Source organism: Microscilla marina ATCC 23134 (genome assembly GCF_000169175.1).
Lineage (GTDB): Bacteria > Bacteroidota > Bacteroidia > Cytophagales > Microscillaceae > Microscilla > Microscilla marina.
The window spans coordinates 288358-346028 of the sequence record NZ_AAWS01000001.1 but is presented as its reverse complement, the minus strand read 5'-3'; the positions used below and the strand labels follow the sequence as shown (position 1 = coordinate 346028).

Genomic DNA, 57671 nt, shown 5'->3' with positions numbered 1-57671 from the left:
ACGACGTACTGGATCAGTTGATGCCAGAGTTTGGAATAAAGGATGGCACCCTTGAACAGGCTTTTGGCGATTATACCGCCCAGCTCTACCTGGAAAGTGCCCACAAAACCCTGATAGAATGGGTAAAACCTGATGGTAAGGTACAAAAAAGCGTACCTGCAGAAGTAAAGCGAACGTATGAACTGGAGTTAAAAGCTTTTAAAGAAACGGCTAAAGACATCAAGAAAACTTTGCAAAGTCAACGCCACCGCCTGGAGAACGCTTGGCGACACCAACGGGTATGGGACTATGACCATTGGCTGGAGTATTTATGGGCGCACCCTTTGGGAACTTATATAGTGCACAAAACCATTTGGCAGTTTGACACACCAGAGGGTGACCGCCAAAGTGCTATAGGCAAAGATGGAGCATTGGTAGACGTAGAAAATAAACCAGTAAAAGTGCCCCATAATGCCGAAGTAAGCCTATGGCATCCGGTGAATGCCCCGCTGGAAGAAGTGCTTGCCTGGCGCGACTATATGTTTGACCAGGAACTTAAGCAACCCTTCAAACAGGCTTTTCGTGAGGTGTATTTAGTCACCGAAGCCGAACGAATTACCAGCGTGTATTCCAACCGTTTCTCAGCGCATATTTTACAACAAAACAAACTTTGGGCGCTTACCCAACAACGCGACTGGCAATACAAAGGAGCGTATGGGTATATGTTGGATTCGCCCACGATACAATTGCCTGCTTATGACCTTGAAGTAACCCTGGATGTGTCTTTTGGAGGCGATAGTTACGAGTATGCCACTACGCAGCGTACTTTGTTTACCAACCCTACTACCGACCTGGAGTATGCAGTAGATGAAGTCCCCAAATTGGTTTTTTCGGAAACGATGCGCGACATAGACCTGTTTATTGCGGTGTGTAGCATTGGCAGCGACCCCAACTGGGATGGTACCGAAGATTATAAAGACTATTGGTTTGAGTATTCGTATGGCGACAAGTCGGAAACAGTATCGGCGCAAAACCGCCGCGAGATACTGGAACGGGTGATTCCACGCTTGAAAATAGCCGACTGTTGTTCGTTTGAAGGCAATTTTTTGGTGGTACAAGGGAAGTTGCGTACTTATAAAATAAACATCGGAAGTGCTAATATTTTGATGAAGCCCAACGACCAGTACTTGTGTATTGTACCTAATAGGGCGGCTGAAGCCAAAGGTAGTAAAATATTTTTGCCCTTTGAGGGCGACTCTATCCTGAGCCTGATTTTGAGCAAAGCTTTTTTACTTGCCGATGATACCAATATAGAGGATGAACTAATTTTGAGCCAGCTGTAGCCTTGATGTAAGAAACCTCCTTGGTGAGGCGTGCGTTTCTATGACTATGATAAGTGATCTTAATTTAGAAGAAAAAGCCCATAAGTTATGGCATGAGTTTTCGCCTGAAGGAGAAGATTCGTTTTGGCAAGACTACGAGAAGTACTTGATTGATGCACAACAACAGCAGTACAACTGGTCTAAACTCTCCCTCAAGGTAGGCACACAAACAGATGGAACTCCACCTACCACCCATACAGGCAAAGCAGTGTTGGCACACCACCAAACTACCAGTCGATTTTATGAAAAAAGAAGTCTGTTTATTCGATTTCTTGCAAAATGTAGGAGCCTTTGGACGCTTATACTGATAGTTTTTATTGTCAGTTTCATTTTTAAATGGCTAATACTTTCAGGTTTATCAATGGCTTTATTATTTCTGTCCAATTTTGCTAGAGAGAGTAACCTACTTGAACTTCGTGCACATGAACTGATCATTCGATCAGTAAGTCCCGAAACTGTAGAGCATCACCGCTTTTACCTAAAAGAGATTGATCAGGTTTCTTTAGGTTTCAACCCTTTTTACGACAAATACACCCTCAACGTGAAAACCAACCGCAACGAAAAAAGCTTTGCGTATAACTTGTCAGCCAAAGACCATCAACGTTTTTATGATGCCTTAAGAATGTATAAAGTGTATGTTGCCCAATGGAACTACCCTGCGGTGTAACAAGCATGGCTTTAAAAACCACCCTGTTCCTTGAAAAACCTCTGAAATTCTACTTTATTGCGCGGCATTATTTAGAATAAATACAAGCAATGAGTACACAAAAGAAAAAAGGCATTACTTTTAGAGGCTTACACCGCGACCTGGGGTATTTTTATGTGGGGCTAATTATCTCATTTTCTATTTCGGGCATTGCCCTCAACCACCGCAATCAGTGGAGCCCCTACCGCTATACTTATCAGGAAATACCCATGCAGGTGAGTTTGCCTGCCAACCCCCAAGACATTGACGAAAAACTGGTAAAACAGATTTCGGTGCAATACAAAATGGCAGACCAGTACGAGCGTTTTCGCATTCGCGATAAGCAAAAAGAATTAGAAATAAGGTATGAGAAGGGGCGGGCAAAAATAGACCTGCAAACAGGCAAAGGGCAATTGAATATGTTTAAGAAAAAGGTAGTGCTTGCCGAAATGACCAAACTGCACCAAACCTTGAACAAAAACTGGGTGTGGTATTCCGATATTTTTGGCATTGCTATGCTCACCATTGCCATTACCGGGATGTTTATTACCCGTGGCAAAAAGAGCTTTCGCAAAAGGGGTTATTTGCTTGCCATTGCAGGTATTATTTTCCCGTTGATATTTTTGTTTTTGCTCTAATCACTCTCCCCTACCGCCAACTGTTCAAAAGCAACAAACTCAGGCAATTGGCGGGCTTGGGTTAACTTCTTTGTATGTCTACATCTAAAAGCCATCATCAAGCTTATCCTCTCCTCTTGGTCTTAAGCGCAGCTGACCAAGAGAGCAGGTAACGATAGCGAAGAACTTGGTCTTGCCAAAAGCCTTAAGACCACTACAAGTAAGTTTGTATGGGTTTTCAACCAGACTTGGCATTACCCCCCGCCAACTGTTCAAAAGCAACAAACTCGGACAATTGGCGGGCTTGGGTTAATAGGTGTGGGGGCAAACCCGCCAACCCAAGGTAAGTACCTGCCAACTGTCCGGCTATAGAGCCAATGGTGTCAGTGTCGCCACCTGCCCGTATAATGGCAGTGAGCATTGCCTCAAAACCCAACTTCTTTACTTTGCTTGCCGCAAAAATGGCCAAAGGAACTGTTTCTGCTACATAGCCCGAGTTGCCAAATTGACGGGCAAAGAGTTCAATGTCGAGATGGTTGAATTGGTGTGCCACTTGGAGCGCATCACGCACCTTAGTGTCGGGCAATTGAGGGAGCAAGTATTGGTACAAGTCGTGGGGAGTGTGCCATTGCCCAGAAGCAATAAAGTGCAAAGCCAAGACAATAGCCAAAGCCCCTGTATATGCTTCATCGTTTTTGTGGGTAATGTTACACACGTCTTTTATAAGGAGGCGGTTTTGGATCATACCAGGTACAAAAGCCAGGGGAGCCATGCGCATGGCAGCCCCATTGCCTGCCGCAAACTCGCCACTGCGCCCTACCAACGCCCAGTGTCCGCCTACCTGTAGTCCTCGTAAAGCCTGCAAGGTAGCAGCACCCAACCCAGTCAGGCGTTTTTGTTGGTACCAAGCCAAAAAGTTGGCCGCTATTTTTTCAGGATATACACCTTTGTACTTCACTATGGCCTCTAGCGAAGCAAGGGTAAGCTGAGTATCATCAGTGGTTTGCCAAGGCTGCGCAGTCAAAGACAACTGTTGACCTGGTTGAGGAGGGCGGTTTTCGTATATAGCCCCAGCAGCGTCGCCTATGAGCCCTCCAATAAAGCAACCCAGGCGGGTATTATCATCAACTTGAAACATCTTGCATTTTTAGTTAGTCGCCACTTGAATAGGTTAAAATTAATTGTCAAAAATGGCCACTGCCCTTACCGGAGAACCGGTACCTCCACGAATTTTGAGAGGCAAACCAATGAACCTAAAGCGTCCCCGCCCTGGCAGCAAGTACAAATTGATCATATTTTCGTAATGGGTAAAACCCAGCTCCCCACAAATGTGGTGTACTTCTTTGTTTGAAACTTTGGGCACACCTGGCGACATCGTTTCTACCCCAAAAGCAGCAATGCCTTGGTTACCCAGCCATCGGGCAGCCTCTGCCGTAATGCCAGGGCCATTGCCCCAGTTATCAGTCCCGAAGTGTTTGCGGTAGTGGTCGGTGCAAAGCAATACCGTATCACCTTTTTTAACCTCCAGCCTGGCTTGTTCGGCTGCTTGTTGTATTTCTTGGCTGGTAATCAATTCTTTCAAGCCTTTGTGCGAAAAATCAAGGCATATTCCTTCGGTATAAAACATAGACAAGGGCATGGTGTCTATAGATCGTCCTTTGTGTTGGGGTGCCATATGATTAAACGCATCTACGTGGGTGCCTGTGTGCTCGCCCATTTCCATTTTATACACCGCAGGAGTTTGGGTAGTGGGGTTTTCTATGCCTTCCCAGGCTTCGTGGGTGTTATGTACACTCATTCTTACCTGAGGCAGGCTTTTGTATACTGGCATCCCGTCGAATATCTCTTGACTTAAGTCTATAATTTCTGCCATTACTTACACTATTAGCACTTGTTTATACTTTTGTTTACTTGAAAAAAAACAGGCAAACATCATGGAGTAAAGTTACTTGCCAATGTTTGCCTGACCATCATTTAAATGGGTTGATTTTATACTTCTCATTCTTCGCTAAAACTTATTGCCACCGTATCGACGATTGAGGGTGTAATAATCTTGTTCGTTTTTAAGCAAAGAACCCATATAAGGGGGCATTTCACTGATAAGGTCTACCTTGTCGAGGTCTTCAGGCTTTTGCGCCCCAAATTGCAGCAACTTTATCCAGTCGATGAGTTCGCTGGTAGACGGTTTCTTTTTAATGCCTTTGACCTCACGCAGGTTATAAAACACCTTCAAGGCACTGTCCATCAATTCTTCCGAAATATTAGGATAATGCACATTGACAATTTCGCCCATAGTGGTAGGGTCAGGGAAAGAAATATAGTGGAAAAAACAACGGCGTAAAAAGGCATCAGGCAGCTCTTTTTCGTTGTTGGAAGTGATAATGACAATCGGGCGTTTTTTTGCCTTGATGGTCTCTTGGGTTTCATAACAATAAAACTCCATACGGTCGAGCTCCAGCAACAAATCGTTGGGAAACTCAATATCTGCCTTGTCTATTTCGTCGATCAACAACACCACCTGTTCGTCTGTTTCAAAGGCTTCCCAAAGTTTCCCTTTTTTGATATAGTTGGCAATGTTTTCTACCTTGTCGTTGCCCAGTTGCGAATCACGCAAACGCGATACAGCGTCGTATTCGTACAAACCCTGTTGCGCGGTCGTAGTAGACTTTACATGCCAGGTAATGAGGCGTTTGTCTAAAGCCTTGGCTATTTCAAAAGCCAGCAAGGTTTTGCCTGTGCCAGGTTCCCCCTTGATTAATAGCGGGCGCTCCAGTTCAATAGAGGCGTTTACTGCCACGCTCAACTCACGGGTAGATACGTATTTTTCGGTACCTTCAAAAGTCATTTGTTTTTATATATTTTAGTTACAAAACCGTAATAGTTTACAGCTTATGGTATAATTTAAAGTTTTAGTCGATAGCTTCTACAGCCTCAAGCTTTTAGCCATTAGCCTGTCGCAAATGGCTTACACGTCTGTTTTTTTATGCGCAATCCGAATTAGTCAATAGCTTCTACAGCGTCAAGCTTTTAGCGACAAGTCCTTAGATACCGATGTATATCGGTGCTTCAAGTTTGACGCTGCTCTACAAGCAACTTACCGATTTTATAATACATTGATTTTTAGCAGGTTATAAAATCGGTAGATGGAAGTCTATTGCAATTATTTTATCAATTTCGCAAATATGATAAATTAAAATTTAGTCCGGAGTTGGTAGTCCGTAGACCATAGTTGTTTAGTGTCGCTTCGCGCTCATTTGTAATTAGCCAAGGCAGAGCTCCCTCATTCGTAATTAGCTTCGTAGAGCTCCCTCCGGTCGGTTCGTAATTCTCAAATTCGTAATTAAAAAGCTTCGCCTCGCGCCCATTCGTAATTCGTAATTCTCAAATTCGTAATTAAACCATTCGTAATTAATTCAACTCCTTACCAATACGTTCTTTCAACGCCTCACCCCTTAGGTCTTTGGCCAAAATATTTCCTTGTTTATCTATCAAAAAAGTTTTAGGAATAGCCCTTACATTGTAAGTCTGTGCGGCTTCTGAGTTCCACATTTTAAGGTCAGACACGTGCAACCACTCCAAACCATCGGCTTTGATTGCCTTTACCCAGTCTTTTTTGTTTCTATCCAACGACACCCCAAAAATCTCAAATCCTCGATCCTTATATTCGTTGTACACCTTTACTACATGGGGGTTTTCTTTGCGGCAAGGCTTGCACCAGCTTGCCCAAAAATCAATCAATACCAACTTGCCCTTTAAGTCCGACAATTTGATAACCTTGCCTTCGGGCGATGGCAAAGAAATTTCCGGGGCAGGTTTTCCTACCGTCCATTTTTCTATGCTCTTGAGGTACTCCGCCAAACGTTTGACATAACGCGACTTGGGGTAGTTTTTTCGCAATTTGGTTACCAACTCAGTCAGGTAGGCGTGTTCTTCGTCGGGGTTCAGAATGTTAGACGCATACAAGGCCGCGATAGATGGTTGAATGGTATCAATCATCCCCTTTACCTGAGCAATGCCTTTTTTCTGTAGTTCAATCAGTTGCTTGTACAACTCATCGGCTTCGGCTTTTTGGCTTTTTTTGGCCAACACATACTTACTTGCCAAGGCATTTTGTTGTTGTCCCAGCTTATTTACCAATCGGTTTGCCTCCCGGTAATACGCCATGTCTTGCGAGCCCTTTACAGTATAAGGAATCTCCGGAACAGTAGCATCAGCCACTACTTCCAGGTCTTTATCGGTAAGTAGCATGTATATTTGTTGTTTTTTGAACATTAACAAACGATAAAACTCTGGTTCCGAGACTTTTACCTCAAACACAAACTTGCCGTTATTTAACTGGGCACTGTCTACTGGAGTATACTTTCGATTGACCAGTTTTTCAAGTACTACCACCCCATTTTTTGGGGGAGATTTTATCGAGCCATTGATGGTAAGGGCTCTGATGCCTTCTTTATCTGCCGACTTAGCCACATTGGTTTGCTCTTCTTTCACGTCTTTGTTGCCGCTGCCCTGGCAACCCGCCAATAGTAAAACACCTGCCAACCACAGGTAATGATGCTTATGCAATAAATTTAAAAACTTCATTGTATGTTTTGTTTTAAGAAATTTCTGAGATTACAATCACCCTACAAAATTGTCCATTCCCTCCACAGAAAAGAAATATCTGATTTGGTTTAACAACTTTTTGGTAATGATTCGTGTATTTATTCTACCTCAGCAATGAGCTTATCCAGCAACTGGGTAGTTAGCTTAGGGTCTGCCTTGCCTCCAGTTTGTTTCATCACTTGCCCCATAAACATGCCCTTCAACTTTTTCTTGCCTTGCTTGTAAGCCTTTGCCTCTTTCGGAAACTGAGCAATAATGCCCTTGATTACCTCCGACAATTCTCCAGTGTCCTGGTTGGCTACCAAGTGGTGGGCTTGCGCCAATGCTTCTGCCGATTTTTCGGGGTTTTTCAGCATCAACGGAAACAGCTCACGCGAGGCTATAGTATGGCTGAGTTTGCCCGACTCAATCAATGCAATCAATTGAGCCAGTCCAGCGGGTTTCACGGGCAGGGCTTCTATGCTCAGGTGATGTTGATTCAAATACTCCTTAATATCACCCATCAACCAGTTGGCAATCAGCTTGTAGTGTGAAGTAAGCGTGGCAGTTTGAGCAAAATACTCATACAAAGCTTTTTCTTCGGTGATCACTTCGGCGTCATAGGCACTCAGCCCAAAGTCTGTCATGAGTTTGTCCTGGAGCTGCTGGGGCAATGCAGGCATTTGCTGTTTTACCTCTTGGAGCCACTCATCAGAGATTATTACCGGTGCCAAATCGGGGTCAGGAAAATACCTATAGTCGTTCATTTCTTCTTTAGAACGCATCGCTGTAATGGTGTTCTTTTGCGCGTCGAAGTTCAACGTTTGCCTGAGCACTTGCTCGCCAGCACTCAACAACCCAAACTGTCGTTCTATCTCCAGGGTAACCGCCCGCTGTACATTGCGCATCGAGTTCAGGTTTTTTACCTCGGTACGTTGCCCAAACACCTGGCTCCCCTTGGGCATCAACGATACATTGGCATCGCAACGCAACGACCCTTGCTCCATTTTGCCGTCGCATATGTCAAGGTATTGCACCAGTTTGCGAATTTCTTTGAAATAACCATAAGCAAAAGCCGCCGCCTCGTTGGGGTGGCAAACCACCGGATCGGTCACAATCTCTACCAGCGGGGTACCCGCCCGGTTATAGTCTACCCAAGAGTAAACGCCTTCGTCGGGGTGCGACGATTTCCCGGCGTCTTCTTCCATGTGAATGCGGGTAAGCGGCATCACTGCTTTTTTGCCGTCTTTGAGCGCAAACGTTACCTGCCCCCCTTCGCATATAGGGGCTTTGTCCTGGCTTATTTGGTAGCCTTTCGGCAAATCGGGATAAAAATAGTTTTTGCGGGCAAATATAGTTTCCTGGTTAATACGACAACCACAAGCCAGTCCTATCTTAATGGCATGCGCCACTACCCTACGGTTGAGCTTGGGCAAAGTACCAGGGTGCGCCAGGGTAATCGCGCTTATGTGGGTGTTGGGAGTAGTACTAAATTGGTTAGCATCTCCCGAAAATATCTTACTTTGGGTTTGCAGTTGCACGTGCACCTCCAGACCTATCACAACCTCATAATCAGAAAGTGTGGGCATAATATTGATCATTAAATTTTTAAAGCCATTGGTAGCAGCCACCCCGTCCGGCAAGCCTTTGGAATTGTTCAAAAATAAATTTACACTCTGAGAGGTGATTTTTCGCCTTGATACTTCGTTATTTTTATTGCCCGTAGCACTGCTATGGGCGCAAAAAATAGCCTCGTCTCAAAACAAAACCTCTACCTCAAGAATGGTAATTTAATTGCTCACCATTCCTTTGTTGATACAAAGCTACAAGTTTACACTTTTATTGATTGACTTTCAAGGTTTTTGAAGATTGGTGTAGTACCCAACAAAAAAGCAAGCACCTGTTCGTCAAGTACTTGCTCTAGCAAAGTTTTTGTAGCTTCAACCTAAGAATAGTATAAAATTTTTAACTTTGTTTGATTATAATAGGAGCGGCAACAGGCTGGCTTAAGTTTTTTGCCGCTTAGTGATCTTTCATAAATAATTTGAGCCATTAAAGTGTATCTATTGCCCTCATTCTTCTCAAAAAAAAGACTCATAGCTTTGCTATGCACCGTTTTTTTTGAATTGTCTGAGAACAATATATTTTCTTAAATTGGCACATCTTATTTTTTCCAGATCACTTAAAGTTTTAACCATAAAAACTTTATAGAAATGAACAACAACAAAAAAACTCACCAAGGCTTCAAAAGCTTTTACCAACACACCTGTAGCCCCCAGCAATTGGAACAGCTACGAGGTGGAACTACTACAAATTTGGTTACCAAGCCACAAACACATCGTTCAACGCTCAAACAAACACTCTCACAAGGGTGGGGTGGCACCTCTCTCAATGCTTAACCAAGTGAAGCTGTCTCATCAACTCAACGATCAATACGGCCTGAAGGTGCTGACCGGGAATTGATAAGGCAGCCTCGTTTTTTTAAAAAAAAGTTCCTCCTCTTATTTCACCTCAAACGCTACCTTGGCGGTAGTTTTGCCATTGCTAAACTTAAGGGTGTATTTTCCGCGCTTTACATACGCTCCCTTGTTGGTTTTCAAATCCCACTGATAGCGATAAAAGCCCTGGGCAGCCTTGCCTTTGATCTTGCGCACCACCGCCCCGTTTTTGTCCACCACTTCTATCTTTACATTATTTTTGGTGCTTTTGCCTATATAATACATCAGGCTTACTTTGGGCTCATAAGCCTCTACATACGACGCATATTTTTTGCCCCAAGCCCTTGAGTAATACACTGGTTGAGGAGCAAAAGCCACCACGGCGGCATTGGTTTTACCTTTTAGTTGTTGCAAAGGCTTTACGTCCATTACAAACATACTACGCCCGTGGGTGGCAAGCACCAACTCGTTGTCACGAGGATGCACCAGCATATCGTAAGTAGCCACATTTGGAAAGTTGTTTACAATCAAGTGCCAGTTTTTGCCCCTGTTTAAACTTACATAAGCCCCCTGGTCGGTACCCACATACAACACCGCCGGGTTTACCGGGTCTTGTATCAGGCGATTGACCGCCTCGTTGGGCAAGTCACCACTTACCTTTACCCAGGTTTTGCCATAATTAGTGCTTTTGTACATATACGCCTGAAAGTCATCGTTTCGATATCCCGTAAGGGCTACAAACACAGTCGCCTTCTCGTGTGGAGATGGAAAAACACTGCTCACCCACAGGTTGGCGGGCAAGTTAGCCGAAATTAGCTGCCAGCTTCCCCCTCCGTTGCGGGTTAACTGCAGGTTGCCGTCATCGGTGCCCACATACAGCGTATTGAAACTCAAAGGAGACTGTTCTATACAGGTAATGGTAGAGTAAGGGATATTTTTGTTGGGCTTGTTTTTGGTCAAATCACCACTGATCGCCTCCCAGTGTTTGCCCTGGTCTATGCTCTTGTACACCTTTTGGGCACCTATGTACAAAATATCGGGGTTAAACTTACTCATCATCAGTGGGGTACGCCAATTGAAACGCAAAGGCTTTTCGCCTAGTTCGTGGCTTGGGGTAATGCGTTTGCCACGGGCACTCCATTGGTTTTTGCGGTAATAGTTGCCATACTGAAACCCCACATACACTCGCTTGATATTGCGCGGATCGACCGATACAAACATACCATCTCCCCCAAATAGTCTTTTCCAACGGGCGTCTTCGTCAGGGCGCGAAGACCCCACATACGTGCCATTGTCTTGCAAGCCCCCGTATACATTGTAAGGCTTTTCCATGTCGACATGCACCGTATAAAACTGCCCGGCGGCTACATTGTTGACATGGCGAAAAAACTTGCCTCCGTTGTAGCTGCTGTATACACCTCCGTCGTTGCCCAACAAAATATGGTCTGAATCTTTAGGGTTGATCCACATTGCCTGATGGTCTGAGTGGGCCTTTGCCGCAATTTGTTTCCAGGTTTTGCCCCCATTGGTAGACTTGAGGCAAGGTACCCCAAAGGTATACACTGTTTCGGGGTTGTTGGGGTCTACCCTTATTTGCCCAAAATAATAACCATAAGTGTTAAACACCCGGTTCATGTCCTGGGCATTCACCTTTTTCCAGCTTTTACCCGCATCGTTTGAGCGGTACACCTCTATGCCCCTTACCGTGGCGTTGAGCAATTCGTCGTTGGCATTTTTAAAATACGTGGTCAACGCCTTGGGCTGGTACTCTCCCGCCTTGATCGCCGCTTTTACGTTGGCTGCTTTGTACCTGCGGGGGTAACGCTTGGCGCGCAAAAACTTGTTCAGTTCCTGGTTGTTCAACTTGTCAAAGTCAACCGCCGACATCGTACGCAACTGGGCAAAACTAATGCTCAGCTTCGGGGCTTTTTTCTTGCGCTTGAGCTCTTCCTGGTTGTCCAGGACCATATACACCACATTGGGTTTGCTTTGGCAAAAATCAAAACCCATGCGTCCAATATATTCAGCCTTGGGCAAACCCTTGGTTGTTTTAGCCCAGGTATTGCCCCCATCGGTAGATGTATACACGCCCGAACCCACCCCGTTTTCTTTAAAGCTCCAAGCACGGCGGGCTTTCTCCCACGATGCCGCCACCAATACCTGGGGGTTGCCGGGTTGTACTGCCAGGTCAATGATGCCGCTTTCGTCGTTTACATACAATGTTTTTTTCCAGGTGTTGCCCCCATCGGTGGTTTTGTACACGCCTCGGTCTTTGTTTTTGCTATACAAAGCTCCCAAGGCTGCCACCCATACAATGTTGGGGTTGGTAGGGTGCACTATTATACGTCCAATGTGCTGGGTATTGGGCAAGCCCATGTTTTGCCAGGTTTTGCCCGCATCTACCGATTTGTATACCCCATAGCCCGAATAACTCGAACGACTGCTGTTGTTTTCGCCAGTGCCTACCCACACAATGTTTTCGTTGGAGGGAGCCAGCGCAATGTCGCCAATGGTGAGCCTTGCCTGGTGGTCAAACACAGGGCGAAACGAGTTGCCATTGTCGGTGGTTTTAAATACCCCCCCGGAGGCATACGCCACATAATAAGTTTTTGCATTTTTGCGACTGCCCTCAATGTCTACTACCCTGCCGCCCATTATTTTGGGGCCTATGTTGCGAATGGGATACTCTTTGAGGTAAGAGGTTTGACGCATTTGTACCTTGCGTTTTACGGCTGCCTTCATCACATTTTTGCTGGGGAACTCCTGCGCCCCGGCAAAGCCCATACAGCCTGCCACCCACCAAAGGGTGAGTAAATAAAACTTGGTAGTTTTCCACGGTTTAGTGTAGTTTTTCTGCATAAAATTTTAGTATTTAGTATTTAGTATAAAACGACCCACCCCAAGCGTCTCAGGTATTGTTGGCTGATAAAGCCTGGAGTAAGGAGCGTTTCTTTGGTACAAGTAAGATTTGCTAACCAAATTAGAGCGAAAAACTGAGATTGCAAAAAGGCAAGGATTGCTTTAACAACTCTTTGGGATTTTTTGTCAGAAGTTGCCACCCATCACCTTATTTCTGGGTAGGCTGAAATTACTCAGCACCTGCGGTAAATGTTTGGCAGCAAAACCAACAAAACCTGTAGTAGGGAAGAAAAAAAGCCCTGCCCCCACACAGGAACAAGGCTTGCCAATATACCAAAACTTTTTGTTTAAAACTTAATCTCGGTATTGGGTAATAATTTTTTGATCCGGGCTTTTTATTTTGATTCTTAATATTAGAATACATACTCAAAATTCGGATTGCTTACTTCCACCTTTTCCCGCACGCCTCGTGAATTGATACGCTCTGCCTCCACATTAATCACTATTTTATCTTTAGAGCGAATAGGCATTTTTTTTAGGTCAACAGTTTGTCCCGTAAACGTCATTTGCCTAATCAATCGCCCATTTCTATATAATTTACAAACCACTTTATTACATCTATATTTTGCATCTTTAGGGTAGGCTCTTCGAAATACCTCTTGTGGCTTGACAAACACAACCATTTTATCTGTATGCCTTGGGCGGTTTTTTTCTGAAATGGGCTCTACCCATTGGTCAGTTACTCTCAGGTGAGGTTTAGGAGCAGGCAACACTTTATAATATAAGTGAGTTACTTTGCTTGGTCTACGAGTAGTAATAGTCAACTGAAGTGTCCCGAGTTTTGTGGGATATATGCTGATATCTTTTACTGTTTGTCCTCGGATGCAACTTCCACCCTTGACCTTATAAGTCGCTTTTTCACTTAACGGACGACCAATCTTCAACCACTTGGTACACTTATAATACAACACCTCACTATTTGTGTCCTGAGCAACACCTGGTACAGACAACAACACGCACAACAACAGACCTAATCTGATAATATGGCCAGATAAAAACATGTTTTTTATAATTTAATTCAAATAATATAAAAGCCCTGCCCCCGCGCAGGAACAAGGCTTGCCAATGTACTAAAACTTTTTGTTTAAAATTTAATCTCAGTATTCGGTAATAATTTTTTGATCCGGCCGACTTTCCGCACCTGTGTAGCTAAAACCGAGTAATTTATTAAACCACTGTTTATGAGGCGTTTATTCAAGGAGATAGTATTTCCTAACTTCTTGCCCCAGTAACCTAATGACCTTTGTATGCATCTCATTCATATTAAGAATGAGCATAGGTTGTTCTTGATTAACCCACAAGCAGTGAATGCCTCTAAAAAACTCGAAAATCCATTTCATTGTGGGTTTTTGAGTTTCTTTTTTAGTTTGATCCAGGACAAACTCCTTTTCCTGCTGCAGGTTTTTTCTTAATTCTCTCTCCAAAGCTGCATACACCATCAGCGACAATGCCATAATCATGAGTATAGCTTCAAGTCTCTCTGGCTTTTTTACAAAGAAGCTATCAGCAAGGAAAGCTTTATCTTTCAAAAACCTAAAACCTTTCTCGACATTAGATTGTCCTTTGTAAGCCAGTAGTTTATGTCCATTCCCCCACCTTTGTGCTGTATCATTGGAAGCAATCACAAACTTGCCCTGTTTTTGTCTTAGTTGTTCATAGTGTGTGAGTTTGGTTAGTGGACACCCTGTAATACGATACCCTATGGTCTGTTTTTGAGCTCCTTTGGGAGGTTTACCTGGTTTTTTAAACCCCTTGACTTGTTGAAAATTCAGGTCTTCTATTGACAAGTACTGGCACTTTTTTGAAAATTGTTCCCAGGCTTTTTCTGCATCCTGTTTACAGCTAAAAACCTTTTTGCAAAGCTTGATAAAGTCTTGGTGCTCTTCACTGCTTTTTTTTAGGTAACGTTTTTTCAAACTATGAACATCCCGCTTATAACCTGCCTCAGAAAAGACAACCATCCATTCTTGTCTTACACCTCCATAGCTGTTGCATACTTTCTGGTAGCGGTAGTTTTTCAATTTTTCTTCTGTGAAGAATTGCATATGCTCTGGCTGTACCTGTAGGAGTAATTCTTGAACAGCAGTAAGCTTGGAAGGAACACGGGTGATCCAATAATGCCGACCTGAGATTTTACCGATGGTTTCCTCAGTGTATAAGGCACTATCTGCCACCCAACATATAGGCTGACCATTATTCTGCAAACGTTCTACATAATCATCAATGGTTTGACCAAAGCTTGTTTGGTCACTTGTATGCCATGCAACCTCCATAGCAAAGTATGCTGAGGAGTTTCTACTACCAGTTAGCATACTGATTAGGTCAGGGCGGTGATCCCGGCTGTAACCTTGGGTGATGTGAAGGCAAGAAACCTCTGCTTCGTTAAGTTCACTATTATATTGCCCTTCCAACCCAAAACTGGTCGCATCCAAGTGGCGAAACTCTGAGTCTACTTCTTCTGACAAACCCAGTATTTCATAACTCTGTGCAGCCAAATGGCTGAATAACTCACTTACACCAAAGGCATACAAATCATCCAAGCAACGACCAAGACGATCATCATTGAACATTTCTGCGCTTAGATTTTCTCCTAATAAGTGAGCAACAGGCTTATCAGAAAAAAAATGAGGACTCAGGTATAAGCGACGCTCGGCAAAACCTAAACCATTTAAAATCAAGGCTTTGACGCAAGTACCTGTGCTTACTTGATGAAGCCCATTGGTGTTAGGTAAAAGCTCATCTATTTTAGAGCTCAAGTTTAAACGATCACACATGCCACTTACCAACCCTAAGTGGTCAAGGTTTTTACTTATGGGAAATGATTGCATACCAAAAAGTAAAACTTTTGGTCGACATAAAAAAATAATGCTTTTGCAATCAAGTGATTACATCAATTATTTGTTTTCCCGAACATACGTGCGGAAAGTCGGATCCGGGCTTTTTCTACTCTACTCAAAAAATTAAGCTTCTTGAGTTGAGTAGTTGTATAAAAAATATAAGATGTTTTTGCCAAGGAATAAACAGTAAATTTTGATGAAACAACTAAAAAGAAATACTGCAACCAGGTAACCATGCCTTGATTTTCTCCTGCTCTAATTCTGGAATTAGGTTGTAACGCAAATCTAATTCCTTCAGATTTTTTAGTGTCATAATACTGCTTGGCAAACTAGTGCACTAGGAACTAAGTTAATATAATATTAATTTCCTTTTCCTTTATAAAGCCTTTGAACTTCCATTTCAAAGGCTTTAGCCAATGCTGATTGTAACAATTGATATATCTTTCTATTGTTACAATCAGCATGCTTTTAGATGTAAAGCTTGTCCGGCTGATGAGTTGCCTTTGAATTTTGGAGAACCAGTTTTCAATAGGGTTTAACCAGGAACAATGCCTTGGTGTAAAAACAAACCTAATCCGATGACTTTTGTTCTCTAAAAACGCTTTCCTACTTACCATAGACTTTAAAATGCCTCCTCCTCTTTTTTCACCCAAATCCCCCTGAAAATCTATTTGTTTTGCTACCCATTTTACAAGAGAAGCAAACATGTGAGTATTTAAATTGTCGGCAATGATAGTTATATCATCATTTACAGGGTATTTTTCTATCAACACCTTGATAAAAGATAGGAAATCCTGTTCATTACGTGTATCATTAAGAGATTTCTCCATTTTCTACATCCATCAGGCAGGTAGTTCCATGACGTTTGTACTCATATTCCAAGCGTTGGCTTCCATTATTTGAAGTAATGATTCGCTCCAAGGCTTGGATTCCGCTCTTCTCATCTACACTTATTAGATGTTTGTTTAAAAGTGGTTGGTGAGGGTGAGTGGCTTCCAGAATCAGGTCGCAAATCATTTCCACCTGAGCCTTAAAACTTTCCCAATTATCTATTTTGGGAAACAACCAATAGCTATTTTTGTGAGGATGAATCGCCCGCTTTTTTTAAAATCTTACTCACATAACGTGGAAAAATTTGTTGAACAATACCCATTTTCATAGCGAACTTAGCTAACTCCTCCCGATTCCAATGACTCAGAGGTATTCCAAAATCTTCGGGCTTTTTGCAAGCCAATGCCACCAAGCTCTCCTTTTCCGACAAGCTAATGCGTGAGGAGGTGCCTGGACGAGCCTGATCTGAAAGCAACGAAAGCATCTTCGAAAGCAAAAGTGCACCCGTAGTCTTTTCCTCTAGTTCATAGGCACACAAATCTTTGTAGTGAGCCAACCAGCGATTACGCCACTTAGACACAGTCATCACATGCAGGGTGTATTCAAGGTGTATTTTACGATTGCTCCAGCCATCAAAAGCCTGAAGGATAATATGAATGCGTTGTTCATAATGCTTTGGAACTGTTCGCTTATTGAGATAGGCACTCAAAAGCTGATGCTGGCGAGTGCTAAGTTCTAACTTGGGTAATGCTTTGCCTCTGTTCATGGTTGCTAAATTTTGCTACAACCCAAAGATAATAATTAATATTACATTTATTTCATTCCTGTTACACTAGTACAACGGGGACTAAATAAGTAAAGAATAAATTACTACATTTGTGGGGTACAAATTTATACTAACAATGAGTCGCGGTAAAGCTTTAGAAAAATTAGAGTTGAATACTGTTCAGGAATCTATTTTAAGATCTTACTTGCATAAGCGTACAGCTTCCAAACACCATCTCCAGCGAATTAATATAATCTTGCTGGCTCATCAAGGCGTGAGCAATATGAAGATAGCAGAAGTTTTGTCGACTACCCAAAATACTGTTCGTAAATGGCGTATTCGTTGGTTAACTGGTTATGAAGAGTTATGTGCTTACGAGCAGGCAAAAACACGCAGCACTCCTAAGCTATTATCAAAAATGCTAGGGATGCTTTCTGATGACTCCCGTTCTGGTGCTCCTATGCGCATTAGTTTATCAGAAAAGGAAAACTTAGTAGCCTTGGCTTGTAAAAAGCCCAAAGACTTTAATATACCTTTTACACACTGGAATCGAGATTTACTGGCATCCTTCGCTATGGAAAATGGCATTGTTAAGAAGATTTCCCCTAGCTATGTAAGCCGGATTTTAAAAAAAACGGGACATACGTCCTCATAAAAATCAGTATTGGATGTTTCCTGTAATAGATGATTGGGAAGCTTTCAAAACACGTGTGAGGCTGGTTTGCGACTTGATTTTTAAGGCAATTCAGGGGGAAATTAATTTAGCCAGTGTAGACGAAAAAACAGGGATTCAAGCTGTGGAGCGAAAAATCATCCGGAAAAATGGGCATCTAAGAACCGAATATGAATACAAACGAAATGGGACTACTTGCCTGATGGCTACTGTTGACGTAGGAACAGGTGATATAGTTAGTCACAGGCTGAATGACACACGTGATGAAAATGACTTTCTGGTTTTTATTCAAGCACTCACAGATAAATATCAAGAGAAGGATGAGGTGGTTATAGTGGCTGATAACTTAAATACTCACATGTCAGCTTCGCTTGTGAAGTGGGTAGCGAAAAAGATTAAATTTGAGGGTGATTTGGGTACAAAAGGCTACAAAGGCATATTAAAGTCAATGGAAAGCTGTAAGAAGTTTCTGGAAAATCAATCGCACCGGGTTAGGTTTGTTTACACCCCAAAACACTGTTCCTGGCTGAATCCCATTGAAAACTGGTTTTCTAAATTACAAAGGCAAGCCATAAGCCGGGAAAGTTTCGAGTCCAAAGAAGTTCTGTGTCAAAGAATAGAGAATTACATACAGTATTATAACAAGTTTTTTGCAAAAACCTTGAAATGGAAATTCAAGGGATTCACAAAAGACCGTAAATTTTACGAACAAGATACGGCAGTAGAGTCACAATTTAATTCATCAGGAATTTAGTCCCTAGTGTACTAGTACTCTAACCTCTGGAACCTAACCCTGTGGGGACTATGAAATATTTAACAATGAAAAAAAAACTATTTTTATCTCTTATTTGTTTATTTGTTTACGGAGCATTACAAGCAAAAGCCCCCAAAACATGGGATACCAGCGATACTAGCAAAACATTATCAGAGGAAGCCGCCGCTGAACACTACCAACCTTTGCCCAGAAAACACACACGACCACCGTTGCACCGAACTACCACACCTCATCAACACCATTACGATAAACGTTTGCGAACGTTTAAACACTCCCTTCAACCCCAGCAAACCCCTACAATGGTATGGATTGGCGTAGGTATACTCATTGCGGCTTTACTTATAGGCACAGGCATGATGCTTCAGTTGGTGAGTTTCTTTGGAGCGTTTATTTCTTTGGCTATTATTACTCTTGTGGCACTGGCGTTGCCTTTTGTAGAAAGCATTGGCATAGAAGAAAACTTTGTGCTGGGAGCCATCATGTTTCTCTTCGGAATAGCCATGATTTTTATGGGCTTGGGGGTGGTGGCATTGTGGGCAGGAGGAACAGCTTCCATCATAGAAGCCGGAGCATTTGTAATCTCCTGGAGTTTACTCAGTTTTGCTTTTGCCATTGGCTTGTATTTTGCCCTTTATGTACTATGGAAACTGCTCAAGGCATTCTTCCGTCTTATCATTCTTGTCTTTACATTTGGGCTGGTAGATATTGGCAAATAAAGGCGTTGAATGAATGAAAAATATAAAGTCAAGACATTGTATTTTTTTAAATAAAAATCAGTATATTTTACTAAAGTTTTTGACTTTTTATTATAATTTAGCCTAGTGGCAATTGTTTTAGTTACAAAAGAACTGTGATTTTGAATATTCTTATCAGGATTAAGTCTCAATACATCTAATGAAGTATATTTTCACATTTGTAGGTTTATTGGCAACCTTGTTTGCTTACGGGCAAAGTGATAGTACTTCTATTCTAACCGATAGTTTGGAAAAACGGGTTGGTAGTACTCAAGGCAGCAAAAAAATTAAAATCCTTCTTCGTTTATCAACACTCTATCATTCAACAAACCCTACCAAATCACTAAAATACGGACAAGAAGCTGTCAACCTTTCTCAAAGAGTCAAAGCTCGCCCTGAAATGGCCAGAGCCTTGAGCAACATAGGGTATGTATATACCCTACAGGGCAACTATATAAGTGCGTTGGCATATTACCTGAGGGCATTGGATATTCTCCAAAAGGAAAACCCGGCGTTGGTACAAACCGAACTTGCCAAAACGCTTGACCGCCTGGCGCAGGTATATTATCAAAAAGGTTATTATGAACAAGCCCTTAAGTACCAACTAAAGGCATTAAAAATTCAAGAAAAATCAGCTGATCAAGCAGGCATTGCCAGCTCATTTGATCACATAGGTTCTATTTACAAGGCACAAAAAATGTTTGTAGAAGCGCTTGAATACTACAATATGTCGCTGAAAATCAACCGAACCACCCAAAGCAATGTGGCAATTTCTCAAAACCTGGGTAATATTGGAGAAGTCTATTTTTTACAAAAGAAATACAAAGAAGCACTCGACTTTTACAAAAGAGCCTTTGAACTCATCTCGCACGAAAACCACTATAAAACCAACGAAGCCAACTTGCTTGAGCACATTGGCAAAGTATACCAACAACAGGGCGAGTATAACAATGCATTGGCGTATTTTAAGAAGTCGCTTGGTATAAGACAAATGCTACAAAATAAAGATGGTATAAGTGCTAACTTAAGCGACATTGCCGAAATTTATCTCGCCACTGAAAAATACACCCAGGCTATACAGTATGCCCAGCAAAGTTTGTTGCTTGCCAATGAGCTTAAGTCTCGTATCAGGGTAAAGAATGCTTCGCATGCCTTGGCAGAAGCATACGCTGCCCAAAAAGATTTTGAACAGGCTTATCGTTTTCAAAAGCTTTATAACCGGGCAAATGATAGTTTGTACAACGAGTCAAAACTCAAGCAAATTGCCGAATTGCAAGCCTATTATGACCTGAATAAAAAAGAGGAAGAGAAGAAAGACTTGTTACAGGAAAAAAAAGTACTACAACGCAAAGCCAACGACAACACAGTAATATTGAACAACAAGCAACTTACGATTTACGCTTTGGGGTTTGTTATTTTGCTGGCACTGGCTACTTTGTTTGTGCTGTACAACCGGGCAAGGTTTAGAAAAAATCTCACCGATGAACTGGAGCAAAAGGTAAACGACCGTACTGCTTACCTTAAAAAACTCGCTGATGAACTCACTCGCGCCAACCACGAGCTGGATACTTTCTTATACAAAGCTTCCCATGACTTAAAAGGTCCTTTGTCGTCGCTTGAAGGGCTGTGCCACGTGGGTTTGCTCGAACAAGACGAACGCAAGGGTATGTATTTTAACATGCAACGTGAAGTGCTCAACCGTATGCAATTGTTACTATTTAGAATAGTAGAAATAGGCGATATAAGGTCGCACCAACCTGAAACTACTGAAACCATCAAGCTTAAAAAACATCTTAAGTCGGTAGTAAGAAGCATGCGCCGGGTAGAAGGCTATAAAAACACCAGCTTTTCGGTAGATGTCAACGAAGACTTGGTGATTATAACTGATGGCGAAATGCTGGACATTGCCCTTGATAACATTGTGAAAAATGCAGTACAACATGCCAACTCTTACTATGGCAACGACTCACCACATATTCGTTTAGTCTATGTTGATTTGGGTGATTATCATCAAATAAAAATTATAGACAATGGCAGTGGCATGCCTCTAGAAATCTCAGAGCGAATATTTGAGATGTTTTTTCGGGGTACCGATAATTTCAAAGGGTTTGGATTGGGACTTTATAAGGCTAAAATAGCTATTTCTAAACTGGGTGGAGAGATTTCGCTGCTCAAGGCAGAAAAAGGTGAAACCATATTTTCGATCACCATTCCTCAATACAAAGTCACTCAGGAATCACCCATAATCAACGGAGCCATTCATCCTAAAAAACACCATTATATTAAGTTGCGTTAAGAGTGTGTAAACAACGTTTCCATAAAAATTTAAGGAATGGCCACCCAAAAATTTTTATGGTGAAATAGCAAAAATAACCCACTCCATTGCTACACCTGATGGCAAACAATACCCAACAATTATTGGTAGTAGTTGTAAACAAAAACAATGAACACCAAGTAAAAATAGCCAAATGAATGTAAGACAATTATGACCAAACTCTCCCACGATTTTTATTTGACTACTGACGTGGTGCAAGCAGCTCGAAACTTATTAGGCAAAGTACTGTATACTTGTGTTGACGGGCAGGTTTCGGCTGGCATTATTGTAGAAACAGAGGCATATTGTGGGGCTACCGACCAGGCTTGTCATGCTTACCCAAACAAACGCACTAAACGCACTGAAACGATGTATCAAACTGGTGGTACGGCTTATGTATACCTTTGCTATGGCATGCACCACATGTTTAATGTAGTAACCAATGCTCCCGACGTGGCAGACGCAGTACTGGTAAGGGCTATAGAGCCTTTAGAGGGTTTAGACCTCATGAAAACAAGGCGCAAACTTAAAAACCCAGGTACTCACCTCACGGCGGGTCCCGCTATGTTGACTCAAGCCTTGGGCATTAGTACCAGTGATGATATGACGAATTTATTGGGGGATAAAATTTGGCTGGAAGACCAGGGAAAAGTTTATTCAAAGGAGGAGGTAGTAACTGGTCCCAGAGTGGGCATTGATTACGCCGGAGATGATGCTTTGCTGCCTTGGCGGTTTAGGGTAAAGGGAAATAAGTGGTGCAGTAAGGCAAAGTAAAATGCTAAAGGTTAAACAAGTTCTAAAAGCCAGATAAATACAACTTGCATTGTATTTATCTGGCTTTATCAATTAATGTAGGCTTGTAAGCCAAGTTTTTGCCTCTCCTAAATCGCTAAAATACCTGTTTTTGATTCTCCTTCCCTCATACTCATCTACAAACTGTTCTAGTGCTACTTGTGAATAAAAATCTTCGGGCACTGTAAGCGCTATACGGATTACACCTGCCTTGGCAAAACGGCCAAAAACATTGGTAGCAGACCACTCTTGTAGGTCGGGGGTGATAATAAACTTATAGTTAAGCGTGTTTGCCAAAAAACCCATAGGCTTGTACTGCTCTATTTTTTCTACCAAACGCTGATTCCATTCTTTAAAGTCATCAGCAGTTGCCGTAGAAGTTTCTTCTGTCCAATTGCCTATACAAATTCTTGCCTCCTGGTCGTATGTAATCTTTACAAATTTATTTTGATATAATTCCATAATAGTTATAAGTAGGTAATGAAATAAAAGTGAATAATTGCTGGGTTGTTGAAGGGAAATCAAGTGTTTGTTTTTTCCTGTAAAAACACCGAAAACTGGTGGAGGCATTGCTCTATAAATATAGATAATTATGAGTAAATATTTTTCAGAAAAAGCATTTATGCATCTTATTTTTTCTACCTATCGACAACTTAGATACTCCTGATTCAACAATTGCTCAACACCTTATTTCTTTACCCCAAAAAACCCTCATCACTTTGTTGTAAAACAACAAAATAGTGAGGGCTTATCATTCATATAAATGGTGAAACAAATATCTTATCCAAAAGTTAATTCTTGTTGTTGAACAATCACATTGAAGTCAAGCAGAGGGAAGTCTTCCTGAAAACTCTCTCCTTCATCTATCATATCTACATCTTTGTGATGCACATACCAGTTGATCACCACAGGTGCTTTTCTGTCTTCTAAGAGTGCTAAAACTTCAAAAAACATTCTCGAAGAACCTGTATTGTAATAACTCATCCTAAAGTTAAATTCAATAGGGCTTTTACTATGACGCAAAAACTCTTCAAGCCACGCTAATACAGGCTTATAAAATTGTTGAGGATATTCCATATGAGACTCTCCTCTAATCTCAAAAATACCTGAATGCTGGTTAAAAGAGATATAAGGAGCGTAGTTCTCTTTTGGAAATAATAGGTTTCTCATAATTCATCTATCTTAGAAATTGTCATTTTATAAATTAACCCTTACAATTTTTTATCCAATTAATCAACTTCCTTTATTTTTAGTAATCATCCCTAAATAACTTCATTAATAGTCACTTAGTAAAATTATTTGGATAGCAGGGCTCCTAAAAATCATGGTATACGTAAATTGAATGCAAATTGATTGGTTTATCCATGAGCTGTTACAAAATAATACAATGCAATTTGTGTGATGATTTAAAAAAAAAGACCCTGCATTGCAAAGTCTCTTTCTTTTCCTAACCACAAAGCTTATTAAATATCTTTGTTGATTATTAATTCAAACCTGATACCAACAATTTACTTCAGAGAAAATAGATTCATAACTCCTTGTTTATCAGTAATTAAAATATTTTATTTTTTTCGCGACCTTCTTTTAATGTTAAATTATAACATTTTTAAACACGATATATCGTATTATTAACGGTTTTTCGTAAGCAAAAAAAGCCACCCAAATACCAGGATGACTTTTTTTACAGTTTTAACAAAAAAAACGTTTTTTATCTGATCACTACTTGTTTTATAATGCTTTGTCCGTTGCGAGTGATCTGTACTTGATACAACCCTTTGCCTAAGGTAGACAAGTCAAAACTTACCACAGCAGCTTTTACCTTATGTATTTTTACTATACGTCCGTTCATATCAGACACACGTACAAATGTAGCTATGTCTTCGGGCGACTGAGTACGTAACTTACTGCTGGCTGGAAACTGCAACGTAAACCTACCCGAAGTAGGGTTAGGGTACAACTGAATTTGTGCAGCTACCAGTTTTTCTTCCTGATTTTCTCCTATAGGATTGACGGCGCTTTGGGCAGGTTTTGCAGCACTGCCTCCTACAATATTGATAGTGTAGTCTTCTACTTCACCATAAGTAAACGTTTGGCACGCAGTAGCTGCTTGCTCATATTGCATAGATACCCGCATACGAGTAATGCCATTTTTTGCCGTTAATGGGATGTTTACAGTTCCGCTTACTGCCGATGATGATATTTGGGTAAAGACTTGCTCATTGTAGTCAAAAACTCCGTCTTGATTGAAATCAATCCAAACACTGAAGCCTTCGTTATACACAGTACCAGTAAAAATAGGCGTTATACCAATGCTTACTGCACTGCCAGCAGCTACCGTGGTCGATTGTGCAGTAAAATCGCCATAACCACCGTTAGCACCTGATACATTATTGATAGAACCAAAGGTTACTTGCTGTATGTACTCATAACTTACATCGGTTCCTTTAGACTCACAGTACTCAGGCAAAGCCTCAGGCGAAATCTTGATGGTATAATCTTCCACCTCACCATCAGCAAAAGTTTCACAAGCTGTGGCACTGCATTGTACTTCATAGACACCCGCATACGCGTAGTTACATCTAACCCGGCAGGAATAGCAATTGTACCGCTTACTGCACTGGTACTGGCGGCTCCTGCGTCAAACACTAACTCTCCAGGATCGTCAAAATCACAATCCTTATTGTAATCAATCCACACCTTGAAATACTCGTTGTATGCACTGCCCGAAAAACCAGGAGTTAGCGTCAAGCTTTGGCTCTGCCCGGCGGTTACTTCAATAGTTTGTGCCGTAAAATCGGTATAATTTGCTGCTCCTGAGTTGTTGGTAAAGCTTCCTAGTGTTACTCCAGCTATGTGCTCATAAGCCGAGCGATTACTGGTAGATGCACAATAGTTGTTGCAAACCCCGGCTTCGGTTACAGTAATGTAGCCATTGATAGTCTTAGAATCGCTGCCGTGGGCGTTCGTCACAGTAAGGCTTACGCTGTAAGTACCCGCTACATTGTAAACAATGGTAGGGTTTTGCTGGGTACTGCTGGCAGGTGTCCCTCCGGTAAATGTCCAGTTCCACGAAGTGGGTGTGTTAGACGACTGATCGGTAAAATTAACGCTTTGTCCTACAGTAATACTGGTATTGCTCGCCGCAAAATCTGCTACAGGGTTATTGCTGCTACCATATTTATCCGCTCTCCACATACCACGTCCAAAAGTACCTACTACCACTTTTCCAGAGCCTTCGTGTACTACAATATCATTTACAATTACATTGGGCAAACCATTCATAAATGAAACCCATCCCCCTGTATCGTTTTTGTAATAAACTCCTACTTCTAAACCAATGTATAGCCCGTTGTGAGCACCTGCTTCATACGCTACACTACGCGCTGGAATCTGAGGCAAGTTGCTGGAAATGTTAGTCCAGTTGTTTCCGGCATTGGTACTCACAAATACTTGATTGTTGTGTCCATAACCAGAAAAAGAAATGGCTATTTGCTCAGGGTTAGATGGGTGTATTGCCAAGTCGGTAATCCATAAGTCAGGCAAACCAGTCGTTACTTCTTCCCAACTTGTTCCGCCATTTTTGGTTCTCCATATTCTACCTTTTACCGAAGCATACAAGTAGTTAGAATTAGATGGAGCCACTTCTAGAGTATTCACTGCAGTACTTGTTCCTAAGTTACCAATGGTAGTCCAAGAATTCATTCCATCGGTGGTCTTTCTTATTACGCCTCCATATAAACCCGCATACAAAGTATTGGAATCATTATGATCCATTACATAAGGTACTACCCAAGCACCAGATCCCGGACCATTTACATGTGTATAGCCAGTAGTACCCCCTGCGGTAGACTTATACCAGCTGTTTCCGTTTTGGGTAGTTCCATAAATCACATTTTCGTCGGTAAAACTGATGGCACAGTTACCTCCATCGGCACCTAGCCACTCGTGCCACCTGCCATTGGTATATACTGTAGTACCATTGTCTTGCGAACCACCCATTGCCTTGTTTACATTTTGGCGAGAGACTGCAATGCCATAAAACTGACGGTTGTTGATGCCTTCAGTCATGTCAATAAAATCACCTCCTTGATTGGTAGACTTAAGCACTAATCCATCGGTACCTACATACAACACCCCGTTTACATAACGCAGAACGTGCACATCGGCATGTACATATCCTACACTGTTAGGATACATCCATTCGGCTGATTTAACAAACTGCGCACCTCCATCAAACGAACGAAAAGGCTCTATTGCTCCAATGTGTACTTCTTCGGCATCTATGTCTGACACTGCCAAGGACATATTGTACCATAGCTGATAGGTAGTGTTGGGGGTTTGAGCACTGCGCAGGTTAAAAGTGTTCCCACTGTCCGAAGAACGATACATTTTAGTACCTGTCCAATAATACACATAATTGGCATTTGCGGGGGTTACTTCAATAATGGCACGGCTACTGGCAGCGGTTACGCTTCCCTGAACAAAGGTGTTACCTCCATCCGTAGATTTAAAAAAGTTTGTGGTAGTGGCATATACAATATTTGGGTTGGTAGGATGAAACTCGATGTCACGTATATCGCCGGCTTGCACTACGCTCCAGGTGCTTCCACCATCAACGGTTTTGTACAAACCTTCTGAAGTTCCCGCTAGTAAAATATTGGCATTGGTAGGATGCATTATTAATTTAGAAATACGCTTGGCATCTTCTGCGTTCCAGCTAAGTCCGGTAGTGTTCCAGGTAACCCCACCATCGGTAGACTTAAGCACACCTATACTGTATGTATCTACTGCACGCTCGCTATCTCCGGTAGAAATGTAAACAATATTAGGGTTAGCCGGATCGGTTACCACGCCTCCTACCCCAAGCACTGGTAAATGGTCGGTCATTGCTGTCCAGTTAGCTCCTCCATTGGTAGTTTTCCATAGGCCTCCTGCAGGTGTACCTACATAAATAATATTAGGGTTGGCCTTATATACATAAATATCTGTAAAGCGTCCGATACCTGGCGCCCAATGGCCAGTCACATCATTCCATTTTTTTGGTCCCATTTCTTCCCAAGCTGGAGTAACCATGCTCACACCTTGGGTACGCTTACGCTTTTCAACGCGTCTAAACTTCATTACCTCATTCCATACATTGGCATTATTATGTCCTTTACGGTTTCCGCTAGGGTAATACAATTTTTCGTGGTTATAAGCCCAACGCTGAAACAATTTCCAGCCTGAACCTTTAATCGTTTTAGAGTGAGTTTTAAAATATTCTTCTCCAGATTTTTTTACTTCATAAAAATTTACATTTGGGTCATCAGCTTTCTCGATGTAGGCTCTTTGAGCAAATCCTACACTAACAAACAACATCAACACTAACAAAAGTCCCCAAACACGCCCGCTTTTGAGTAATTCTTTATAATCATAATTAAAATAACAGTAGTTGTTGTGCAACATAATTTTATAATACATTAAAAGGTAAGTAATAATTGAGTGATTAAATACTTTTAGTTGATGAAGGGGTTTGTACTTGCCAAAGAATTCTTGTGATTAAATACATACAAAAATAAGGTTCAGAGGGTTATAGCACAAAAATATATCAAAATAGTACAATATAAAGCTAGGATAGTATGCAAATTTTAACAAAACAACATCAAAATAACTGAAATATTATTCTGCTAAAAACAAGCAACACACTATTTAATTCCGAAATAATAGATTTTACCGCATTTTGCCCAATACTTAAATACCATTTTTATAAATCAAGAAGAGAGAAAGCGGTTAATATTTGTGGTGGGTGACGATGAAGCATAAAGGCAATTGACTGCCAAGGTGTGTTATAAAAAAAACCATACAAAGTAGCATTTCATCTACGCTTTGTATGGGTTGGTATAATAAACTATCTGTGAGGAAAAATTCAGGGATGACCTTACTTATATTTGTACAGACAATAAGTGATCAGGCCTTGTTTACATCATTCATTGAACATACCATATAACCTTTTTTTAAGTACTTGTTTGGGCAGTATTTTTTTTACCCACACAAGTACTTTTAAACTAATCCATCATAGAAGGGAATCTCAAAGGCTGTTTTCGACGGCTGTATCGACGCCCTTGGTACTCTCCCATTTTTATAGAAAGTGAGAGCTCGTGAGCACCTCCGGTAATGCCGGCAAATCGTCCTATTGGCAAGTCGTAATTATAAGCAAAATTAATTTTCTGATACTTGAATCCAACCAACACACTGATGGCTCCATTGGAAGACTCTTGGATGGGTAACCCACGATACCATAGACCTACGGTTATTGGGTGGTAATATACATTGGTGCCCAGGTCTAACTGACGAAAGTTACCTTGTTGGCTATAGTAAATGGCGGGCATTACTGCGCCTTCATAGTCTACATTTCGGTTGGTCATCGACTCCAAGAAGGGAATCTTTAGCCCCATGTGTGCCGATAACCTCATAGGCAGCTTAGCGTCTTGATCTAATGTAGACATCGCATTGTTGGGTTGGTTGATATGATGTCCGGCAATGCCTGCCCAAAAATTGCGTCCATATACGACAATACCAGAAGATAAATCAAGGTAACGCCCTACCTGATTGGCAAGGTTGGGCTCTTGACTGGCTTGACCAGTAGTACCAAAAGGGGTAAGTTGATCGCCAAAAACCAAGGTAAATTGGTTGAGTAAACGTTGCCCATAGCCTACCGAAGCTCCTGCCTGAACTGCCATTTCGTCGCTTATTTTTAGAGTATATGCATACAATGCATTGATATTGGTCGAGCGTAGCCCTGCCGAACCAGCTTTGTCAAGACTCACTATAATACCCAGGTTACTGTTTGCCTTTTCTATGTGTTGGTCGTAAGAGGCATTGATGGTGACAAACTCGCCAGGAAGCTTAGGCCATTGTGTACGATAGTTAAACATCAACCGGGCTTCATCGGTGGTTCCAGTCAATGCGGGGTTAATGTATAAGGGGTTATTGTAAAATTGAGAAAAGTGGGCATCTTGTGCCTGCACTTGGATGGATATAAGCAGTATAACAATTGCTGCCAAATAAGCGGTCAAATTTTGTTTGATATATACCTTCATTGCACTACGTTACAGTCGGCGAGAAACAGCCCCTTGATTAAAGCTTTGGGTAAGGTGCTACTCTCTTAATAATAAAGATGATTCTTTTGAGGGGGCAATTTACATTTATTCAGGCATATAACGAGCAAAAGCTGGGCATTGTTGTATGAAAACGCGAGTGGTTATTCCCCAACGTTAACTTACTTATGTTGCTCCATACTATAAACTCAACTTTTGACGTTTACCATTGCTATACAGGTGATATTCAAAGCATACCTTTGAACAATAGTCCATAGCTTCTACAGCCTCAAGTCCTTAGATGCCGATGCATATCGGTGCTTTTAGCAACAAGTCTTAGATACCGATGTATATCGGTGCTTCAAGTTTGACGCTGCTCTACAAGCAACTTACCGATTTTATAGGACGTTGATTTTTAGCGGTTTATAAAATCGGCAGATGGAAGTCTACAGTTGATTAAAGGAAATATTTGCCTTGTTAAATACTGTAACCCAGTACTTTATATTAAGATTGTGTACTCACTTTTATTTTTAAAAGTGTTTCGGTTGTACGCCTAAACACCCAATTAAATAGTTTTTAAATTCATCAATAACTGATAAACAGCAAACAACTTTGACTAAAATCACTGCGGAGCATTGTTTGAACAAATTAACTTTGTTTTGATACCACACATCAAGGCAATTGTTGATTGCTCAAGCATAAAAGGTACGGAAAGGTCTCTATATTTTGAAATTTTCCCAAAACCCTTTATTTTTACCAATCGTTTGATAACCAGTACTTTTAGTGAATCATATTTGGGCGTTTCTTTCTTGCCTTTGTTGATGGCCTGCTCAAAAATTATTATATTTCCCAAAAACAGAAGCTGTTTGAGTTTTTTAATGCAGCTTTATGACTTAAAACTTACTAAAAAGACACCATGTTATTATTTTTTGCTGACAAAACTCCTGCCGCCCCTCCTACTTTGCTCGACCTTATTGGCGACGCAGGGGTGTGGATGTATCCTATCTTTTTTTTATCGGTAGTGGCCGTATATATTTTTATTGAACGTCTGGTGGTTATCAGGGGGGCAATGAAAAACCCGGCTAACTTTATGAAACAAATCAAAAAGAAAGTACTCGATGGTGACATTGAGGGAGCCAAAGTGATTTGTAAACGCAACAAGACCCCCATTGCCCGAATGGTAGCCAAGGGTTTGAGCCGGGTGGGTAGTTCGCTCAAAAACATTGAAACTTCTATTGAATATGTAGGAAAGATTGAGCTATACCGCCTGGAAAAAAACCTGGCGATGCTTGCTACCATTGCCGGAGCGGCACCTATGGTGGGTTTTTTGGGTACAGTGGTAGGTATGATTGGGGCTTTTATTCGCATATCACAACAAAGTACTGTAAGCCCTCAGGTGCTTTCTCAGGGCATTTACACTGCCTTGCTTACTACTGCCGGAGGATTGATTGTGGGTATTCTTGCCAATGTGAGCTATAACTACCTCATGACTAAGGTACAAAAAGTAATACACCAGATGGAGTATGTTTCTATGGACTTTATGGATTTGCTCCAAGAGCCAAGTTAGTTGCGGGTTGCTTGCGGTGGTGTACCCAAGAACAAGCCTCTCTTCAACAACACATCTGTTTATACTAAAAAAATGTATCGTCCATGAATTTACAATCCAAAAATCAAATATCGACTACTTTTAGCCTGGCATCGCTCACTGATATTATATTTTTGCTACTCATATTTTTTATGCTTACCTCATCGTTTGTGACTCCATCGGCAGTACCCGTTGACTTGCCTTCTACCAAGGTGTCTAAGTCACTGATTGCTAAACAGGTAGAGGTTACCATTACCAAAGAACTAGAGTATTACATCAATGAGCAACAAGTAACTCTGGAAGAGGTAGAAGCCAAACTTAAGGCAAAGCTTGAAGGGATAGAAAACCCTAAAATTGTACTTAATATAGATAAAACCGTTGCCGTTGAATATTTGGTAAAAGTGGCTTCTATAGCCAATAAACTAGGGGCTAAAATAGCCATTGCTACTGAGGCAGAGACTGTCGAGGATTAGTTAGGTTTCAATGATTGCTACTCCTTGCACTACTGTTCCACGGTTTGCACAGCGGTATACCAATCCCTCCATTTGTTTTACGACCAACACATAACCCAACATCTATGGCACAAGAGAAAAGATTGACTAACGACATACCTTATATAGAACAAAAAGGCGGCAAGGGTCGTCGCATATTGGCGTGGCTGTTTACCATTACTGTACATTTAGTAGTAATTATCTTGCTCGCATCACTTACGCTAGACACAGAAGAAAAAAAGGAAAAGGAAAAACAAGAAATTGCCTTTGGTATGGAAGTAGTAAAAGGCAGAGATGCTAAAGGAAGCAATGCCGCCAATGTACCCATAGACCAAGTAAACCCCAGTGTGAGTACCCCCAGCGAATCGTCTCGCGACATTGTCACTTCTGACAAATCGGACATTGCTACTAAAGCCAAAGGTAAAGAGGATAAAAAACAAAAAAAGAAGAATACCAAAAAACGTAAAGAAGCTAAAGACGATAGCAATAATAAAGACAAAGGGGGCAATAAAGGAAAAAGCTCTACCGGACAAAAGGGTGACGACAAAAATGAGTCGGGTAACAAAGGAAGCAGTAACGGTACTGTAAATAATAATGCCTTGTATAATGGCAACGGAGGAGTAGGCAGCGACCCTAACCTGAAGTTATCGGGCTGGAAATGGTTGCAACGCCCCATAGTGGTAGATAAGTCAAACGCCAGGGGTAAAATTGTATTTAAGATAGTTGTAAACGATGGTGGCAAAATAGAACGTATCAGTCGGGTAAGTGCTACCGTGGGAGCTAGTATCGTGGCAAAATACGCAAAGCAAATCAGGCAAACGGCCAAGTTTCAATTGCTCAACCCCGACATAGAACCTACTACTTATACTACTGGCACGCTCACCATTATTATCAAACAAAAATAGGCTTCTAACCAAAGCATCAAAGAGAGAAATACATGACCTACGAGCAAACGCTTGATTATTTATACAAGCAACTCCCTATTTTTCAAAATATTGGTGGCAAAGCATTTAATGCAAGTCTGGACAATATTCGTCGTTTTTGTGCCCATTTGGGCAACCCTCACACCCAATACCCCACCCTGCACATAGCAGGTACCAACGGCAAAGGAAGCAGCTCACATATGCTGGCGGCAGTGTTACAGGCAGCGGGTTATAAAGTAGGTTTGTATACCTCTCCCCACCTTAAATCATTTACCGAAAGGGTAAGAGTAAATGGGCAAGCCATTGCTCCCGCACAAATTGTAGCATTTGTGCAACGTTATCAAACTCAGATAGAAAGCTGGCGTCCTTCATTTTTTGAAGTGACAGTAGCCATGGCGCTTGATTACTTTGCTCAGCAAAAGGTAGATGTGGCGGTAATAGAGGTAGGATTGGGTGGAAGGCTGGATGCTACCAATATAGTAACTCCCGAAGCTTGTCTTATTACCAATATTAGCTTTGACCATCAGCAAATTTTAGGAAATACGCTTAAGGCCATTGCCAAAGAAAAGGCAGGTATTATAAAACTCAACACTCCAGTAGTGATTGGTGAACGACAAACCGAAACTACTCCGGTTTTTGAAACCACCAGCCAACAACACCAGGCACCTTTGTATTTTGCTCAGGATGAGTATTTCTGTAAATGGGCAGATGTGGCTCAGGGAAAGTTAATGGTGAAGAAAAATGGAAAGGCTTTCCTGCCTGAAATCACTATGTCGCTTAAGGGCAGCTATCAGGAAAAAAATATAAATGGCGTACTCAAAGTACTGGAGATACTGCAAAACCGCGATTGGCAAATTACTCAGGAACATATCATTGAAGGTTTACAAAAGACCGTGGAACTCACCCAGCTTAAGGGACGTTGGCAAGTGTTAAAAAAAGCTCCACTTACCATATGTGACACCGCACACAACGAAGCAGGGTTGAGTCAGGTAATGACTCAGCTGCAACAACTGCCCCGTCAGCAATTACATATTGTTCTGGGGGCAATGGCAGATAAGGTGCTAGACAAAATATTGCCCCTTTTTCCTATGGAAGCTACTTACTATTTTTGCGCCCCAGCAATACCCAGGGCAATGGAGGTCAATAAACTTAAGCAACTGGCAGCAGGTTTTGAGCTAAGAGGGTTGGCTTATGCTTCGGTTATGGAGGCTTACACTCAGGCGCAAAGCCAGGCACAGATCAATGATGTAGTTTTTGCTGGGGGCAGCACTTTTGTATTGGCAGAGATTGAAGGAGTTTAGAGCATAGGTTGCCACTCAGAAAAAGCAAACAATTGTAAACAGCTAAACACTACTGAAGCAACCCAAACAATAGATCGGCTCTGAAGAACAACACCACTACAGCCAAGGCAAAAACCACCAGCAGTACCTGATCGTAACGCGAAAAAGTAAGTGAACGCTCGGTTTCTTCGGTTTTGAAAAACATAAAGAAGGGAATGCGTAAATAATAAAATAGGGCTACTGCGGTAGTAAAGGCTGCAGCAATAAGCGCATACAAATAAATGGACTGCCCTGTTTGTGCCTGGTAGTTTTCCCATAAGCCCGAAAATATAAACAACTTTGCCTGAAAACCTACTGTAGGTGGCAAACCAGTAAGGGCAATGACCAATACCAACATACTTACACCAATGAGCGGATGTTTAACCCCAATACCCTTAAAATGCCTGAGGGCATAAGGACGCTCACTGTCTTGAAAGTTCCGGGCACCATTTCTACCCCTAAGAAAGCACCAAAATTCATCAAAGTATACGTAGCAAGGTAAAACGTAAGGTAAGTGCTACTAATGGTACGCAGGTCAAGCCAACCCATCAACAATATGCCTACATGGGCAATGGTAGAGTAAGAAAGCAGTCGCTTCGCATTGGTTTGCCACAAGGCCGTAAAGTTGCCCACTAATACTGTAACAATGGCAATGGCTCCTAATAATAAAATAACCTGACGGGCAAAGTCTTGGGTGGCTGCCTCGGCAAACAATCGACTAAACAAAGGGTTTAGCTTGAGCAATAATGCAAGTAAGGCAGCTTTGGGAGCAATAGAAAAGAAGGCGACCACTGGAGTAGGTGCCACCTGATAGGCGTCTGGAGTCCAGAAATGAAAAGGCACTGCCGAAATTTTAAACAAGATCCCCGCAAACACCAACAAAGCAGCAATGGTGTTGAGCATAGCTGCCGGGGTAGTAATATTTGCTACAAATGCCGCAATAGACAAACCACCACTCAGCCCATACAGCCACGACATACCATAAATCATTAGCCCAGAGGCAAAAGCCCCAAACAATAGGTATTTTAACGCCCCCTCAATACCTTTTTTATTAAAATACAGAATGGTGAGCACATAAGAACTCAACGAAACCAGCTCTATGGCTACATACATCATGAGCAAGTGGGTAGTCATGGTAAGCAAATGCAAACCCAACAGCATGGCCAAAATAAGGGCAAAGTATTCACCCCGGTATTTGAAAGTTTTGAGTGGAGTAACAGGAGCAAACAAACGTGAGTTGCGGGAAATAAGCAGGGTAAAAACGGCGGCTAAATCAATGATAATTCGAAACTTAATGCTGAGCGTATCTAAAGTAAGTAAACCTAAAAATAAGTCAGGCTTGCTGTCTTTGCCCACCAGCAACAACTGGGCAAACAGGGCAAAAATGACCAATCCCAAACCCACAAGTGACACCCACCATAAGCCTTGTTTTTTGTAAGGTTTGAGGCTTTTGCGCGTAGTAAAAACCAAATCAAGCACGATTACCAATACAAACCATCCTATAAGCAGTAGTTCTGGTGCTACATACTTTAGGCTTCCCAAGAGGTTGTCTAACTGAAGGTTGAGTTGGGCAATGAGCGATTTCGAAAACATATCATTCAAGATTTTGAGGTGGTTATTTGGGCTTATTTCATAAAGGTAGTGAGGTGGTTTACCAACTCGTTTACGGTATCAGTCAATGGCTGAAACAGGAGGCCTGGAAAAATACCCGTAATCAGGGCAATCAGGCTCAAGCTGACCAGCATCACCCATTCGCGGGGGGTGAGATTTTGCAATTGAGGAGACCATTCGAGGTCGTTTTTGACCCAGTATTTGCCCAAAAACATCCGTTGAAGTGTCCAGAGAAAATAAGCTGCCCCCAACACAATACCAAAGGTACTTACTACTACTATCCAAACGGGTAGGTAAGGAGAGGCAAAACCACCCAAAATGGTGAACAGTTCGCCAATGAAACCCGAAAACCCGGGTAAACCCAAAGAAGCAAAAAAACCAATCATTACAAATACCCCATAATAAGGCATTTTGCTGAGTAAGCCTCGATAGTTGCCTATGCTGCGGTCGTGGGTACGATCGTACAACACTCCCACCAACAAGAACAACAAGGCCGATAAAATTCCGTGGCTAAACATTTGAAACACGGCACCATTGATGCCCTCTGCGGTAAAAGAAGCGAGCCCAATCAATACAAAGCCCATGTGTGACACTGAGGAATAGGCAATCATTTTTTTAAGGTCAGTCATTGCCAATGCATTCAGCGCCCCATAAATAATGGAGAGCATCCCCAGAAAACCAGTAATGACGGCAAAACTCAAGGCCATATCGGGAAATATACTATAGGCAATCCGGATGAGCCCATACCCTCCTACTTTTAGCAGTATGCCCGCCAACACTACCGAAATAGCGGTGGGAGCCTCTACGTGGGCATCGGGCAACCAAGTGTGTACAGGTACTACGGGTAGTTTGATGGCAAAACCAATAAACAAAGCAAGAAACGCCCAGAACCGCAGGGAGTAGCCCCACCAACTCGCCGAACTTTTGACACCTATTGCTGCATTGGCTACATAGTTGCTTTGATCCATCATGTGTAGCATACTAAAGGTGTGTACCTGGTCTTTGGCGGCAATGCCATTGCTGGCCAATTGTTGTTGCACATTTGCCACCATTTCGGGGGTTACCTGAGAGGTTTCATTGGCGAGCTTTAGCTGTACCGCAGTTTTGGCGGGGTCTATAGTAGCGTTGTAGAGGGCTATCATTACTACCAATATAAACAATGAACCTACTAAGGTATATATAAAGAATTTGATGGAAGCATATTCGCGGCGTACCCCTCCCCAAATGCCTATAAGAAAGTACATGGGCAAGAGCATAAACTCAAAGAAAAGATAAAACAAGAAAAAATCCAGGGCAACAAAACAACCTGGTACACTACTACTGAGCAACAGATATAATAGAAAATAGCCTTTTTGTTTTTGCTGAATGTTCCAGGAGGCTATAGCACCCATAAACATCACAATGGCAGATAACAAAATCATTGAAATGCTCACCCCGTCTACACCTATGAAGTAGTCTATAGACAATTGCCCAAAGCTGCCTAAATCTAGCCTGATCCACTCTAGTTTTTCTACCAACTGATAGGCCGCCTCCTGGCTTATAGTTACTGTCTTTTTACCTGTCTCAAACTTGAAGTATGCCCAACACGATGCCAACAACTGAGCAGCAGTGGTAAATAAAGTGGCTATTTTGAATAGCTTCACCTGGTGATGAGGCATAAAAAGCAGGGTGGCACATACCAAAAGTGGTAAGAGTACAATAAATGACAGCATTAATATGTTCTTATAGGTTAATAGTTGGGCTTAAACGATCAAATGTAAGGAAGGAAAGTGTAAAGTCAAAGGTGTAAGCAATTGATATACAACCCCCAACCCTGTTTTTTAGCTCACTCCTTGTACTATTTCAAGTTTTTTTGTTTGTCACTGACGTTTTTTGTGAATGGGTGTTGGTTTTGAAGGCAGGGGTTTGACCTGTTTATCATTCTCATATTTGCAAATTAGCTAAAAACTCTGGGCTACTGTCGGTTAACCTCTACCATTTCCAGGGCTTTCCTATAAAATTTACCACAAATATGTCTCACTAAAACCTGTATTTTTCAGATCGAATTTTACTTCAACTCTAAAACTGTTCATTTGATTATAAAAAAGTCCTGCGACCATTTCTATAATCAAATTTTCAAAAAAAACGGTCGGGTAACCAGTACATTGGTAATAGTTGAAAGCGAATGACTAACAGTCAGTAGTGATATACGGCAACACTCCGGCACTTCAGGCTCGTTTTGTTGCCGAAAACCGATGGCAACAAATAACGAAAAAATTACAAGTTTGCGGTTTTATGGAACTTTACTGTTAGATTTGTCATTAGCATAATATTACTGAATAATTGTTTTTAGCATGTGTGGAATTGCCTTAGTTCGACTCAAAAAGCCTTTTGAGTATTATATTGAAAAATATGGGACTCCTGCTTATGGAGCGCGTAAAATGTATCTTTTGATGCACAAACAACATAATCGTGGTCAAAACGGTGTGGGTGTGGCTTGCACCAAACTAGATATGCCTGCCGGACAACAGTATATGTACCGTTACCGTTCGGTGAAAGATCAACCAATAGAAGATATTTTTGGCAAGGTCAATGAAAAATTCCGCTCTTACGCCAAAAAAAGTCCTAAAAAACAGAAAGACCTTAAATGGTTGAAAGAAAATGTCCCCTTTGCTGCCGAAGTATTGATGGGACATTTGCGTTATGGGACCCACGGAGGCAATCGCAAGGACAATTGCCATCCTTTTTTACGTCAAAACAATTGGCGTACCCGCAACCTGACACTGGCAGGTAATTTTAACCTGACCAATGTTGATGAGCTGTTCAATAAGTTGATTGAGTTGGGGCAACACCCTAAAGAAAAGGTGGATACAGTATTGGTGATGGAGAAGATTGGGCATTTTTTGGATGAAGTAAACCAAGAAATTTTTGATCAACATAAACAAGACTACTCTAATGCTGATATAAGCAAAATTATTGAGGAGAAGCTTGACATCAGACGAGTACTGGAGCGTGCCTGCCGCGATTTTGACGGAGGTTATGCTATGGCAGGTATTATCGGACACGGAGCATCTTTTATTGCCCGCGACCCTCACGGTATTCGCCCGGCTTATTATTATGCCGATGATGAGGTGGTGGTGGCTGCTTCAGAAAAACCTGCCATTAAAACAGCCTTTAATGTTGACTATGATCAGATTCAGGAGGTACCTCCTGCACATGCGCTTATTATCGACAAAAAAGGGAATCATACCCTTGAGCAATTCATTGAGCCTAAGCCTCAAAAATCTTGTACTTTCGAACGCATTTACTTTTCGCGTGGCTCTGATCCTGAGATTTATACTGAACGCAAAAAATTGGGGGCTTTATTGGTACCACAAGTGCTCAAGGCAATTGATTACGACCTAGAAAACACCGTTTTTTCTTTCATTCCTAACACTTCTGAAACATCGTTTTTGGGCTTAATGCAGGGAATGGAAAGGTATTTAGGGGAGTACCGAAGAAAGAAGGTTATAGAAGAAAAAGTAACTGACCCGGCTGCCCTCGAAAAAATTCTTTCGCTGGTGCCCAGGGTAGAAAAGCTTGCAATCAAAGATGCCAAACTAAGAACTTTTATTGCAGATGATGCCCACCGCGATGACTTGGTGGCGCATGTGTATGATACTACCTATGAGGTGGTAAAAAAAGGGGTGGATACTTTGGTGTTGATTGATGACTCTATTGTGAGAGGAACGACGCTGGAAAAAAGTATTTTACGCATTTTAGACAAGCTTTCGCCTAAAAAAATCATCATTGTGTCGTCAGCTCCACAAATCCGTTTTCCCGATTGTTACGGCATTGATATGTCTAAAATGGGGGCTTTTGTAGCTTTTAGGGCAGTAACCGCGTTGCTGAAGGAAAGAGACAAAGAAAACCTGATGGACGAAGTGTTTGACAAGATTAACTATAAAATATACAATGGTGAAGATCATGAGGCTAACTTTGTAAAAGAACTATACGCACCTTTTACTGATGAAGAAGTCTCTAAGAAAATTGCCGAAATTGTGCGGTCACATGACATCAAGGCTGAGGTAGAGGTCATTTATCAAACCGTAGAAAACTTGCATAAGGCTTGCCCCAAACACGAGGGTGACTGGTATTTTACGGGCAACTACCCCACACACGGCGGCAACCGAGTGGTAAACAAGTCTTTTGTAAACTATATGAAGGGGAGCTTGGAAAGGGCTTATTAACAATAATTACGAATTGGTCAATTACGAATTACGAATGAGTAAAACGATCATAGGGAGCTTTGCCTTTGGCTAATTACGAGTGGCGTCGCCCAATTCGTAATTCGTAATTGAATCATTCGTAATTCTCAAACTGACTCTGGACTAAATTACGAGTGGCATCGTCCAACTCGTAATTCGTAATTGAATCATTCGTAATTCTCAAACTGACTCTGGACTAAATTACGAGTGGCGTCGCCCAATTCGTAATTCGTAATTGAATCATTCGTAATTCTCAAACTGACTCTGGACTAAATTACGAGTGGCGTCGCCCAATTCGTAATTCGTAATTGAATCATTCGTAATTCTCAAACTGACTCTGGACTAAATTACGAGTGGCGTCGCCCAATTCGTAATTCGTAATTGAATCATTCGTAATTGCCTAACGGGCACAAGGCTGAGTCAAGAATAAAAGTTAAAAAGTCCCTTGGGAAATATTTCCCAAGGGACTTTTTTTTGTGGGGTTTGTGCAACTATTCACTACTCAAAATTATACTGTTTCTTCGTTGGCATAATCGCTCAAGTAGTCATATATAGGCGTGAGCTCTCCATCTTTAGTAATAGATGCTCTTTTGATAATTTCCTGGGCGTCTCCATCAAAAAAAGCAGGAAATACATACTCCATCAATTGGTTTCCAAAAGCTTCCGAAGCATCATAAGGTAGCTCACAAGGCAGGTTATCCACTGTCATCACGTTGATGTGCTCGAAGCTGCTAAACGCTGAGACTTCCCGCCCATTTGTCGGGTTATAGTCATAAAAGGGTGCATCTATAGTAGTAGCACGCAAAGTAGATGGAATAGAGCCTTCAATGTCGCAGGTAACATCTGCTACCACCTCTATTTTAAACTCAGGCTTGGTCATATCTTCTTTGGTAAACAATACGTCTGCTTCGGGGTTCCAATAATGCCCCGAAATAAGAATTTCGGCTTGGTGGGCATACTTTAAAAAATCTGCCTGATAACTTGTAGGATCTTGATAAAACTCTTCACTGTTCCAGGTATTGCCCTCAGCAGGTATATAATAATCCTTGGAACGCAATTGAGTGAACACTGGATAAGTGAAGGTTTTGTTGAGAAAATCTGCTGGGCTTACCCGTTCTATATTCATCCCTTCCAACACTTCGGTGATGCCATTGCCTACCCGTCCGCCTCCGGTAACCACTATCTTGATAGCAGGTAATTTTACTTTGTCAAACTCAGTACGTAAATCTTTCAAGTCACGACACTCATGGGCACGTCTCAAATCAAACAAGTGGTGGCGTTTGCCATAGCCCAAAATACCGTTATAAGCCCCTACTACTCCTGCAAATCGTCCAAAGGCAACAATACGGTTTCCGTTGGCATCGGTCAGGCATTCGTAGTCTACCAAATGAATACCTTGATCAAGGATGGTTCTTAATAGCTTTTGGTTATATGCTTGTTTTTTGATGGTATGCGAGAAGAAAAAGAAGGTTTTGCCTTCCACCAACTGAGGAATCGGCACCTCCTTTACCCCTAAAATCACGTCGCAATCGCTTATATCATCTACCACCGACAAGCCTGCCTGGAGATAAGCTTCATCAGCAATACAACGAATAGGACTGGATTGAACCGCAAAGGATAGTTGTGGATATTTTTTTTGTAATAGCTGGCATTGTTCAGGTAGCAAAGGTACACGTTTATCGACAGGGACTTTACCCTCTCGAATAATTCCAATTTTCATACTTCAGTTAAATTTTGTGTTTTGTCGTAGTAATTTTCATCCCAAAACGATTGTTTTTTCTTATAGATCTTCAAACACTTGATCCGTCCATCATCAAAAAAAACCTATCGACAATCTTTCTAAGGAATGGCGAAAAAATAAAATAAGTAGCCAATTTCGGGGAAGAGATTTTCTTCTGAGGCGCGACACTTTTTGCAGGCATAGCCATAGCTACGGCTAAAAAAAGTAACAAAGCATCAGGTAGAAAGATTACTTCCAAACTGCTTACAGCCCCGACTTATCGGGGAAAAATTATTCTTTGTCCATTCCTAAATAGATTTATGTTTTAGGGCTGGCTTGAATAGCTGGAAAAAAAATTGCGCAATTATCACAAAAATAGGCTGTAGATCAAAGCATATAATTGAAAAAATTATTTCTTTTGAAAGAAATGTACAATTTATATGATTACAAAGAAAATAAATTATACAGCTAAAAGTTGAAGTTGATCAATTTTGCCTGTATTTTAGGTAAGAATGCATACTATGCCTTGGGCATGAACGTATTTAGATCACTATGGCATAAAATTTTTAGTTTTTAGCTAAATTTACCAAATTTCAATTTTTGGTAAAACTACAAAACTCACTTAACCGCAGACCTTCAGGTCAAGCTCTGCGCAGCTAATCCACTGTGAATTTCGTCTCTGATCGTTGTATTTCTTCAAAAAGTCACCCTGTAAGGGACTTCCGTAGCCAAGGCTACGCAAAGATTAGCTGAAATAAAGATTCCGCAAGGCGGAACAAACAGAGAGTACCTTCTTTTGGATCATTTTATTTTTTCTATTTTACTTGGCAAATTAAATTTATTTTAAAAAACGCCCCATGAAAACGGTTATCAAGCAAATCATTATCACAGGCTTCTTATTTTTTTTGGTATCATCGCTTGCCTTTAGTCAGGGAGGTTTTAACGACAAAGGCGACGAAAGAATCGTATACCACAAATTATCTCAGGCATTGAAAGAAGCAGACAAAGTAGAAATATTAGACCTTAAATGGCAATATATCAGGTATTTGCCCAGCGAAATAGCTTTGCTTACCAACCTTAAAGAACTCAATCTAAACTGGAACAAGCTCCGTCGTTTGCCCAAGGTGTTTGTAAGGCTGCAAACCCTGGAAAGGCTTTACCTCACTGACAACTCACACATTAACCTTCGCTTGATTTTTAAGAAATTGAGGAAACTAAAAAACCTCAAAGAGTTGAGTTTTGGCTGGCGAAAGCTCAGAAGTTTGCCTGCTGAATTTACCGATTTAAAAAGTCTTGAGGCAGTAGGGTTACGCTTAAAAAACGACACCAAACTTGCCCGAATATTCAATCAATTGAGTCAGCTGCCCAAACTAAAAAAGCTGGATATGCAGCGTAATTATATGCTGGAGATTGCCCCTGAAATAGGCGAGCTAAGAAACCTGCAGGTGCTCAACCTACACTCTAACAAGCTCAATAAGTTGCCATCCCGAACGCGGGGATTAAAAAATCTACGGGCACTTTACCTGAGCAGCAACGATTTTAAAGATATTCCCAGTTATATTGGGGGCTTTTCTGAACTGACCAAGCTAGACCTTTCTGTCAATAAGATAGAGTCTTTTCCCAGCCGTATTGGTAACCTCAAAAAACTAAAACACCTCAACATAAGTGAGAATAGTATTGTAGAGCTGCCCAAAAGTATTGGAGGTTTGCGTAATCTACAGCACCTTGACGCCAACAAAAATCAGCTAAATGAGGTGCCATCATCCATCAAAAACCTCAAAAAACTGGAACACTTAAACCTAAGTGCCAACTATTTTAAAAAACTACCCAAAAGCCTGGGCTCGCTACCTATGCTGCGTACGCTTGACCTCAGCAATAACCCTGACCTTGCTTTTTCTGGTTTCCTTAGTGCCAAACTGCTTCGTTTGCGTAAGCTACACGTGGCAGGTAACAACTTTGAAAAAATACCCAGAGATATTCTTCAAATCCCTAAACTGAGAGTATTAGACCTGGAGAGTAATTCACTGAAAAAAATTGGTAAATCTATTGCCAAACTCAAATACCTAAAAGAACTCAATTTAAGCAAAAATCAATTTTCACAGTTTCCCGAAGAGGTACTCAAACTCACCAGCCTTGAGGTACTTAACCTTGATTTTAACCGCATCACTTATATTCCCGACGATATCAGCACGCTTTCTAACCTAAAAGAAATCTGGTTGAGATACAATCCTATTTCAAGTCGTGATATTCAAAAAATCAAGGCGGCTATTCCTGGTGTTAAAATTATTCACTAATGAAAAAAAATGTTGGCTTACTTGTTTTATGTCTATTGGTTCACTGCCAGTCAATGGGGCAAGTACGCCTAAATTTTGACCAAGTACCTACCCACCTCAAAGCCAAAGCACCAGTAATAGTGTTGGGCAGGTACCAACGTTTTAAGGGACCTTGTCGTCCTGTCCGCATGAAAGGAGGCAAAATGGGGCGTAGATGGCAAATGCACGAGGGTTTCAATATAGTAAAGGCATATAAGGGCAATATAAAGCTACCATTGGTGAAAATAAATCGCTATAGTCTGCCCAAAAACCAACCACACATTTGCCAAGACCTCAAAGTTTATCAATACTACTGGGTGTTGATACATCCTGCTGAAAACACCCAAAAGGCATTCAGTAAAGAACGCACTACTCTACCCTACCTGGTATCTTTCAAAGAAATTGTGGCGATTTATCCTGCTAACAAAACCGATTAGCCAATCAAATTATGTCCTAGCTCTCTACCACACAATTGGGCAATTTTTCTTTGATCATTTGCAACACTTCGGCAGTAATGACAGGCGTGTGCCAGGTTTTAAATGATAAAGACTTAAGCGCAGGCAACTGGTACACTACCTCTGGAAAAGAATCAAAAAAATTGTGACTTAAGTCAAGCTTTTTGAGCTGGGTAAGTTGCCCCAATTCAAGAGGTAGTTTCCAAAAATAGTTTTTTTGCAACGCCAAGGTTTCCAAGCCAGACAATTGCAACAGTACTTTTGGGAAATTTGCAAACTCGCAATCATTAAGTATGACATGTTTCAATTGGGTGCATTGTGCCAGTTCTTGGGGCAAAACATTGATTTTTAACTCCGATAAGTCCAGGGTATCGCCCTTAGGTAACACTTCTTGTATTTGTTCACTACTACCATAACTAAACAAGTACAAAATACCTTTACGATAACGCTCCCAAAAATAGCGGGCAATTTTAGCCCCATCAAACTCATTGTCTTTTGTATATTTGTTGATATTGCGCCTTAACCTTATTTCACCTATGTGCTCAGAGTACAACGACATTCGCTGACGCATGGCTTCTTTGGCCTTTTCTGAGCTGTACTTTTCCAACACAGGTTTTATTTGTTTTCTTACTTTGGTATCATTCACCATTTTATACGCCATAAACAACTCGGTATGCAACGCCATGGGAAAGCCACCACTGTTGATCAGTTCCACTGCCAACACCACGTTGCTTGAGTCTTCGCTCAATAACAAGCCTTTGAGGTTTTTAACTGCTTCGGGGGTATGTTCATTCTGGGTAAGTAAGTACTTAGAAGGGTCGGGAGGTGCTTGCTCTTGCAAAAACTGATTTAACTGGGCTTCGCTCAAAAAGGTGACTGGATGCTTAAGCAACTCATTTAGATTGAGCTTGGGCAAACGCCCTATTACTAAGTGGGTAATGTGTTGGTCAATTTTTTTTTGATAACGAATGCCTTGTTTTTCGAGGGCTGGCTTAAGTGTTTTAATTTTTAGACTGGTGCGCCCTGTAATGCTTAATACAGCATCTGGTTGCAAAGGATGGTTAGCCAGGTCTGGAGCAAAATACTGAAGCTGATCTGACAAAGCAGCCGTTGCCTTCAACGATATTCGTTCGTATACAAAACGCAACATCAATTCCCTAAAGCCTTTTGCCTCATACGGCAACGTTTGCCACAAAAGTGGGTTATCACTTATATCAAAAGTAGTTAACAAACGAAGCTTACCTAAGCTTTGAGGTAAGGTTTCGAGTTGGTTATTTCTTACTTGCAAGGTTTGGAGTTGCTTCAGGTTGCCTATTGCATTGGGCAATTCAGTCAATTGATTGTTTTCAAGATTGAGTAACGTCAGTTTTTTACAATTAGGCAAACTACTGGGCAAAGTGGTTAGCTTATTTTTAGGCAAAGTCAAGGTTTCAAGTTTTTGCAGCTCCCCTATTTCAGAGGGTAATTTGCTCAACCTATTGCGTCCAGCTTCTATGTGGGTAAGCTGGAGAAGCCGGGTAACGCCTGACGGAAGCTCTTTGATCTTATTGTCGTTGATTAATAAAGTTTTCAGATGGGTTAGGTTACCTAAGGTTTCAGGCAGTTTTTTAAGCCCGTTATGCTCAAGGCTCAAGGTTACTAACTGAGACAAGCGATCAATATCGTCGGGCAATTTATCAAAACTACAGGCATTTAATTGTAGGTGTTTGAGCTGCTTTAAGAGCAGTACCTTTTCAGGAAAAAAACCTAGGTATAACTCGTTCATACATAGGTACTCGAGGTTAGGCAAACCAGCAAATCCATCAGACTCAAGGCTTTGATAATACTTATTAGATAAACACAAATGCTTAAGGTGGGGCAAGTCAATACTAAATGGTGGAGTAACTGAATTGAAAGAATATCCACCCAATATATGCAACTCTTCTAAATGCTCAAAAGCTGCTATTTCGCTGGGGAACTTGTGCAAATTGAACAAACGAAGCCTACGCAACTGGGTAAATTGTAATAATTCTCGCGGAAAATGCGAATTGTTTACTTCCAGCTCTTCTACTTCTGCTACTTTTACCTTTTCAAGCAAGCTTTTTACCTCTTTATAATAAACCCCTCCTCTGTTTGGGTGATAAATTTCCATAATTTTATTTGCTTTTTGTGTTTTTCAACTGATTAAATTTCAAAAAAATAACAAACTACCAAACAATGTGCAAAAACCTAAGTGCCGCGTAATACCCCTCCCACCTTTACTATAGCTTTATTAACAACATTACTTTGAAAAGTTACATTTAATCTAAGTTTTTGCACCAAAAAAACAACATTTTTCGTTACATCAATATAATATGTCAAAAAAAAGCTTTTTTTTAGTATAAAATATCACATACAGGACTTTTTCAACAAAATACATTCGACATTATCGTCCTAATCCACCATATTTGAAAAAAATAAAATAGTGTTAAATAAATAAAGGGAATAATTTCATGAAAAAACTTTTGTCATTCACCAAAAATAACCTGCTGTTTAAATCTAATGGAGATAAAAAGAAAACAAAAACAAAACCCCGTAAAAAGAAAACTGATTTTGAATTTCAATTTGCTATGGGTAAAGTAATAGAGGAGCCACTAAGCTTCTATGCCAATGATTTGGACAACTAGGTTAAAATAGAATTTAAAATATATTATATATTTGCATACACCTTGTCATTTGATTGACAAGGTTTTTTTGTGGCTATAAGTTAGTATTTATACCGGTTTTTTATGAATAAACACCTATTTTTCAAGCATTTAACAAATATTTTTTGGCTCTGTACATTATGTGTGGTATGTCAACATACGGGTTGGGGACAGTCGCATTATCGTATTATGCGTTACTTTGACAAAACCTACCAACAAAGCCTGGAATACCTTTGGCAACACCGGGCAACCCTCAAGAAACACTTGCCAAGCGACAGTGCCGAGGCGGCTTTTGTGCTGGCAATGGGCTTTCCGGAATTGCTCAGGTTTGAAGCCATGCAAAACAAGATGGAAACGTTATTTCTGGAACTTTTGTATGTAAAAAACGGCGCGGCTTACGCCAATTTTTCAGTGGGGCGTTTTCAAATGAAGCCATCTTTTGCCGAAACTCTTGAAAAATATGCTAAAACTTACATACCTAAAGCCATACCTCAGGTTTACCTTTACCAAGCTTCGAGTATTAAAGATGTTCGTCGTGAACGTGTGAAACGCCTCAATCAACTTTCGTGGCAACTGCGCTACCTTTATACATTATATCAAGCACTCAACTACCGCTATTCCCAGCAAAAGTTCTCTTCTAATGCTCATAAGCTACGTTTTTTTGCGGCAGCCTATAATTATGGTTTTTTAAGTAAGTCAAAAAAAATACAACAATGGACTCAGGTAAAAGCCTTTCCTCATGGAAGAAACCATATAGGCAAACAACACAACTATACCATCATTGCGCTTGATTTTTTTAAGTATGAAGCGCTCAAACTTACTAAACAATAAGGGCAATCTCCCCATTCTTGATCAACAGAGAAACCTGCCAAAGTTTCCACAAAACTGTCGAAAAACCTTGGCAGGCTTATATAAAAACGAGTGCTAAACCTAATACAACTCGTTTATTTTGTAGGCCCAATATCTACCTTTGCCTCAATCACTGTCTGAATATCCACTGCTACTTTAGACAAAAAATCAAGGTTGGTTTTTTGTTCCAGGTCATCTATCGAAACCCGGTATTTGCCCCAGTCATCTTCTATGCTTTGTGTATTGGGCATGTCCACAGCAATTATTCGAGTATCTTTGGTAATGCGGTTTACATCGTCTGAGCCATTAGGCAATATAATGATCACCTTCCAGGTATTAGACGGCACCACTACTCTACCCCCTGCTATAGTATTGGTAGTACCTCCATTGCTACCAGTACCACCCTGCCCATAAACCCCTGATATAATGTATACCTCGTTGCCTTGCGTGATGAGGTTACGTCCATACTCTTCCAAAAGTCGCCAGGTTTCACGGTTATTGTTGGGTGCCTGCGGCATCATGTTGGTCATTACAAAAGTAGCCGAGTTGTCGGATACGCTTCTGGTGCGGTCTGCCGAAGGGCAAATATGTCCCCGATCGAACCCTGAACCCCGATAATCGTTTTGGGTAACCCTGTACCATGCTTCAGGCACATCGGTATCTGGACGAAAATCGTCTTGACGATCAGCACTGCCACGCCACTCAGGGCTTAGGTGCCAGCTTACCCAGTTGGCTAGTCCCCGATCGCGGTTATAAGACAGCACAAACTGGTCTTTTTCTATCAGGTAGTTGGTGGGCGCATTGATGTCTTTTTTTGCCTTGCTAGGATTACCCAATGTAAGGTGCACACTGTTGGATTCTCCAACATTTGGTGTAGGTGTAGGTGGAGTAGGGTCATCGGGTTTTGCCGGAGCACAAGCATATAATAGTATGATCAACCCACTGAAAATGAGGCTGTTCTTAAATAAAGAGAAAGTTGACATATTTTAATGTAATGTTGAACCTGTATTAAAGTTCATGTGTGTACCAAATCCAGTAAATTTAGTATATAATTTCAGATTTGAATGTTACATTTTAACATTAATGCCAATATTAACAATCTCTTAATAGTGAAAGTGGGTTTGAGGAGTACCTAAGCGTTTATTACGCTATAAGCGCGCTTTTGTGACGTTTTTCCTTGTATTTTTTTTACCAACATTAGGTAATTAACTTATCTAAACCTTGGAAATGTTAAATTTTAACAATCTATGTTTTCACACCTTCCCTACTTCACCAAGGACTTTCTTATGTAAGTTTTAACCTAAAAAAGAAGCAGCTAATTGTTAATATATTACACGTTTATTTTGCATTTTTTTCAGTCGATATATACTACTTACTGGCTTTCAACAAGATAGCCTCAAACAAGGTCTGGTGGCAGGATGAACCTGGTTTAGCTTGTTTTGTAACAAAACACTTATAAAAACAAATTGAGTAAACATATTTAACAATTGTTTAATATTTATATCTCCAAAAGCCCAGCCTATAGCCGTAATTTTGCCCTTAGTACTGAGTATACATTACATTTTTTGTAAAAAATCAATTCCTGAAATGAAAAAAAATTACAAATTATCAATGTGGCTTTTGGCGGCTGTATTGATGCTTGCTACAAACGTAAGTTGGGCACAGGTAACTTTGCCCCATGAAGAGACATTTTCTTACACTACTGGAGCTAGCCTGAGTGCTCAGACCAATTGGACTGGTATAAACAGTGGTGATGAAATTACGGTAGGAAGCGGCAACCTATCAGTAAATGGACTGAAAACTTCTACTGGTGGTAAAATTTCGTTTGCTGCCAATGGTAAAGACCTTATACTACAAACCACTGAGAAAACAGCGGGTGTGGTATATTACTCTTTTATATTAAAAGTAACAGATGTTTCATCTGCCACCAAGTCAGTAGGGGGATACCTTGCTGGATTTGCATCAAACAATACTACTTATGGTGCTACCGTTTGGTTGAAAAAAGAAAATACCCAGTATAAAGTTGGTATCAACAGAAAAACAAGTGCTGGTGATACCCAATTTACCACCACCAACTACGATGTGGGCGACATATTATTTATTGTAGTTTCATACGACCTTGATGCTGATAAGGTTAATTTATGGGTTAACCCTAACTCTTCTGATTTTGCTGCAGGAACTGAACCTAATGTTACCTTAACAACATCAACAGGTGGTTCCCTCAGTGTAATCAATCGCTTCTTCTTTCGTCAAGACTCTGGTTCTGAAACACCTGCGGTAGAAATTGATGAGTTAAGAGTAGGTACCAACTGGGCAAGTGTTACTCCAGCAGGCACTCCAGCTACTACTCCAACCAACCACGTAACTGGGGTAGCTTCAAGCAATGTTACAGTAAAAGGAGCCACAATTAGCTGGACAGACGCTACCGGGGCTAACCTTCCAACTGGATATATTGTACAAGTAAAAACTTCAGGTTCAGGTGACTTTCCCTCATTCACTGATGGAGTAACAGTAAGTGATGATACTGACTTTTCAGATAATTCAGGAGTAGTTAGCGTAGGACAAGGTACCCAAACCATCGCCCTAAGTGGCTTGACGTTAGGCACCAATTATGAATATAGAGTAGTACCTTATGGTGGTGGTACAGGTGGACCTAAATATAAAACTGATGGTACCATCCCTGGAGGAAATTTTACTACTAAAACCAGCGTAGCGGTAGGTGTTGTCAAAGATTTTGAAGATGGTTCGTTGACGTCGGGCGATTGGAGCGTGGTAAGTACTGTAGGTACACAGGTATGGACAACCAGCTCAAGTGGAGCAGATGGTTCTACAAAGTCTGCCCAAATAAGTGGTTTTGATGGTGGTTCAAAAGATAACACCGATTGGTTGATCTCGCCTCCAATTAACTTTGATGCCACACTTAAAGAGCAGTTAAGCTTCTTTGCTCGACAAAAATTTGGCGCCACAGACGTAAACAACTACCTGAAGGTATATTATTCTACTGATTACTCAGGCGCTGGCGATCCTTCTGCTGCTACTTTGACCGAACTCAATGTAAACTTGCCTACTACGGCTGATGTATGGGCATCTACTGGTAATATTGACTTGTCTGCCATTAGTGGTACTGCTTATATTATTTTCAAATATAATAGTACTGACAATGCGGTACGTTGGAATGTAGACCAAATCAAAATTGAAATAGCCACGATACTTACTACTAGTGTAGAGTCTTTGACTGGCTTTGGAACCAATACTGGAACTGCTTCTTCGGCACAAACTTTCGATTTGACGGGTGCTACCTTGAACGGAGATGTAACCCTGACTGCACCTACTGGATATGAGGTATCGGTAGATAATGGGACAAGCTTTGGGAGCCCTAAAACTATAGCCAAGGCAGTCACTAATGGTAAAACTGTAACTGTTCAGGTAAGGTTGGCGGCTACTGCTGCCGAGGGGGTTGTTAACGGCAACTTGACTATTACCAGCACAGGGGCAACTGACAAAACAGTGGCTTTAACTGGACTTGTGGCGGGCGCCACTACCCCTATCCTTTCAAAAAACAGGGATTTTACAGAGTTTACCAATGAAGCTGGTACTGCTTCAGCCTCACAATATATCAATGTATCGGGCACCAGGCTCACGGCTGATATTATAGCAACTGCTCCTACTGGATTTGAAGTTTCATTAGATGATAATACTTTCGGCAACACCGTGACTTTGCTAAACACTACTGGTAAATTAGCTGATGTAAAAGTATATGTAAGGGTAGCTGCTGCTACTGCAGCTGGCACTCCAAGTGGCAATGTCACTTTTGCTTCTACCGGAGCCACTCAACTTGATGTAGCAGTGTCGGCTAAGGTAATCACTCCCGTGCCCGCAAAAACTATCAAAGAGCTACGCAATGCAGTAGACGCCAACGGCTTGCCTATTACTAAAGGAACGGTAAGAGTAAAGGGTGTGCTACACGGAGCCAATACACAAACTACTAATATTGCGTTTACGCTTATTGAGGGTAGCAACGCTGCCAAAGAAGGAATTGGTTTGTTTATCAATAGTAGCGACTTTAGTAAGCTAAACCTGGCAGATAGAAATGCCCTGGCAGAAGGCGATGAGCTGGAAATTGATGCTGAAGTAGGGCATTTCAATGGCTTGATGCAACTAACTAAAGTATCTAAAATCACTCAACTAGGGGGCAGCAAGGCATTACAAACCGCAGCAGTGGTTACTGCTTTGAGCGAAGACACCGAGTCGCGTTTGATTAAACTTGAAAATGTAGACATTAAAGATAAGGCAGACTGGAAAGGAAATGCTTCTTACAGTGGTTCGGGCTTTGATGTAACTATTATTGTAGGCGAAAACACCGAACTGGAACTACGCATAGATGGCGACACTGAGCTTGCCAAAAAAACTTATGATGAGGTATTTGAGAAGGGAACTACTTCGGGGATTACTATTGTGGGCATAGGTGGACAGTTTGACAGCTCTGACCCAAGAGATGGGGGGTATCAGATAGGTACTTGGAAAACTACCAATATTACGGTTGATCTTACCAAAGCCAAGCCTAACGCGCCTACTTTGAACGCTGCCACAGGTATTACTAACGGAGGTTTTACTGCCAGCTGGACTGCTGCTACTCAAGGGGCTACTGCTGACAGTTACTTACTGGATGTGTCTACTGATAGTAAATTTACTGCTTTGGTAGTAGGTTTCGCCAACTTGTCGGTAACAGGTACCTCGCAAGTGGTCACTGGCTTAAGTGCAGGCACCAAATATTATGTACGAGTAAAAGCAGTAAACGCCAATGGAGCCAGTCAACCGTCAAACGTAGGTATTGTAACTACTACTGGGGCTACTACAGGAGTAAATACTGCTACTGATGTTACGTTCAAGGCTTTCCCCAACCCTACTTCAAGTAGTTTGATCATAGAAAGTAATACGTATAAATTCTCAAAAATAGTGGTTACTACTTTTGATTCAAAAGTGATGATCAAGAAGAACCTGCAAGGTGCGCAAAAATCAAATATTGACTTGAGCAACCTTAATCAGGGTGTATACTTAGTACAAATCTTTGACAACCAAAACAACGTATTGAGCGTTCGTCGAATTGTTAAAAAATAAGTAAATGCCAAAACAGGGCAGCTCAGTACTGCCCTGTTATTTTCCTGCGATAAACATTGAACAAAATCACAATGAAAAAAGTCTCTATATTTTTAGTATTGATAGCTATGGTAGCAGTGTTTACCCAAAGCTGCAAAAAAAAGGACAACCCTGGTCCTACCATCGAAAACACTGAGCTACACAAAACCTGGAAGGTGAGTAATGCTCTGGAAGGTACTTTGGATGTAACGGCTCAATTTACACAATACCGTTTGACACTGGCCGATGATGGTACCACCAAAAGCTATACGCTAGTAGACAGAACAGGAACTTCTACTACAGGTACCTGGGCTTTGTCAACCGACAAAACCAGCTTGACCCTTACTCCGGCAAGTGGTACTGCACTTGTTTATAATAGTGTAGAGTTTAGCAATGCTGAACTAAAGTACCAAGGCAATGAAACCGGCAAAAGTGGCAATGTAAGCATTAGCTTTACCTTGGTGCCTGCCTAACCATCAGGTTTTTGATAAAAGTAAAAAGGCTACCCTTGGGCAGCCTTTTATTATTTGAGGGCAATATTTAATATGTATTTATAGTGATGTAAGTAGCAGCAAGTAATTAACTATAAGCTATAAGTAAGGGTAACTTGCTCATAATATGTCAGTTACATCTACTCATTACGTGTGTTTAATGCTGCCTTGGTACTTACTAACGAATCATCAACAATTCACGATACTTGGTCAATGGCCAATCTTCGTCATCTACAATGAGCTCAAGCTTGTCTACATGGTAGCGAATTTTGTCAAAAAAGCTTTTTACTTTCTCGTCGTATAACAAGGCTCTCTCTTCACTTTCTTTGTTATTTGCCTCTTTACGGGCTTCCGTCATTGCCTCTACATTTGTCTGTATTTGACTAATGTGGTGCGAAATGTCTTTAATTGTCTTAGTAATCGTTTCGGTACTTTCAGTCTCGATGCCTAGTTCCTTCAAACCTTTGATATTTTTAATCAAAGTGTTTTGGTATTTTACTGCCGTAGGTATCACATGATTGGTTGCCAGATCGCCCATCATACGCGACTCAATTTGCACATTAAGCATGTAGTTTTCAAGAAACATCTCATAACGAGCTTCTGACTCTCTTCGGTTCATTACCCCATGCTTTTCAAACATTGCCAATACATCTTCATCGATGTACGCTTTTAGCGAACGTGGAGTAGATTTTACATTGGGCAAGCCTCTTTTTTTAGCTTCTGTCACCCAATCATCAGAATAACCATCGCCTTCGAAAATTACGCTTTTTGATGACGCAATATAACGACGCAATACATTGATGATCGCCATTTCTTTTTTAGGCACTTTTTTCATCTCCTCATTTACTTCCTTGCGAAACTCAATCAATTGATCAGCTACAATTGTATTGAGGATAGTCATAGGCGAAGAGCAGTTTGCCGATGAACCCACTGCCCGGAACTCAAATTTATTGCCGGTAAAAGCAAAAGGAGAAGTACGATTACGGTCGGTATTGTCTAATAATACTGGTGGAATTTTATCAATGCCCAGCTTCATATACAGGTTTTCGCCTTTTTCTACTATTACCTCTGCGTTGTGCTCCAACTCTTCGAGAACTGATGCCAACTGACTTCCAATAAAGACCGACATAATAGCAGGTGGGGCTTCGTTGGCACCCAGGCGGTAGTCGTTACCCGCTGATGCAATGCTGGCGCGCAACAGCTTTGAGTTGGTATGTACTGCTTTGATGGTATTGATAAAGAAAGTCAAAAACTGTAGGTTTTCTTTGGGCTTGCTACTTGGTGCCAACAGGTTGATACCTGTGTCGGTAGACAAAGCCCAGTTGTTATGCTTTCCACTGCCATTCAAGTTGGCAAATGGTTTCTCGTGAAACAACACTTTGAACTTATGACGGGTAGATACTTTGCGCATTACATCCATCAACAAAAGGTTGTGGTCTACGGCAAGGTTCGCTTCTTCAAAAGTAGGGGCACACTCAAACTGAGCTGGGGCTACTTCATTGTGACGGGTACGTACAGGAATACCCAATTTGGTGGCTTCCAACTCAAAATCAGCCATAAATGCCCTTACTCTTGAAGGAATAGAACCAAAGTAGTGGTCGTCTAATTGCTGTCCTTTGGCGGGTTGGTGTCCAAATACAGTTCTGCCTGCCATCACCAAGTCAGGACGTGAGTTAAATAAGGCTCGGTCTATTAAGAAATACTCTTGTTCTACTCCTAAAGTAGCTTTTACTTCTTTTACATCACGGTCAAACAACTCGCATACGCCAGTTGCTGCTTTGTTGATCAAGTCAACCGATTTTAATAAAGGGGCTTTGTAGTCAAGGGCTTCGCCAGTGTATGATACAAAAATGGTAGGAATACAGAGAGTTTTGCTTGAGTTGCTGTCTATAATAAAAGCAGGAGAGTGAGGATCCCAGGCAGTGTAGCCACGAGCTTCGAAGGTGGTACGCAACCCTCCACTTGGAAACGAAGACGCATCGGGTTCTTGTTGGGCAAGGGCACTGCCTTTAAATTTTTCCATTACTTCGCTGTTACCAAACAATCCAACATCGCCTGAAAGATCGAAAAAGGCGTCATGTTTTTCAGCGGTTGTACCGGTTAAAGGCTGGAACCAGTGGGTGTAATGGGTTACTCCCTGAGCAATTGCCCAAGATTTCATTGCGGCAGCTACAGCATCAGCAACATCACCACTGATACGTTGTTTTTTACGAATTGTATCTGTCAATTTTTTAAACATGTCGGCGCTGATAGTAGCCTTCATTGTTTTTTCGTTGAACACATTTATACCATAATAGTCAGATACTTTGTTAGAAGGAGCTTCTACGCTAACTCTTGATCGGTTCTGTGCTTTTTCAACGGCTTGAAATCTTAAAATTGCCATAAAATATTTTTTTAGTGATTTTACTCTGAGTGAGTTAATATTTGATAGCAAAATTATGAAAAAAGTATGGTAATTAGCAAATCAAGGGTAAAATTAAAACCATTTTTGAGAAATAATATTAAAATAACACAAAGATGGCTTTACATTAACACTACCATCTACATCACTTAATATTTTTATATATAGACGTAAAACTTCATCTGACCAGGTTATTTTATAAATTAAATAGCTGTACTGTTGTCAAGCTTATGCCTGAAATATGGCAAATATGCAGGCTAAAAAAGTTTCTTTATTCAATAAATAATTTCTTTGAAAAGTGCAATCAATAAACTTTATCAGGTTTCCTTGTACAGCAAATATCCACATAAGAGTTACTTCTTAAAGGTAAATCTCAAAAGGCACAACAGAAGAGTTAAAATTAACTTTTTCAAGTAAAAATTTAACTTTTCAAGTACACCTTACTTGATTTTTTTTATTCTTACATCAGGCATAAATCTATTCAAAAATCACTGAATAGCCTATTTTTGTTTCTGTAAAAATATTTGCAGTATTTATAGTTATACATTGACTGTTAGTTATTTAGTCCGATAAAATTTAATTTTAGCTTAGGGTATTTGCAGCTGATTCTTTACTTAAAAAAAACACCCTAAGTAATTAATTTAACTCCTTAAATGTAAAAATGATCTTAAAATTATGCATTTTAATGGCAACACATTACCTTTGGGCGTATTTTCAGTTTATGCTTTGTAATACAGATATTTTATTGCATAAAATCACTTAATATTTAACTTATGAAAAAAGGTTTATTACTTATCGCATTTGTATGCCTAACTGCTAGCGTTGCATTTTCACAAGGTATCAGTGTTGGTTTACGTGGTGGCTTAACTTTAACTAGTGGCAACACTACTTTCCCTGCCAATGCTTCTCAAGGTCGCCCAATAGAGTTTAAAAATGAAAGCGATGGCTTAGGTGCAGGCTTTACCGTTGGTGGGGTGGCTCGTATTAACTTTGCAGGTTTGTTTTTACAGGGAGAACTTAACTATGCCCAGTTTAAGCTAAAACAAAAAAATAATCAAGCATACACAGTTACTGCTCCTGCAACTACTACCAACAATATCAAAAGTGAGTCTACTTTGAATGCTTTCAATATTCCTATTTTAGTAGGTACAAAACTAGGTCCTTTGAGAGCTTACATAGGCCCTTCTTTCTTGTTTGTAACCAGTGCTGAGCAAAAAACTACTGGTGATGTTACTTCAAAAGTGGGTGGTGTCACCGTTAATACTACTACCGTAGACAATACGCAAGACTTATTAACCTCTGATGCTGGCGATCTAGAAGTAAAGCCTTTGATCATTGCGGTAGAAGCAGGTGTTGGTATCAGTTTGCCTATGGGCTTAGAGGCTGACCTACGTTATGCTGTACCTGCCATTACTGGTGTTTATAAAAATAGTGATGTCAAAGGTTTCTTAGGTATCCTTTCTTTAAGCGTAGGTTATCGTTTAGTAAAGCTTGGCTTATAGTCAATAATAACCAACAAATTGTATCAATCAAAAAAAGCAAAAGACCTGGTCTTTTGCTTTTTTTGATTGCTCTCTCCTATTCAAACATGGGTGTGCTTACTTTCAACAATGAAACAGTGCTCACTTTTGGCTCATTCATCATACAGACTAAAGTACAGACAGTATTTAACCCAAACTACTGGCAATAGCTCATCCCAAATTCAGGCTTTGACAATTCTGACAATGTATTGGTAGTTACTCCCCCCTCATACATTTATATCATAATTATATATTTTAGCATTAAAGTACTCCCAAGTCTATTTAAGGCATTTTTTACTATATAGAAAGCACACACAGCAAAATTAACTTTTGCGCTTTTGATTAAAAAACTTATTATTTAACTTAAAAGTGTGAATTTCACTAATAATATTACATATAACAAAAACCAATAAAAAGTTATAATCACACTTTTACTCCCAAAAAGCAGTATCTACTTATCACAACAAAAAAAGCTTATTAGAGTATTAAGGTGGGTTTAAAACGTAATTGAGTATAATTAAATTATAATAAAGTACAAAAAAATAATCAAATACATATTTTCAGAAA

Annotated in this window: 45 protein-coding genes (1 of these 45 running past the window's edge); 21 read left to right on the top strand and 24 right to left on the bottom strand. The window is 41.0% G+C overall.

All coding sequences use genetic code 11. From position 1 onward, the window contains the following. From M23134_RS01310 to M23134_RS01300, 3 genes are all read left to right on the top strand, one after another. Positions 1 to 1322, top strand: the 3' portion of a protein-coding gene (locus M23134_RS01310; protein WP_157558283.1) for a DUF4132 domain-containing protein. Its footprint begins 517 nt before the window's first position; 1322 of the gene's 1839 nt are visible here — the last part of the coding sequence; its start codon lies off the left edge, out of view; the stop codon is at positions 1320 to 1322. A gap of 46 nt (positions 1323 to 1368) precedes the next feature. After that, complete coding sequence (locus tag M23134_RS01305) at positions 1369 to 2028, top strand: hypothetical protein (protein ID WP_002693065.1); 660 nt, start codon at positions 1369 to 1371, stop codon at positions 2026 to 2028. A gap of 89 nt (positions 2029 to 2117) precedes the next feature. Continuing rightward, positions 2118 to 2684 carry a PepSY-associated TM helix domain-containing protein gene (locus M23134_RS01300; RefSeq protein ID WP_002693063.1) on the top strand — a complete coding sequence of 189 codons (567 nt, stop codon included), beginning with the start codon at positions 2118 to 2120 and terminating at the stop codon, positions 2682 to 2684. Positions 2685 to 2901: 217 nt separating this feature from the next. Here M23134_RS01300 and M23134_RS01295 read toward each other — a convergent pair whose 3' ends face one another. From M23134_RS01295 to gatB, 5 genes are all read right to left on the bottom strand, one after another. Beyond that, positions 2902 to 3801: an ADP-ribosylglycohydrolase family protein gene (locus tag M23134_RS01295; protein ID WP_002693061.1), complete on the bottom strand. Its 900-nt coding sequence runs from the start codon at positions 3799 to 3801 to the stop codon at positions 2902 to 2904. A gap of 39 nt (positions 3802 to 3840) precedes the next feature. After that, entirely contained in the window at positions 3841 to 4536 is a 696-nt protein-coding gene (locus M23134_RS01290; protein ID WP_002693059.1) for a cyclase family protein, read from the bottom strand. 135 nt (positions 4537 to 4671) lie between these two features. Then, positions 4672 to 5508 (bottom strand): AAA family ATPase, encoded by an 837-nt coding sequence (locus tag M23134_RS01285; RefSeq protein WP_002693056.1) that lies wholly within the window; start codon positions 5506 to 5508, stop codon positions 4672 to 4674. Between the two features lie 563 nt (positions 5509 to 6071). Further along, positions 6072 to 7247: a TlpA disulfide reductase family protein gene (locus M23134_RS01280; RefSeq protein ID WP_002693054.1), complete on the bottom strand. Its 1176-nt coding sequence runs from the start codon at positions 7245 to 7247 to the stop codon at positions 6072 to 6074. Positions 7248 to 7366: 119 nt separating this feature from the next. Next, entirely contained in the window at positions 7367 to 8908 is a 1542-nt protein-coding gene (gene gatB / locus M23134_RS01275; RefSeq protein WP_002693052.1) for an Asp-tRNA(Asn)/Glu-tRNA(Gln) amidotransferase subunit GatB, read from the bottom strand. Positions 8909 to 9460: 552 nt separating this feature from the next. Here gatB and M23134_RS01270 point away from each other — a divergent pair. Then, complete coding sequence (locus tag M23134_RS01270; protein ID WP_045112763.1) at positions 9461 to 9646, top strand: hypothetical protein; 186 nt, start codon at positions 9461 to 9463, stop codon at positions 9644 to 9646. 102 nt (positions 9647 to 9748) lie between these two features. On the opposite strand, the gene M23134_RS01265 is transcribed toward M23134_RS01270, so the two are convergent. From M23134_RS01265 to M23134_RS01245, 6 genes are all read right to left on the bottom strand, one after another. Next, complete coding sequence (locus M23134_RS01265; protein ID WP_002693048.1) at positions 9749 to 12544, bottom strand: VPS10 domain-containing protein; 2796 nt, start codon at positions 12542 to 12544, stop codon at positions 9749 to 9751. Positions 12545 to 12957: 413 nt separating this feature from the next. Then, a complete protein-coding gene (locus M23134_RS01260; RefSeq protein WP_002693044.1) occupies positions 12958 to 13605 on the bottom strand; it encodes a hypothetical protein in 648 nt (215 codons plus the stop codon). Between the two features lie 189 nt (positions 13606 to 13794). Continuing rightward, on the bottom strand, positions 13795 to 15432 hold the full coding sequence (locus M23134_RS01255; RefSeq protein WP_002693042.1) for an IS1634 family transposase: 1638 nt from the start codon (positions 15430 to 15432) through the stop codon (positions 13795 to 13797). Between the two features lie 353 nt (positions 15433 to 15785). Beyond that, the gene (locus tag M23134_RS01250) at positions 15786 to 16271 is read right to left on the bottom strand and encodes a transposase (protein WP_002693040.1); all 486 of its coding nucleotides are present in this window, start codon (positions 16269 to 16271) and stop codon (positions 15786 to 15788) included. Continuing rightward, entirely contained in the window at positions 16255 to 16506 is a 252-nt protein-coding gene (locus M23134_RS40395) for a hypothetical protein (protein ID WP_002693038.1), read from the bottom strand. The genes M23134_RS01250 and M23134_RS40395 overlap by 17 nt, the downstream gene beginning before the upstream one ends. Before the next feature lie 7 nt (positions 16507 to 16513). Next, positions 16514 to 17038 carry a helix-turn-helix domain-containing protein gene (locus M23134_RS01245; protein ID WP_002693034.1) on the bottom strand — a complete coding sequence of 175 codons (525 nt, stop codon included), beginning with the start codon at positions 17036 to 17038 and terminating at the stop codon, positions 16514 to 16516. A 136-nt stretch (positions 17039 to 17174) separates the two neighbouring features. Between M23134_RS01245 and M23134_RS01240 the strand changes: the two genes are divergently transcribed. From M23134_RS01240 to M23134_RS01220, 5 genes are all read left to right on the top strand, one after another. Then, on the top strand, positions 17175 to 17693 hold the full coding sequence (locus M23134_RS01240; RefSeq protein WP_045112762.1) for a helix-turn-helix domain-containing protein: 519 nt from the start codon (positions 17175 to 17177) through the stop codon (positions 17691 to 17693). Between the two features lie 13 nt (positions 17694 to 17706). After that, on the top strand, positions 17707 to 18465 hold the full coding sequence (locus M23134_RS01235; protein ID WP_002693030.1) for a transposase: 759 nt from the start codon (positions 17707 to 17709) through the stop codon (positions 18463 to 18465). Between the two features lie 65 nt (positions 18466 to 18530). Beyond that, positions 18531 to 19202, top strand: a complete 672-nt coding sequence (locus M23134_RS01230) for a hypothetical protein (RefSeq protein WP_045112761.1) — start codon at positions 18531 to 18533, stop codon at positions 19200 to 19202. A 178-nt stretch (positions 19203 to 19380) separates the two neighbouring features. Then, complete coding sequence (locus M23134_RS01225) at positions 19381 to 21516, top strand: tetratricopeptide repeat-containing sensor histidine kinase (protein WP_002693026.1); 2136 nt, start codon at positions 19381 to 19383, stop codon at positions 21514 to 21516. Positions 21517 to 21705: 189 nt separating this feature from the next. Further along, positions 21706 to 22308 carry a DNA-3-methyladenine glycosylase gene (locus M23134_RS01220; RefSeq protein ID WP_002693024.1) on the top strand — a complete coding sequence of 201 codons (603 nt, stop codon included), beginning with the start codon at positions 21706 to 21708 and terminating at the stop codon, positions 22306 to 22308. Between the two features lie 72 nt (positions 22309 to 22380). On the opposite strand, the gene M23134_RS01215 is transcribed toward M23134_RS01220, so the two are convergent. The 6 genes from M23134_RS01215 to M23134_RS01190 all read right to left on the bottom strand — a co-directional run bounded on the left by M23134_RS01215 (position 22381) and on the right by M23134_RS01190 (position 30255). Then, positions 22381 to 22788 carry a hypothetical protein gene (locus M23134_RS01215; RefSeq protein WP_157558282.1) on the bottom strand — a complete coding sequence of 136 codons (408 nt, stop codon included), beginning with the start codon at positions 22786 to 22788 and terminating at the stop codon, positions 22381 to 22383. Between the two features lie 318 nt (positions 22789 to 23106). Next, positions 23107 to 23496, bottom strand: a complete 390-nt coding sequence (locus tag M23134_RS01210) for a DUF1987 domain-containing protein (RefSeq protein WP_045112760.1) — start codon at positions 23494 to 23496, stop codon at positions 23107 to 23109. A gap of 538 nt (positions 23497 to 24034) precedes the next feature. Further along, entirely contained in the window at positions 24035 to 24829 is a 795-nt protein-coding gene (locus tag M23134_RS01205; protein WP_002693019.1) for a GEVED domain-containing protein, read from the bottom strand. Further along, a complete protein-coding gene (locus M23134_RS01200) occupies positions 24757 to 27771 on the bottom strand; it encodes a PKD domain-containing protein (RefSeq protein WP_157558281.1) in 3015 nt (1004 codons plus the stop codon). Before M23134_RS01200 ends, M23134_RS01205 begins: the two co-directional genes overlap by 73 nt. Positions 27772 to 28370: 599 nt before the next feature. After that, on the bottom strand, positions 28371 to 29405 hold the full coding sequence (locus tag M23134_RS01195) for a PorP/SprF family type IX secretion system membrane protein (protein ID WP_002693014.1): 1035 nt from the start codon (positions 29403 to 29405) through the stop codon (positions 28371 to 28373). A 619-nt stretch (positions 29406 to 30024) separates the two neighbouring features. Further along, the gene (locus tag M23134_RS01190; RefSeq protein ID WP_002693012.1) at positions 30025 to 30255 is read right to left on the bottom strand and encodes a hypothetical protein; all 231 of its coding nucleotides are present in this window, start codon (positions 30253 to 30255) and stop codon (positions 30025 to 30027) included. Positions 30256 to 30318: 63 nt separating this feature from the next. Between M23134_RS01190 and M23134_RS01185 the strand changes: the two genes are divergently transcribed. From M23134_RS01185 to M23134_RS01170, 4 genes are all read left to right on the top strand, one after another. Then, the gene (locus M23134_RS01185) at positions 30319 to 30969 is read left to right on the top strand and encodes a MotA/TolQ/ExbB proton channel family protein (RefSeq protein WP_002693008.1); all 651 of its coding nucleotides are present in this window, start codon (positions 30319 to 30321) and stop codon (positions 30967 to 30969) included. Between the two features lie 83 nt (positions 30970 to 31052). Further along, positions 31053 to 31460 carry an ExbD/TolR family protein gene (locus M23134_RS01180; RefSeq protein ID WP_002693006.1) on the top strand — a complete coding sequence of 136 codons (408 nt, stop codon included), beginning with the start codon at positions 31053 to 31055 and terminating at the stop codon, positions 31458 to 31460. Between the two features lie 104 nt (positions 31461 to 31564). Then, positions 31565 to 32383, top strand: a complete 819-nt coding sequence (locus M23134_RS37335; RefSeq protein ID WP_002693004.1) for a hypothetical protein — start codon at positions 31565 to 31567, stop codon at positions 32381 to 32383. A 32-nt stretch (positions 32384 to 32415) separates the two neighbouring features. Continuing rightward, positions 32416 to 33702, top strand: coding sequence for a bifunctional folylpolyglutamate synthase/dihydrofolate synthase (locus tag M23134_RS01170; RefSeq protein WP_002693003.1), 1287 nt, complete (start codon positions 32416 to 32418; stop codon positions 33700 to 33702). 49 nt (positions 33703 to 33751) lie between these two features. On the opposite strand, the gene M23134_RS42420 is transcribed toward M23134_RS01170, so the two are convergent. From M23134_RS42420 to M23134_RS01155, 3 genes are read right to left on the bottom strand one after another with little or no spacing between them, the layout of a single operon-like run. After that, on the bottom strand, positions 33752 to 34078 hold the full coding sequence (locus M23134_RS42420; RefSeq protein ID WP_002693001.1) for a hypothetical protein: 327 nt from the start codon (positions 34076 to 34078) through the stop codon (positions 33752 to 33754). A 2-nt stretch (positions 34079 to 34080) separates the two neighbouring features. After that, positions 34081 to 35313 (bottom strand): NADH-quinone oxidoreductase subunit N, encoded by a 1233-nt coding sequence (locus M23134_RS42415; protein ID WP_002692998.1) that lies wholly within the window; start codon positions 35311 to 35313, stop codon positions 34081 to 34083. A 32-nt stretch (positions 35314 to 35345) separates the two neighbouring features. After that, positions 35346 to 37043 (bottom strand): complex I subunit 4 family protein, encoded by a 1698-nt coding sequence (locus M23134_RS01155; protein ID WP_002692996.1) that lies wholly within the window; start codon positions 37041 to 37043, stop codon positions 35346 to 35348. 621 nt (positions 37044 to 37664) lie between these two features. On the opposite strand from M23134_RS01155, the gene M23134_RS01150 reads away from it, so the two are divergent. Then, positions 37665 to 39539: an amidophosphoribosyltransferase gene (locus M23134_RS01150; protein ID WP_002692994.1), complete on the top strand. Its 1875-nt coding sequence runs from the start codon at positions 37665 to 37667 to the stop codon at positions 39537 to 39539. A gap of 526 nt (positions 39540 to 40065) precedes the next feature. Here the strand turns inward: M23134_RS01150 and M23134_RS01145 are convergent. Then, positions 40066 to 41277, bottom strand: coding sequence for an NAD(P)-dependent oxidoreductase (locus tag M23134_RS01145; protein WP_002692992.1), 1212 nt, complete (start codon positions 41275 to 41277; stop codon positions 40066 to 40068). Positions 41278 to 42134: 857 nt separating this feature from the next. Between M23134_RS01145 and M23134_RS01140 the strand changes: the two genes are divergently transcribed. Together M23134_RS01140 and M23134_RS01135 are read left to right on the top strand one after the other, a co-directional pair. Further along, a complete protein-coding gene (locus tag M23134_RS01140) occupies positions 42135 to 43571 on the top strand; it encodes a leucine-rich repeat domain-containing protein (protein ID WP_002692990.1) in 1437 nt (478 codons plus the stop codon). Continuing rightward, positions 43571 to 44026 (top strand): hypothetical protein, encoded by a 456-nt coding sequence (locus M23134_RS01135; RefSeq protein ID WP_045112759.1) that lies wholly within the window; start codon positions 43571 to 43573, stop codon positions 44024 to 44026. Before M23134_RS01140 ends, M23134_RS01135 begins: the two co-directional genes overlap by 1 nt. Before the next feature lie 16 nt (positions 44027 to 44042). Here the strand turns inward: M23134_RS01135 and M23134_RS37330 are convergent, their stop codons facing one another. Further along, positions 44043 to 46175, bottom strand: a complete 2133-nt coding sequence (locus M23134_RS37330; protein WP_002692985.1) for a leucine-rich repeat domain-containing protein — start codon at positions 46173 to 46175, stop codon at positions 44043 to 44045. Between the two features lie 340 nt (positions 46176 to 46515). On the opposite strand from M23134_RS37330, the gene M23134_RS40840 reads away from it, so the two are divergent. Together M23134_RS40840 and M23134_RS01125 are read left to right on the top strand one after the other, a co-directional pair. After that, the gene (locus tag M23134_RS40840) at positions 46516 to 46689 is read left to right on the top strand and encodes a hypothetical protein (RefSeq protein ID WP_002692983.1); all 174 of its coding nucleotides are present in this window, start codon (positions 46516 to 46518) and stop codon (positions 46687 to 46689) included. Positions 46690 to 46791: 102 nt separating this feature from the next. Further along, a complete protein-coding gene (locus M23134_RS01125) occupies positions 46792 to 47538 on the top strand; it encodes a hypothetical protein (protein WP_157558280.1) in 747 nt (248 codons plus the stop codon). 113 nt (positions 47539 to 47651) lie between these two features. Here the strand turns inward: M23134_RS01125 and M23134_RS01120 are convergent, their stop codons facing one another. Beyond that, on the bottom strand, positions 47652 to 48539 hold the full coding sequence (locus M23134_RS01120) for a DNA/RNA non-specific endonuclease (protein ID WP_002692979.1): 888 nt from the start codon (positions 48537 to 48539) through the stop codon (positions 47652 to 47654). Positions 48540 to 49143: 604 nt separating this feature from the next. Between M23134_RS01120 and M23134_RS01115 the strand changes: the two genes are divergently transcribed. Together M23134_RS01115 and M23134_RS01110 are read left to right on the top strand one after the other, a co-directional pair. Beyond that, a complete protein-coding gene (locus M23134_RS01115) occupies positions 49144 to 52674 on the top strand; it encodes a fibronectin type III domain-containing protein (protein WP_045112758.1) in 3531 nt (1176 codons plus the stop codon). 71 nt (positions 52675 to 52745) lie between these two features. Continuing rightward, the gene (locus M23134_RS01110) at positions 52746 to 53165 is read left to right on the top strand and encodes a lipocalin family protein (RefSeq protein WP_002692976.1); all 420 of its coding nucleotides are present in this window, start codon (positions 52746 to 52748) and stop codon (positions 53163 to 53165) included. Positions 53166 to 53361: 196 nt separating this feature from the next. On the opposite strand, the gene M23134_RS01105 is transcribed toward M23134_RS01110, so the two are convergent. Beyond that, a complete protein-coding gene (locus M23134_RS01105) occupies positions 53362 to 55566 on the bottom strand; it encodes a glutamine synthetase III family protein (protein ID WP_002692973.1) in 2205 nt (734 codons plus the stop codon). 791 nt (positions 55567 to 56357) lie between these two features. On the opposite strand from M23134_RS01105, the gene M23134_RS37325 reads away from it, so the two are divergent. Beyond that, positions 56358 to 57086 (top strand): outer membrane beta-barrel protein, encoded by a 729-nt coding sequence (locus tag M23134_RS37325; protein ID WP_002692968.1) that lies wholly within the window; start codon positions 56358 to 56360, stop codon positions 57084 to 57086. Positions 57087 to 57671 lie beyond the last annotated feature (585 nt).

Excerpts from the sequence above, each read along its gene's own strand:
- M23134_RS01305 (WP_002693065.1), top strand. The coding sequence starts at position 1,369 with ATGATAAGTGATCTTAATTTAGAAGAAAAAGCCCATAAGTTATGGCAT.
- M23134_RS01300 (WP_002693063.1), top strand. The coding sequence starts at position 2,118 with ATGAGTACACAAAAGAAAAAAGGCATTACTTTTAGAGGCTTACACCGC.
- M23134_RS01295 (WP_002693061.1), bottom strand. The coding sequence starts at position 3,801 with ATGTTTCAAGTTGATGATAATACCCGCCTGGGTTGCTTTATTGGAGGG.
- M23134_RS01290 (WP_002693059.1), bottom strand. The coding sequence starts at position 4,536 with ATGGCAGAAATTATAGACTTAAGTCAAGAGATATTCGACGGGATGCCA.
- M23134_RS01285 (WP_002693056.1), bottom strand. The coding sequence starts at position 5,508 with ATGACTTTTGAAGGTACCGAAAAATACGTATCTACCCGTGAGTTGAGC.
- M23134_RS01280 (WP_002693054.1), bottom strand. The coding sequence starts at position 7,247 with ATGAAGTTTTTAAATTTATTGCATAAGCATCATTACCTGTGGTTGGCA.
- M23134_RS01270 (WP_045112763.1), top strand. The coding sequence starts at position 9,461 with ATGAACAACAACAAAAAAACTCACCAAGGCTTCAAAAGCTTTTACCAA.
- M23134_RS01265 (WP_002693048.1), bottom strand. The coding sequence starts at position 12,544 with ATGCAGAAAAACTACACTAAACCGTGGAAAACTACCAAGTTTTATTTA.
- M23134_RS01260 (WP_002693044.1), bottom strand. The coding sequence starts at position 13,605 with ATGTTTTTATCTGGCCATATTATCAGATTAGGTCTGTTGTTGTGCGTG.
- M23134_RS01255 (WP_002693042.1), bottom strand. The coding sequence starts at position 15,432 with ATGCAATCATTTCCCATAAGTAAAAACCTTGACCACTTAGGGTTGGTA.
- M23134_RS01250 (WP_002693040.1), bottom strand. The coding sequence starts at position 16,271 with ATGGAGAAATCTCTTAATGATACACGTAATGAACAGGATTTCCTATCT.
- M23134_RS01245 (WP_002693034.1), bottom strand. The coding sequence starts at position 17,038 with ATGAACAGAGGCAAAGCATTACCCAAGTTAGAACTTAGCACTCGCCAG.
- M23134_RS01240 (WP_045112762.1), top strand. The coding sequence starts at position 17,175 with ATGAGTCGCGGTAAAGCTTTAGAAAAATTAGAGTTGAATACTGTTCAG.
- M23134_RS01235 (WP_002693030.1), top strand. The coding sequence starts at position 17,707 with ATGTTTCCTGTAATAGATGATTGGGAAGCTTTCAAAACACGTGTGAGG.
- M23134_RS01230 (WP_045112761.1), top strand. The coding sequence starts at position 18,531 with ATGAAAAAAAAACTATTTTTATCTCTTATTTGTTTATTTGTTTACGGA.
- M23134_RS01225 (WP_002693026.1), top strand. The coding sequence starts at position 19,381 with ATGAAGTATATTTTCACATTTGTAGGTTTATTGGCAACCTTGTTTGCT.
- M23134_RS01220 (WP_002693024.1), top strand. The coding sequence starts at position 21,706 with ATGACCAAACTCTCCCACGATTTTTATTTGACTACTGACGTGGTGCAA.
- M23134_RS01215 (WP_157558282.1), bottom strand. The coding sequence starts at position 22,788 with ATGGAATTATATCAAAATAAATTTGTAAAGATTACATACGACCAGGAG.
- M23134_RS01210 (WP_045112760.1), bottom strand. The coding sequence starts at position 23,496 with ATGAGAAACCTATTATTTCCAAAAGAGAACTACGCTCCTTATATCTCT.
- M23134_RS01200 (WP_157558281.1), bottom strand. The coding sequence starts at position 27,771 with ATGTTGCACAACAACTACTGTTATTTTAATTATGATTATAAAGAATTA.
- M23134_RS01195 (WP_002693014.1), bottom strand. The coding sequence starts at position 29,405 with ATGAAGGTATATATCAAACAAAATTTGACCGCTTATTTGGCAGCAATT.
- M23134_RS01185 (WP_002693008.1), top strand. The coding sequence starts at position 30,319 with ATGTTATTATTTTTTGCTGACAAAACTCCTGCCGCCCCTCCTACTTTG.
- M23134_RS01180 (WP_002693006.1), top strand. The coding sequence starts at position 31,053 with ATGAATTTACAATCCAAAAATCAAATATCGACTACTTTTAGCCTGGCA.
- M23134_RS37335 (WP_002693004.1), top strand. The coding sequence starts at position 31,565 with ATGGCACAAGAGAAAAGATTGACTAACGACATACCTTATATAGAACAA.
- M23134_RS01170 (WP_002693003.1), top strand. The coding sequence starts at position 32,416 with ATGACCTACGAGCAAACGCTTGATTATTTATACAAGCAACTCCCTATT.
- M23134_RS42420 (WP_002693001.1), bottom strand. The coding sequence starts at position 34,078 with ATGTTGGTATTGGTCATTGCCCTTACTGGTTTGCCACCTACAGTAGGT.
- M23134_RS42415 (WP_002692998.1), bottom strand. The coding sequence starts at position 35,313 with ATGTTTTCGAAATCGCTCATTGCCCAACTCAACCTTCAGTTAGACAAC.
- M23134_RS01155 (WP_002692996.1), bottom strand. The coding sequence starts at position 37,043 with ATGCTGTCATTTATTGTACTCTTACCACTTTTGGTATGTGCCACCCTG.
- M23134_RS01150 (WP_002692994.1), top strand. The coding sequence starts at position 37,665 with ATGTGTGGAATTGCCTTAGTTCGACTCAAAAAGCCTTTTGAGTATTAT.
- M23134_RS01145 (WP_002692992.1), bottom strand. The coding sequence starts at position 41,277 with ATGAAAATTGGAATTATTCGAGAGGGTAAAGTCCCTGTCGATAAACGT.
- M23134_RS01140 (WP_002692990.1), top strand. The coding sequence starts at position 42,135 with ATGAAAACGGTTATCAAGCAAATCATTATCACAGGCTTCTTATTTTTT.
- M23134_RS01135 (WP_045112759.1), top strand. The coding sequence starts at position 43,571 with ATGAAAAAAAATGTTGGCTTACTTGTTTTATGTCTATTGGTTCACTGC.
- M23134_RS37330 (WP_002692985.1), bottom strand. The coding sequence starts at position 46,175 with ATGGAAATTTATCACCCAAACAGAGGAGGGGTTTATTATAAAGAGGTA.
- M23134_RS40840 (WP_002692983.1), top strand. The coding sequence starts at position 46,516 with ATGAAAAAACTTTTGTCATTCACCAAAAATAACCTGCTGTTTAAATCT.
- M23134_RS01125 (WP_157558280.1), top strand. The coding sequence starts at position 46,792 with ATGAATAAACACCTATTTTTCAAGCATTTAACAAATATTTTTTGGCTC.
- M23134_RS01120 (WP_002692979.1), bottom strand. The coding sequence starts at position 48,539 with ATGTCAACTTTCTCTTTATTTAAGAACAGCCTCATTTTCAGTGGGTTG.
- M23134_RS01115 (WP_045112758.1), top strand. The coding sequence starts at position 49,144 with ATGAAAAAAAATTACAAATTATCAATGTGGCTTTTGGCGGCTGTATTG.
- M23134_RS01110 (WP_002692976.1), top strand. The coding sequence starts at position 52,746 with ATGAAAAAAGTCTCTATATTTTTAGTATTGATAGCTATGGTAGCAGTG.
- M23134_RS01105 (WP_002692973.1), bottom strand. The coding sequence starts at position 55,566 with ATGGCAATTTTAAGATTTCAAGCCGTTGAAAAAGCACAGAACCGATCA.
- M23134_RS37325 (WP_002692968.1), top strand. The coding sequence starts at position 56,358 with ATGAAAAAAGGTTTATTACTTATCGCATTTGTATGCCTAACTGCTAGC.